This window comes from Achromobacter sp. 1011811831, from assembly GCF_059760905.1.
In genome coordinates this window covers 1-57,671 of the sequence record NZ_JCBANG010000023.1, presented here as the reverse complement: position 1 = coordinate 57,671, position 57,671 = coordinate 1, and the positions used below count along the sequence as shown (strand labels likewise).

The following is a 57,671-nucleotide window of genomic DNA, read 5'->3' as shown; positions in this document are numbered from 1 at the left end:
GTAGGAACCCAGCACCTTCAGATAGGCGACCTGCGCCTGCAGGGTGGCGAGGGCACTGGCGACGTTTTCGTCGTTGCGGTGTCCCAGGACATCGACGTAGAAATAGTATTCCCACTGGCCGGTGCGGGCCGGGCGCGACTCGAAGCGCGTCATGGACACGCCATTGGCCGCCAGCGGCGCCAGCATTTCATAGACGGCGCCGGCGCGGTTCGGCACGGCCAGGATCAGGCTGGTCTTGTCCTGCCCGCTGACCAGCGGCTCGATATAGCCGATGGCCAGGAAGCGCGTGCGGTTGTGCGGATCGTCCTGGATGCCGGAGGCCACGACCTGCAATCCCCAGGCGGGCGCGGCCACTTCGCCGGCGATCGCCGCGACGGACGGATCGGCGGCGGCCATGCGCGCCGCTTCCGAATTGCTGGCGGCGGCCACGCGCTCGACATCGGGATAGTTGCGGGTCAGCCAGCCCTGGCACTGGGCCAGCGCCTGCGGATGGGCGGCGATGGCCTTGATGCCATCCATGCCGCCGGATTTCGACATCAGGCAATGACGGATCACCAGCGAACGCTCGCCCAGGATCTTCAGCGGCGTGTTCAGTAACAGGTCCAGGCTGCGGTTGACGGCGCCCTCGGTGGAGTTTTCCACCGGCACCATGCCCACGTCGGCCTGGCCGGCCTCGACGGCGCGGAACACTTCATCGAAGGACGGGCACGGCAGCTTCTGCACCGCGTGTCCGAAATGCTCCAGCGCCGCCTGCTCGGAAAACGAGCCTTGCGGACCCAGGTAGGCAACCGTCATGCCGCGCTCCAGGCCGCGACAGGCCGAGATGATTTCCGTCCAGACCGACGCCACGGCGGCGTTCGGGAAGGGACCGGGATTCAGTTGCTGCAAGCGGCGGATGACCTCGGCCTCGCGCTCGGGCCGCAGCACCGGGCCGTCGGCCTGGGCAGCATGCTTGGCCTCGCCCACTTCCTGCGCGGCGCGGGCGCGCTGCGACAGCAGGTCGAGGATCTGCGCATCGAGCGCATCGATGCGGTCGCGCAACGGGCGCAGCGTGCGCTGCAGCTCTTCATCCATGGCGGCGCTCGAATTCTTTCAGGTAGGCGACCAGGTCCTGCACCGCGGCCAGCGGCACGGCGTTGTAGATGGAAGCGCGCATGCCGCCCACGCTCTTGTGCCCCTTCAGCTGCGTCAGGCCGGCGGCCTCGGCGCCCTGCAGGAAGGCATCGTTGAGCGAATCGTCGCGCAGCACGAACGGCACATTCATGCGCGAGCGCACGGGCGCGTGGATCGGATTGCGGTAGAAGCTGGTGCTGTCCAGGTAGCCGTACAGCAGGTCGGCCTTGGCCTTGTTGGCGGCCTCCATGCCGGCCACGCCGCCGTTGGCCTTGACCCACTTGAACACGAGCCCGGCGACGTAGATCGCGAAGGTGGGCGGCGTGTTGTAGCGCGAGTGCTCGGCGGCGACATTGGCGTAGTCGAAAGCCGACGGGCAGATCGGCAAGGCGTGGCCGATCAGGTCGCGGCGGGCGATGACCATGGTCACGCCGGCCGGGCCGGCGTTCTTCTGCGCGCCGGCGTACACCATGCCGCAGCGCGCGACGTCCAGCGGACGCGACAGGAAATGCGAGGACGCGTCCACGACCAGCGGCACATCGGGCGCGCCCAGCGCGGCCGTGTCGGGCCAGTCGAGGAACTCCACGCCGCCGATGGTCTCGTTGCTGCACAGGTGCAGGTAGGCGGATTCCTTGCGCACCTGCCAGGTGTCCGTGGCGGGCACCCAGGTGAACGGGGCCTGCTCGCGGCCGTCCAGCTGCGCCGCCTGGGCGCTGCTGGCGGCGATGTGGGCGCTGCCGTAGCGCCCGGCTTCGGCGTGCGAACGCTTGGACCAATGGCCCGTGACGACGAAGTCCGCGGCCGGCGTGCCGCGGCGTCCCATGAGATTCATGGGAACGATGGCGTTTTCCCCGGAACCGCCGCCCTGCATGAACATGACGGCGTAGTCGGCCGGCAGGTTCAGCAGCTCGCGCAGATCGCTTTCGGCTTCATCGCAGATCTGCACGAAATGCTTGCCGCGATGGCTCATTTCCATCACCGACATGCCGCTGCCGTTCCAGTCCAGCATTTCCGCGGCGGCTTGCCGCAATACCACCTCGGGCAGGGCCGAGGGGCCAGCCGAGAAGTTCCAGGGGCGGGCCATTATTGCTCCGTAGGTTCCGTCGAATCCGTTGCGTCGCCGCCTTCGTCGCCGGCGTCCTGGTCGTTCCCGTCCAGGTCGCTGTCGTCGTCGGCATCGCTTTCCACCACGCGCCGCACGCCGGACAGCGAGCTGCCGTCATCGACGTTGATCAGCGTCACGCCTTGCGTGGCGCGGCCCATTTCGCGGATTTCCGCGACGCGGGTGCGCACCAGCACGCCGCCGGTGGTGATCAGCATGATTTCATCCGACGGCATGACCAGCACGGCGCCGACCACCTTGCCGTTGCGCGAGCTGGTCTGGATGGCGATCATGCCCTTGGTGCCGCGGCCATGGCGCGTGTACTCGGTGATCGGCGTGCGCTTGCCGTAGCCGTTCTCGGTGGCGGTCAGCACGCTTTGCGTCTCGTCGCCGGCGACCAGCAGCGCGATCACCGTCTGGGTGTCCTCGAGCTGCATGCCGCGCACGCCGCGCGCGTTGCGGCCCATCGGACGCACGTCGTTCTCGTCGAAGCGCACGGCCTTGCCGGCGTCAGAGAACAGCATGACGTCATGCTTGCCGTCGGTCAGGTCGGCGCCGATCAGGTAATCGCCGTCGTCCAGGTCCACGGCGATGATGCCGGCCTTGCGCGGGTTGGAGAAATCGGACAGCGGGGTCTTCTTGACCGTGCCGCGCGTGGTCGCCATGAACACGTAGTGGTCATCGCTGAATTCCTTGACCGGCAGCACCACGGTGATCTTCTCGCCGTCAGCCAGCGGGAACATGTTCACGATGGGCTTGCCGCGCGAGTTGCGCGTGCCTTGCGGCACTTCCCAGACCTTCAGCCAGTACACGCGGCCGCGATTCGAGAAGCACAGCAGGAAGTCGTGCGTGTTGGCGATGAACAGCTGGTCGATCCAGTCGTTTTCCTTCATCGCCGTGGCCTGCTTGCCGCGGCCGCCGCGCTTCTGCGAACGGTACTCGGACAGCGGCTGGCTCTTGATGTAGCCGCCGTGCGACAGCGTCACGACCATGTCGGTGGGCGTGATCAGGTCCTCGGTGTCGAGTTCGGTCGCGTTGAGCTCGATGTCGGAACGGCGCGTGTCCTTGGCGCCGGTCGAGAACTCGGCCTTGATGGCCTGCAGTTCCTCGCCAATGATGGTGGTGATGCGCTCCGGACGGGCCAGGATGTCGAGCAGGTCGGCGATGGTGGACATGATGTCCTTGTATTCGCCAACGATCTTGTCCTGCTCCAGGCCGGTCAGGCGCTGCAGGCGCATGTTCAGGATTTCCTGCGCCTGCGTATCGCTCAGGCGATACATTCCATCGCCCTGCAGGCCGAACTCCGCGCCCAGGTCGTCGGGACGGAACGCCTCGCGGCCGCCCGGCGTGTCGCCATCGGCACGCGACAGCATCTCGCGCACCAGCGACGAATCCCACGAACGCGCCATCAGTTCCTGGCGCGCGACGGGAGGCGTCGGCGCCGCCTTGATGATGGCGATGAAGTCGTCGATGTTGGCCAGCGCCACGGCCAGGCCTTCCAGCACGTGGCCGCGCTCGCGCGCCTTGCGCAGCTGGAACACGGTGCGGCGCGTGACCACTTCCCGGCGATGCTGCAGGAAGTAGTCCAGCATCTGCTTCAGGTTGAGCAGGCGCGGCTGGCCGTCGACCAGCGCCACCAGGTTCATCCCGAAGGTGTCCTGCAGCTGCGTGTTCTTGTAGAGGTTGTTCAGCACCACCTCGGGCACTTCGCCGCGCTTGAGCTCGATGACCAGGCGCATGCCGTCCTTGTCCGACTCGTCGCGGATGTCGGAAATGCCCTCGATCTTCTTGTCGTTGACCAGCTCAGCGATGCGTTCCTGCAGCGTCTTCTTGTTGACCTGGTAGGGGATCGCGTCGACCACGATGGCCTGGCGGTTGCCCTTTTCAAGGTCTTCGAAGTGCGTCTTGGCGCGCATGATCACGCGGCCGCGGCCGGTGCGGTAGCCTTCGCGCACGCCCGACATGCCGTAGATGATGCCGCCCGTGGGGAAGTCCGGCGCCGGGATGAGCTCGATCAGCTCGTCGACCGTGCAATTCGGATTGCGCAGGCAGTACAGGCAGCCGTCGACGACTTCCTGCAGGTTGTGGGGCGGAATGTTGGTGGCCATGCCCACTGCGATGCCCGAGCTGCCGTTGACCAGCAGGTTGGGCAGCCGCGACGGCAATAGCAGCGGCTCTTGCTCGCTGCCGTCGTAGTTGGGGCCGAAGTCCACGGTTTCCTGGTCGATGTCGGCCAGCAGTTCGTGGGCGATCTTGGCCAGGCGGATTTCGGTGTAACGCATCGCCGCCGCGTTGTCGCCGTCGATCGAGCCGAAGTTGCCCTGGCCGTCGACCAGCATGTAACGCATGGAGAAATCCTGCGCCATGCGGACGATGGTGTCATAGACGGACTGGTCGCCGTGGGGGTGGTATTTACCGATGACGTCCCCGACGATACGCGCCGACTTCTTGTAGGCGCGGTTCCAGTCGTTGTTCAGTTCGTGCATCGCGTAGAGCACGCGCCGGTGGACGGGCTTGAGGCCGTCCCGCACATCCGGAAGCGCCCGGCCTACGATCACGCTCATCGCGTAATCAAGGTAGCTGCGGCGCATCTCTTCTTCCAGCGATACCGGAAGCGTCTCCTTGGCAAAGGAATCCATATATATAACGACAGAATCGTGTAAGGAGGAACCCGGGCCGGGTAAACGGGAAATTCTATCATTCGATTCAAGTAGCGGTTCCCTGGCCGCCTGGACACCATCCAGCCCGGCCCGCATCCGGCAAGGCTCGCGGCATGCCGGGAAGACCGCCGCCAGGCCTGTTGCCAAAAACCAACATGGAAAACGGGTGGAGCGCCGAAATCGCCATATCCAGCGCCAATGCGCCTCTCCAGGGAAGCCAAAGCCCCCCAAATGCCTTAAGATTGTTTCCAGCACGCAGGAAACCCAGTAGCTATTCCTTTGAACCAGCTCTTGGCGTTGCTATACTGGCCCCGTTTTCCTGATATGCGGCGGGGGTTCGCTGCGAGTCACTTATCCAGCTTCAAGCTCAACGAGGAGAAACATGAACAAACCCTCCAAATTCGCTCTGGCGCTCGCCTTCGCCGCCGTCACGGCCTCGGGTGTAGCCTCGGCCCAGTCCTACCCCAACACGGTGGACAACTGGCGCAACCCGTTCGGTAACGTTTGGAAGAACGGTACGAACGAACTGTGCTGGCGCGATGCCTTCTGGACCCCGGCCACCGGCATCCCCGGCTGCGACGGCGTTCCGGTTGCGCAACAAAAGGCCAAGCCGACCCCGCAAGCCGCCAAGGTCGTCTTCAACGCTGACACCTTCTTCGACTTCGACAAGTCGACGCTGAAGCCGGAAGGCCGCCAGCTGCTGGATCAAGTTGCCCAGCAAGCCCAGGGCATCGATCTGGAAACGATCATCGCCGTCGGCCACACCGACTCGATCGGCTCTGACGCCTACAACCAGAAGCTGTCCGAGCGCCGTGCCGCTTCGGTCAAGGCCTACCTGGTCAGCAAGGGCATCGATCCGAACCGTATCTACACCGAAGGCAAGGGCAAGAAGGCCCCGATCGCTTCGAACAAGACCGCTCAGGGCCGCGCCCAGAACCGTCGCGTTGAGATCGAAATCGTGGGTAGCCGCAAGTAATTGCCGGACTAGCTACAATAAGGGGCCTCGCATAGCGAGGCCCTTTTTTCGTCCGGACCCAGCCAGCAACGCACCAACCCGGTGCATCCCGGACGCACCTCGCCCCTGGCGATGGAATTCGCGCTGGCCCTCTATATATAGCGCCGCCTCTACGCCGGACCGCCCATGACCACGCATATCGAAGATTCCGCTCCCGCCACCGTCAACGCCGACCAGGCCGAACTGGACAAGTTCAGCGCGCTGGCCAGCCGCTGGTGGGACCCCGAAAGCGAGTTCAAGCCCCTGCACGCCATCAATCCGCTGCGCCTGGAATGGATCCAGGAATGCGCCGGCAGCCTGGCCGGCAAGACGGTGCTGGACGTGGGCTGCGGCGGCGGCATCCTGTCCGAGTCCATGGCCCGCGCCGGCGCGACGGTCACCGGCATAGACCTGGCCGAAAAATCGCTGAAGATCGCCAAGCTGCACGGCCTGGAATCCGGCGTGAAGGTTGAATACCGCAAGGTGCCCGTAGAGGAACTGGCGGCCGAGCAGCCCGCGCGCTACGACGTGGTCACCTGCATGGAAATGCTGGAACACGTGCCCGATCCGGCCTCGGTGGTGCGGGCCTGCTCCACCCTGGTCAAGCCTGGCGGCTGGGTCTTCTTCTCGACCCTGAACCGCAACCCCAAGTCCTTCCTGTTCGCCATCGTCGGCGCCGAATACGTGCTGCGCCTGTTGCCGCGCGGCACCCATAGCTACGAGCAGTTCATCAAGCCGAGCGAACTCTCGGCCGCCGCGCGTGGCGCGAACCTGGAGCCCGTGTCGATGCGCGGCATGGAATACAACCCGATCACGCAGATCTACTCCTTGTCGGCCGACACCTCGGTCAACTACCTGATGGCAACCCGCAAATGAGCGCACTGATCCTGTTCGACTTCGACGGCACGCTGGCCGATACCGCCCCCGACCTGGCCGCGGCGGCCAACCGGCAGCGTACTCGCAAGGGCCTGGAACCCATGCCCTACGAAGCCCTGCGTCCGGTGGCCTCGCAAGGCGCGCGCGGCCTGCTGCGCGTGGCGCTGGGCCTGAAACCGGGCGACGCCGACTATGAGCCGACGCGCCTGCAGTTCCTGGAAGACTACGCGGCGGAATCCACCGTGCACAGCAAGCTGTTCCCCGGCATCGTCGAACTGCTGGCCGGCATCCGCGAGCGCGGCCTGTCGTGGGGCATCGTGACCAACAAGGTCACCTACCTGACCCTGCCCATCGTCGAATACCTGGATCTGACCCGCGAGAGCGCGGTGCTGGTCTGCGGCGACACCACCGCCCACGCCAAGCCGCATCCCCTGCCCCTGCAGCATGCCGCGCGCGAGGCCGGTTTCGCCGTCGAACGCTGCGTCTATGTCGGCGACGACCTGCGCGACATCCAGGCGGCCCATGCCGCCGGCATGCCGGCCGTGGCTGCGGCCTATGGCTATGTGGGCGAAGAAGACAACGTAGGCAGCTGGGAAGCCGAACGCTACGCGCACTCCCCCGCCGAACTCTGGGCCGCCATCGAGCCCCTGCTGCCCGCCGATCTGCGCTGAATCCGCGCCAAGTCACGCCGCGGACGTAGCGCCGTCCGCGGCCATTCGCAGCCTGCGCAGCCACGCCAGCGCTACGACGCAAGCACTGGCTCATTCCACCGGATTAGCTCGTTCTGTCGAACAATTTGTACGACGCCGCGCGCTTTATCCTGCAATGCAAGTGGTTTAAAGTATCGACATGGAAGACATCCGGACTGATCCGGATTGTCTTTTTCGGCGACTGCCGGTGTCGGCACCACTTTTCATCCTCCCGACGCCCCGTCCGCCCGCCGACAGCCTTTCGGCTCTCGCGCCCGATGCGCCCGGCTTGTGCCCCGGCCGCTCACCCTGACCTGTATTCAACCCTTCAACAACGCCCGTCCACCCGCGCGCGGCTTCACGCGCGCGCCTGAGGAATGCCTATGCTATTGCCCATCCTGCTGCTTTCGGCCGCCGGTTTCACCATCCTGACCACCGAGTTCCTGATCGTCGGCCTGCTTCCCGGCCTGGCCCGTGATCTGGACGTCACCGTGTCCCAGGCCGGCCTGCTGGTCACGCTGTTCGCCTTCACGGTCGCAGCCACCGGGCCGCTGTTGACGGCGCTGATGGCCAACATCGAGCGCAAGCGCCTGTTCATCGGCGTGCTGATCCTGTTCGGCCTGTCGAATGCGCTGGCCATGGCCGCGCCCAACATCTGGGTCATGGCCGTGGCGCGCTTCGTGCCGGCGCTGGCGCTGCCCGTGTTCTGGTCGCTGGCCAGCGCCACCGCGGTCGAGCTGGTCGGCCCGGCGCGCGCCGGCCGCGCCATCTCGCTGGTGGCCTTCGGCATCGTGGCGGCCACGGTGTTCGGCATTCCCATCGGCGTGCTGATCTCGGACGCGTTCGGCTGGCGCGCCGCCTTCGGCGTGCTGTCTGCCGTCGCCTTCGCCAAGGCCCTGCTGCTGTGGATCGCGTTCCCCAGCACCCGCATCCAGAGCGAGGACGTCAAGCTCGTCACGCAGTTGCGCATCCTGCGCAAGCCCATCGTGGTGGGCCATGTGCTGCTGTCGCTGCTGGTCTTCACCGGCATGTTCACCGCCTACACCTACCTGGCGGACATGCTGGAACGGCTGGCCGGCTTCAACGGCCAGGTCGTGGGCTGGACCATGATGGCGTTCGGCGCGGTCGGCCTGATCGGCAATACCGTGGGCGGCCGCCTGGTGGACCGCAGCCCGCTCGGCGCCACCGCGCTGTTCTCGGCGCTGATGGCCGCCGGCCTGGCCGTGCTGGTGCCGGTCATCCACTCGCATGGCCTGCTGGCCGCCGCGCTGGCGGTCTGGGGCATCGCCCAGGCCGCGCTGTTCATCGTCTGCCACGTGCGCCTGATGAAGTCCGCGCCCGAGGCGCCGGCCTTCGCCGCATCGCTCAACATCTCCGGCGCCAACATCGGCATCGGACTGGGCGCGGTGGTCGGCGGACGCGTGATCGACACCTACGGCCTGGCTACGCTGGGCGGAGCCGCGGCGATCATCGTCGCGGTCTCGGTCGGGCTGGCCATCGCGCTGATGGCAGCCTCGCGCGGCAGCCGGCGCGGCGACGCCACCGAGGATGTCGTGGTGACCGCGGCCAAGCCCGCCTGCCCGGACGCGGTCTGCTGAACCACAGGCGTCTCCCGCGCGCCACGCCCCCTGGACGCGACGCGCGGGAATGCAGCGGGCTATCGCGTTTACCGCTACAATAGAGTTCTTGGGGCCGATCCGGATTCGACGTGGGTCGCGAAACAACTCAGGGCATGCCGAGCACCAGTAAGCTCGTTAAACCACTGGAACACTACAAACGCCAACGACGAGCGTTTCGCTCTCGCCGCTTAAGCGGTGAGCCGCTGCACTGATCTGTCCTTGGGTCAGGCGGAGGAAGGCAACTTCCTAGGGGGGCAACCCTCGAACCGCAGCAGCGACATTCACAAGGAATCGGTCTGCACTGGGGTCACACGGTTCAGGCTTAAATTACGTGAATCGCTCTGGTCCGGCTTGTCGGTTGGCTAAGTCCAGGGTTAAAACCAAATAGATCGACTACGCATGTAGAACTGGTTGCGGAGGGCTTGCGGACGGGGGTTCAATTCCCCCCGGCTCCACCAAATTAGCAAGCATTACGCTGTAATGGCAAAGGGCGGACGGGCAACCGATCCGCCCTTTTCTTTTTCCGTCCATTGAGCGCAGCCATCCCCTGGACCTGCCGGCAACAGCCAGGGCGACGACAATAGACCGCGGCAGCATCCAAGCGGCGACATCGCGCCACCCGCCAAGCGCCCCGGTCAGTGCCCCGCTTCGTGGATGCTGCGGTCTTCACGCTCCATCTGCAGCGTGGTGTGGTGCAGGTCGTAGCGTTCATGCAGGCGCGCCTCGATGGCGCGCCTGACGCTTTCTCCGTCCGCGCCATCGGCCAGGACCACGTGCGCCGTCAGCATGGGCTGGCTTTGCGTGATGGCCCACAGATGCAGGTCGTGAACCGTGGCCACGCCTTCGACGCCCGCGATTTCGTCGCGCACCGCGTCCAGGCTCATACCCGCCGGCACGCCCTCCAGCAGCAGGTTGACGCATTCGCGCAACAGCACCCATGTGCGCGGGAAGACCATGAAACCGATCGCCACGGCAAGCGCGGAATCCACCCAGCGCCAGCCCGTGAGCCAGATGATGATGGCGCCGGCGATCACGGCCACCGAGCCCAGCATGTCGGCCCACACTTCCAGGTAGGCGCCCTTCACGTTCAGGCTGTCGTCCTTCGCGCTGGCCAGCAGACGCATCGAGATCAGATTGATGAGCAGGCCCGCGACGGCCACTACCATCATGCCCACCGACTGGATGTCCTGCGGCGCGGACAGGCGGCGATAGGCTTCGTAGAGGATATAGAACGCCACGCCCAGCAGCACCAGCGCGTTCACGGCTGCCGCCAGGATCTCGAAGCGCGCGTAGCCGTAGGTGCGCATCAAATCGGCGGCCTTGCGTCCGGCGCGGATCGCGATCAGTGCCAGCAGCAGCGCGATCGCGTCGGTCATCATGTGCATGGCATCGGAGATCAGCGCCAGGCTGCCCGTGACCAGGCCGCCGATGATCTCCACGACCATGAAGGTGCCGGTGAGTCCGAACGCCAGCCACAGCCGGGATTCCGGCAAGGCGCGTACTTCCGCGTGTTGATGGCTGTCGCTCATGTTCGTCCTTGGCATCGTGGGCAGATGCGACACATGAAAAAGCCTGAAGTTACTTTATAGTCAAGTGCTGATCGTCAGCCGGCCTCGCCGCGAAACCAGGCCGCCGGCATCCTGAGGCGCTCAGATTGAAAATCCATGATTTGCAAAATTCAGAAATATCGTGAATTTGCCCAACCGCGTCAAAATTCTGTGGAAAGGCATATAAGAATCGCAAATTACAGGCAGATGAAAGCAATTTGAAACCAATACGGCCCCATTTTCATTCAAAATACGAGTCTGTCGCGTTGGAAAACAGTTAAGGTGGGGCCTGCGTTCGGATGCAAAAAATTAATAATACGTCACGTATTACGAATATTTTCAATACATAATATAAGCAAGGAAATACGCCAGGCGAGGGAAATACCCCATGCTTATGAAAGTACTTTCCATATTCGGCACTCGTCCCGAGGCCATCAAGATGGCGCCCCTGGTCGCCGCCCTGCGCGATGAGTCCGCGATCCAAAGCGTGGTCTGCGTCACGGGCCAGCATCGCCAGATGCTGGATCAGGTGCTGGCGCTGTTCGACCTGCATGCCCAGCACGACCTGGACATCATGGTGCCCAACCAGACGCTCAACGGCTTGTACGCCCGGCTCATCAGCCGCGTGGACGAGGTGCTCGAACGCGAGCAGCCGGATTGCGTATTGGTGCATGGCGACACCAGCACCGCGTCGGCCTGCGCGCTCGCGGCCTTCCACCGGCGCGTGCGCATCGGCCACGTCGAGGCGGGGCTGCGCACCGGCAACCTGGCCATGCCGTTTCCCGAGGAAATGAACCGCCGTGTGGTCGACGCCGTGGGCGACTGGTTGTTCGCGCCCACCGCCGAATCGCGCGCGAACCTGCTGCGCGAGCACCTGCCCGGCCGTATCACGGTCACCGGCAACACGGTGATCGACGCGCTGGCCATGACCTGCGCCAAGCTCGCGCCGGGCGGCGCGCTGGCCGCAACGCTGGCGCAGCGCTACCAGTGGCTGGATCCGACGCGCCGGCTGCTGCTGGTCACCGGCCATCGTCGCGAGAGCTTCGGCGACGGCTTCAAGAACATCTGTGCCGCGCTGGCCGAATTGGCCAGGCGCGACGACCTGCAGATCGTCTACCCCGTGCACCTGAACCCGCAGGTCCGTTCCGTGGTCATGACCGACCTGGGAAACCTGGATCGCATCCACCTGATCGATCCGCTGGACTATCTGGACTTCGTCTGGTTCATGCAGCAGTCGCACCTGATCCTCACCGACTCCGGCGGCGTGCAGGAAGAAGCGCCTTATCTCGGCAAGCCGGTGCTGGTGATGCGCGACGTCACCGAGCGGCCCGAGGCCGTGCAGGCCGGCACCGTGGCCCTGGTCGGCACCGATACGCAACGCATCGTCACGGAAGTGAACCGCCTGCTGGACGATCCGGCGCTGCACGCGTCTTTCTCACGCCGCATCAATCCCTACGGAGACGGCCACGCCAGCAGGCGCATCGTCGATGCGCTTTGCGGCCGTCCGGTATCCGAATTCGACCCTTACGGCCCGGCCGCCAGCCAGCCGGCCTGAGTCCTCATGCCTCGCCCCCATCGGCCAGGAGCACCCATGCACAGAAACACGTTCCGTCCCATCGCCTCCCACCTGCGCCGCGCCTTGATCGCGGCGGGCCTTGCACTGCCCCTGGCCGCCGTGGCAAGCTCCGCGGGCGACGCCTTGCGGCGCCTGCAAAGCGATGACTGGATCACGCGCGATACCTCGCTGGCGGACTTGGGCATCAACGAGCCCGTGGTGCTGAGCAATAGCGACGCGCACCAGGACTTCTACCTGCCCGTGCCGCGCGGCGTGCCCATCGCCGACGCCACGCTCAACTTCGATGCGCGCTACACCAAGGATGAACCGGGCCGCACCAACCTGGTCCTGTGGGCCGACGGCGTGCCGCTGGCGGCGCAGAACATCGCCGACGGCAACGGCCCCGTCCTGCGCAACCTGCCGCTGGAACAGCGCCTGCGCAGCACCGGCTTCCTGCGGCTGGGCGTGGACTGGCAGTCCGAGATCGCGTTGCGCCGCTGTGAAAGCAACCGCGCCACCGCCAACGCGCTGACGATTTCGCCGCAGACGCGCCTGAGCTACCGCTACGACGCCTCGGCGATCGGCAACCTGGACGATGCCTGGAGCACGCTGCCCGGCAAACCGGTGCTGCTGGTGTCCGACACCAAGCTCGACCAGCAAGCCTATGACAGCGCCTGGCGCATGGGCGTGGCGATGCAACGCGCCGGAAAGCGCGTCGACGTCAAGGCCTTCCCCGCCGTCGGCGACGAGATCGACACGCGCGCCCTGCAGGTGCCCGCGGGCCTCGCGCAGGCGCCGGTATTCACCGCCGTGGCGGGCAAAGAGCGGCACAAGCTGGCCTCCACCGCGGAGATCGGCGCGCTGCTGGTGCTGGGCGCGCCGGCGGTCACCGGCGACGTCGTGATCGCCAGCCCGGCGCTGCGCGCCAAGCTCAATGCGGCGCTCGATGCGCTGCAGACCGAACTGGCCTCGGACCCGGACGCCGCCGACGCGTTCAAGGCCTGGCGCCAGGCACGCGCGCCGCTGGCCGGCGCCGACATGGCCGCCAAGGAAGTCCGTCTCGCGCCGATGGGCCGCCTGTCCGTGATCGCGGTGGCGCCGGACGCCGGCGCGCAAGCCGCGGGCGTATTCAATGCAGCGTGGCGCCGCATCCTGGTGTCGCGCCAGGTGCAGGTGCAGACCGCCACGCCGCCCCAGTCCTTCCAGGGCGATGGCGTGCGCCTGAGCTCGCTGGGCGGCGCGCCGGACAGCTTCGACGTGGTCGCGCGCGGCGACTGGAACGTCAACTTCCCGCTGGCCTCCGTGTCCTCCGACGGCCGCATGCCGGACGAACTGATCATCGATCTGGCCGCTGCGCCCGGCGCCTCGTCCACCCGGCCGGTGGCCTCCGTATTCTGGAACGGGATATTGCTGGGCGCCAGGCAGCTCGACGCCGACGGCCGTCCGGAGCGCCTGACGGCGCGCGTGCCCGGCTACGCGCTGGGCGTGAACAACGCCGTGCGCATCAGCGTGCAGCGCCAGCCCGTCTCGGTGGACTGCAACGAAATCCCGCAAGGCTATCCCGTCAGCGTGCTGCCAACCAGCTATGTCAAGCCGGGCAAGCCCCAGCCCGACGGCACGTTCACCGGCCTGCTGCCTTTGCTGGCGGGCAATCCGCAGGTCCTGGTTCCCGACAGCTACCTGGCCAATGCGCCTGCCAGCCTCAAGCAACTGATCGGCATCGCGACGGCCAGCGGCGTCTCGGCCACGCGCGCCGAACTCGCCGTGTCGCCGGCGGGCCAGGCCGCCAAGCCCGCGCGCACCTTCCTGGCGATGGAAGTGCCCCTGGATGGCGCCAAGCCGAAGGTCCAGGTCAGCGACCAGAAACAGCTGCAGGTGGCTGGCAGGTCCACCACCTGGCTGGACATTTCCGGCCTGAGCGGCTTGAGCACGGCCGAAGTGGTCAGCTCGGGCGGACAGGACGGCGTGCTGTGGCATGCGCTGGGCCCGCAGAGCGGCAGGCTCGATACGCCCTTCGTGCTGAACCGGGGCGACATCGTCGTCATCGCCGCGAACGGTCCGGTGGCCTGGATCGACAGCACCAACCCGGATGCCAGCAAGCCGCCCGGCGCCGGCGAAAGCGCCTTCTTCGAATGGCGCCGCTATATCTCATGGAGCGTGCCGGCGTTGAGCTTCGGCCTGCTGGCGCTGGTGCTGGTGCTGATCCTGGCGCTGCGCGTCACCCGCCGCAAGAACAAGGGCAACGGTTAAGACCGGCAGGCGCGCCATGTCTACGCTCTACTGGCCCTATCTGGCCGCGGACTACTATCGCGGCCTGGAAATCGTGACCGCCGTCGTCGGCATCATCATCCTGCTGTCCAGCCTGGATGATCTGTTCATCGACGGCTGGTTCTGGCTGCGGGCGCTGCGCCGCCGGCTCGTCGAGGACCGGCGCTATACCCCGCTGACGGCGGCGCAGCTGCGCGCCAAGGAGGAACAGCCCCTGGCCATCATGGTGCCGGCATGGCTGGAGTACGACGTGATCGCATCCATGCTCGAGACCATGGTGTCCACGCTCGAGTACAAGAACTACATGATCTTCGCCGGCACCTACCAGAACGACGAGCGCACGATCAAGGAAGTCGAGCGCATGCGGCGGCGCTACCGCCAGCTGATACGCGTCGAGGTGCCGCACGACGGCCCCACCTGCAAGGCCGATTGCCTGAACTGGATCGTGCAGGCCATCTTCGCGCAGGACGAAAAGCAGCCCGTGCCCTTCGCCGGCGTCATCCTGCACGACAGCGAAGACGTGCTGCACCCGCTGGAACTGAAGTACTACAACTACCTGCTGCCGCGCATCGACTTCATCCAGCTGCCCGTGACCTCGCTGGAACGCGAATGGCACGAGCTCGTCGCCGGCACCTACATGGACGAATTCGCTGAGTGGCACACCAAGGACCTGGTGGTCCGCGAAAGCCTGTCCAAGATGGTGCCGTCGGCGGGTGTGGGCACCTGCTTCTCGCGGCGCGCGCTGATGGAACTGGCGGCCGAGACCAACAACCAGCCCTTCAACACGGACACGCTGACCGAGGACTACGACATCGGCGCGCGGCTGGCGCAGCGGGGCATGCGCCAGATCTTCGGCAAATTCCCGGTCGAGTATGTGACGCGCCGACGCTCCTGGTTCGGACTGGGCCCGGAAAAAGTCACCACGCTGTCCATGCCGCTGGGCGTGCGCGAGTACTTCCCCAACACCTTCCGCACCGCCTACCGGCAGAAGGCGCGCTGGACGCTGGGCATCGGCCTGCAAGGCTGGCAGCAGTGGGCTGGACCGGATCGTTCGCCACCCGCTACCTGCTGTTCCGCGACCGCAAGGGCCTGGTCACGTCCTTCATCGCCATCCTGGCCTATCTGCTGCTGGCGAACTTCTTCCTGTTCTATCTGGCCGACCGTTTCGGCTGGTGGACCGTGTACTACCCCTCGTACTTCCGCCCCGGCGGCTGGCTGGTGACGCTGATGTGGCTCAACGCCGTCGCCCTGCTGCTGCGCGTGCTCCAGCGCATGTATTTCGTGGGCAGTATGTACGGCTGGGAACACGCCGTGCTGTCCATTCCGCGCATGATCGTCGGCAACTTCATCAACGCCATGGCGGCGGCGCGCGCGTGGAAACTGTTCATCGGCCATCTGATCACGGGCAAGCGGCTGGCCTGGGACAAGACCATGCACGACTTCCCGTCCACCGACCAGCTGGCGCAGCAGCGCCAGCGCCTGGGCGAACTGCTGCTGTCCTGGCAGGCCATCGACGAGGACAAGCTGGCGCAGGCGCTGGAGATCCAGGCGCGCGACAAGAAACCGCTGGGCGCCATCCTGCTCGAACAGGGCTGGCTGGACGCCGGCACGCTCAAGGAAGCCATCGATTTCCAACAGGGCGCGCAGGCGCAAGCCGCGCACCCGCCCACCGACGACAAGCCCGCCACCTCATGACGCCCCTGACCCGCACGCTAGTCCTGTCCGCCGCGCTCGCCTGCCTGTGGAACGGCGCGCCCGCCGCCGCCCAACAGGCCGCGCGCGCCGCCGAGGCGCCGCTGGAGGGCGCCGCCTGGCAATTCGCCAACGAGGGCTACAGGCTCTACGACGCCGGCCGCTACGCACAGGCGCAGCAGCAGGCCGAATCGGCGATCGCGCTGCGCCCGGACGTCGAACGCCTGCGCCTGCTGCTGATCTACGCGTTGCAGAAACAGGGCAAGCTGGACGAGGCCGAACGCGCCGCCGACGATGCCGCCAAGAGCGGCCTGGACACGCCCGCGCTGCGGCAGGCGCGCGCCAACCTGCGCCCCGCGACGCCCGCCGCCCCGGCGGCCAATGCGCGTCCGGCCGGCGCCCGTCCCGCCGGCGGCGCGCCGGCCACGACCAGCGCCTACCGCCGCGGCTTCCCCATCGCCACGCGCGCCTACGCGGACTACAACAGCGGCAACTACCCCGCCGCCCAGCGCGGCGCCGAGCAGGCTTTCCGCATCGATCCCAAGCAGGGCGCCTGGGCCATGCTGTGGCTGGACGCGCTGGAAGCCCAAGGCAAGTACGCCGAAGCCGAAACGGCCGCCAACCAGGCGATGACGTTGGGCGCGCCAAACCAGAGCGACCTGGCCGCGCGTCGCGCCACCATGAAGCGGCGCATGGCGGTCAAGCCGGCGGAACAGGGTTATCAGGCGTTGATCGCCAACCGGCCCGGCGACGCCGTCCCGCTGGCGCGGCAAGCCGTGGCGCTGGCGCCCGACACCGCCAGCCACCGCCTGCTGCTGATGACCGCGCTGATGCTGGACGGCCAGCTCGCGGCCGCCGAGGACGCGGCCACCGACGCGCTCAAGCAGGACGATGAAAACACCGTGGCCCTGGTCATGCGCGGCTATCTGCGCCAGCGCCAGGGCAAGGCCGAGGAAGCCGACGCCGACTTCGACGCCGCGCTCAAGCAGGACTGGCTGGACGACAGCCAGCGGCGCAATGTGCGCCTGATCGCCGCCGATGCCGCGCTGGCCGGGGGCCAGAACGCCCGCGCGCTGGCCCTGGTGGAACCGCTGGGCGCCAAGGACGAGGCCGGCGCCGATCGCGTCAAGCGCGCCCGCTCCCGCCCCGCCGTGCCCGCGACGCTGACGCTGGCCAACTATCCCGCGCCGGTCCAGGACTGCCGCGACACGCCCTACGGCACGTCCTGCGAGCTGCTGCCCTCGGACGCGGCGGGCAGCGGCGGGCCGGCCTCGCTGGCCTATGCCGCCTACGCGCGCCAGGACTACCAGGAAGCCATCACGCAGGCCCGCAAGGCCGTGCAACAGGATCCGGACAGCAAGGACCTGCAGCGGCTGCTGACCACCACGCTGGCCGCCGGCAACGCAACGCAGATGGCCGAGGCCAACCAGCGCATGGGCGAGGCCCTGGCGGCCCAGCCCGACGATCCGACGCTGTTGATGCAGCGCGGCTACCTGCACCAGCGCATGCGCCAGCCCCGCGAAGCGCTGCGCGACTTCCAGGCCGCGCGCGCCACGGGCAAGGCCCCGCCCACCGCCATCCTCGACGAAGGCTATGCGCTGTCCGGCGTCGGCGACAAGCGCGGCGCGGTGGACAAGCTCAAGGAAGCCATCGACCAGGACGACGCCGGCAAGCTCGACCTCACCCCGCAGCAGCGCTTCGACACCCGCAGCAGCATCGCCGGCCTGTCGCGCGAGTGGGGCGGCTACGTCTCGACCGGCTACCGGGGCGCGCGGCCCGCGGCGGCCGGCCTGGGCGGCGCGGCCATCACGGTGCCCGGCGACGCGGTGTTCAGCACGGCCGAGATCTTCTGGCGTCCCTCCGATTTCCTGAACTCGTCCACGCGCACCTTCGAACTGTACGGCCGCCTGTCCAACACGCTGTACAACAACGGCGGCAAGACCGCCAGCCAGACCGTGTCGAACCCTTGCGGCGGCGGCAATATCCAGGTGGACGAAACGTCCAACAACGGCATCTCGGGCATCCCGACCACGGTAGGCTCGCTGGGCATGCGCTTCACGCCATCCACCGAGGTCGGCCTGACCTTTGGCCTGGAACGCCAGTTCAACCTGGGCAGCGCCACGCGCCAGGGCACGTTCACGCCGCGGCCCGATGAACTGCGCTGCGCGCTGAACACCGGCAACCAGACCGCCTACTACAAGACGGACGCCGGCAGCGGTGGCTGGCTGGCCTATGTCACCTATGGCATGTACGAAGGCACCAACCTGCGCATCGACCGCCCCGACTGGTTCACCATGGAAGGCTACGTGCAGGCCGGCTACTCCTGGCAGGACATGCCCGCCCGCTTCTGGCTGCGCAACAATGCCTCGGGCAAGGACAGCGCGGAAAGCTCGGGCAAGCTGAAACGCGACCAGGCCTTCGGCGCCGGCGAGCTGCGCGTGGGCCGCAGCTACCGCGTGGACGCCGTCAGCGACCGCCTGGTGTTCTTCCCTTACGCGGTGGTGGCGGCGGACTGGCTGTGGAACCGCAACCGCGTGTCCGGCCTGAACATCGACGGCCAGGATTCCTACGACCTGCTGGGCAACGGTAAATCCTGGTCCCTGGGCGCGGGCCCCGGCTTCAACCTGCGCTACTGGTTCCGCGAAGACCACTACAACGCGCCGCGGTCCTACCTGGACCTGACGACGCAATATCGATTCAATATCGGCGGGGGCGCCGCCGACCGGGCGAAAGGCCTGTTCATCAACCTGACCCTGTCGTACTGAACCCGCCCGCATCGCAAGGAGCACGCATGACCCTTTTCTCCTCCTCTCCCTCCACGATCCTGCATCGACTGGCTGCAAGCGCGGCGGTCGCCACGCTCGCCCTGTCCGCCGGCGCCGCGCACGCGCAACAAGGCTCGTCCATCGTGATCCAGGGCAAGGACAACTGGCTGTTCCCCGGCTGGGGCAGCCTGACCCAGGTCGACACGCGCGGCATCGACGCGTCCACGCAACTGGTGCGCGAGACGCGCGACGCGCTGGCGGCCAAGGGCATCCAGCTCGAAGTGCTGGTGCTGCCGGACAAGACGCTGTTCTACCAGGACAAGCTGCCCGATGGAAAGGCGCTCAGCCCCGAGGTGAAGCGGCGCTACCAGACCATCCAGGACAAGCTCAAGGCCGCGGGCATGGCGACCTTCGACGACGAGGCCCTGCTGCGGCGCCTGAAGGACAGCGGACAGGACGTGTTCTACCGCACGGACCAGCACTGGACGCAGGCCGCCGCCGATGCCACCGCCGACGCGCTGGCGCAACGCATCAAGCAGGACGTGCAGACCCTGGCCGGCAAGCCCGGCACCGGCCTGCCGCTGGGCAGCGTGGTCAACGAGCGCCGTTACGGCGACCTGGCCGAACTGTTCCTCTCGCCCGAGCAGCGCAAGCAGGCCGGGCGCGAGACCTTCACCGTGCGCCGCCAGGCCGAGAACCAGAGCCTGCTGGACGATGCCCCGGCCCCGGTCCACGTCACCGGGCACAGCATGGTGCAGCCCTACTTCGGGTTTCCGCAAAAACTGTCCAACGCGCTCGACCGCCCGGTATCCGTGAACTGGAAGCCCGGCAACGTCGGCCACTGGATCATGCTGCTGGAATACCTGGAGTCGCCGGCGTTCAAGCAAAACAAGCCGCAGGTGCTGGTGTGGCAGATGTTCGAGCCGACCTACGCGCAGGGCCCCGACGCCAAGGGCCTGTGGGACAACGCCTCCATCATGAGCGCCGACGGCTGGCGCAGCCGCATGCAAGCGGCCATCGGGAAGTAGGGCCGTGGCATCAGCGGACAAGCCGCAAACCGCCGGACATGGCCGCAATGCCGCCGTTGCCGGCCTGCTGCTCGCGCTCGGCCTGGGCTGGGGCATATGGCGACTCGCCGACGCCGGCCTCAAGCCGGCCGACGTGGCGCCGGCGGCCTGGCTCGACGGCTCGGCCGGCGGCGCGCTGAACCGCGCGCTGCGCCTGCCCGCGCAGGACACGCTGAATACCTGGAACGCATCGCTGCGCTACCGCCTGCTGGGAGACCTGGGCGACCAGGTCGCGATGGGCTGCCCCGGCTGGCTGTTCTACCGCGACGGCCTGCGCCCCCAGCCCGGCGTGCATGTGTTCGACGAGCGCGTGCGCCTGATGCGGCACTGGGCCGACCGGTTGCGCCAGCGGCAGGTGCGACTGCTGGTGGTCGCGGTGCCCGACAAGTCGCGCATCGAGGCCGACCGGCTTTGCGGCCTGCCCGCCTCGCAGCCCATGCGTCGCGCGCTGGACGAGTGGCAGCAGGCGCTGCAGGCGCAGGGCGTGCCCTTCGTCGACCTGCGCCCCGTCCTGTCCGGCGCCGCCGAACCCATGTTCTTCCGCACCGACGTGCACATGAACGCCCAAGGCGCGCAAGCCGCCGCGCGGCGCGTGGCCGACGCCGCGCGGCCACTGCTGGGCGGCGTCGGCCAGCAGGCTTTCCGCGTGGACGCGCCGGGCGCACCGGCGCCGCGCATGGGCGACCTGATCGTGCTGGCCGGCCTGGAACACGCGCGCATGGGTTGGCGTCCGGAGCTGGAACGCGTCGCGCCGCAGCAGATCGAACCGCTGCGCAGCGGCGGCCTGCTGGACGAAGCGCCGCCCGTCGAGGTGCTGCTGGCCGGCAGTTCCAACGGCCGCCGCAGCCACTTCGCCGAGCGGCTGGGCATGGGACTGGGCCGCGAAGTCTGGAACCTGAGCCTGGACGGCGGGCAGTTCTCCGGCGCGCTGCTGGTGGCGCTGAAACAGCGTGAACAATGGCCCAAGAGCCTGAAACTGGTGGTCTGGGAGTTTTCGGAAATGGCGCTGTCGCTGCCGCTCACCGATGACGAAAGGTCCGTGCTGGACAGCCTGCCCCCGCCCTGACGAACCGCGATGCTATTCAATTCCTATCTGTTCCTGCTGGTCTTCCTGCCTATCACGCTGGCGGTGTATTACGCCGTGGGGCCGCTCAACCTGCGCCTGGCCGCGCTGTGGCTGTGCCTGACCTCCATCGTGTTCTACGGTTGGTGGAACCCGCAGTTCGTGGTGCTGCTGGCCGGCTCCATCGCCTTCAACTATGTGGTCAGCCAGCTGATCCTGCGCAGCGAGGGCCGGCCGCGCCTGCAGGGCCTGATCACCGGACTGGGCGTGGGCGCCGACCTGGCGCTGCTGTTCCACTACAAATACTTCGCTGCGCTGCTGGGCTTTCTCAATGACCTGGGCATGAGCAGCGCGACCGCGGATTCGGTGATCCTGCCTCTGGGCATCTCGTTCTTCACGTTCACGCAGATCGGCTATCTGCTCGACTGCAAGGCCGGCGTGGTCAAGGAGCGCAGCCTGCTCAGCTATGTGCTGTTCGTGACCTTCTTCCCGCACCTGATCGCCGGCCCCATCCTGCATCACAAAGAGATGATGCCGCAGTTCGCGCAGCCGGAGAACTACCGCTTCAAGGCCGAGAACCTGTCCGTCGGCATGATGCTGTTCGTGATCGGACTGGCCAAGAAGGTGCTGCTGGCCGACGGCATCGCGCCCTATGCCGACGCCGGCTTCGCCGCGCCCGGCGAGCTGATGTTCTGGGGCTCCTGGGGCGCCAGCCTGTGCTACGCGCTGCAGCTGTACTTCGACTTCTCCGGCTACTCGGACATGGCGCTGGGCCTGGCCAAGATGTTCGGCATCCGCTTCCCGCTGAACTTCAATTCGCCGTACAAGGCCGGCAGCATCATCGAGTTCTGGGCCCGCTGGCACATGACGCTGACCCGCTACCTGACCGCCTATCTCTACTACCCGGTGGCCATGGCGGTGTCGAAGTGGCGCACCGAGCGCAATCTGCCGGTGGGCACGCAGGGCGTGGCCACGCCCGGCGGCTTTGCCGGCAGCATCATCCTGCCCACCGTGTACACGATGGGCCTGGCCGGCATCTGGCACGGCGCTGGCTTCCAGTTCCTGGTGTTCGGCCTGCTGCACGCGATGTACCTGTCGGTGAACCACGCCTGGCGCATCTTCGTCGTCGGCCGCAAGCCGGCCGCCGCGCGCCAGATGGGCCCCGCCAAGCGCGCCGCCTGCGTGCTGCTCACCTTCGTGGCGGTGCTGGTGGCGCAGGCCTTCTTCCGCGCGAATGGCGTGGGCGACGCGATGCTGCTGGTGCAGGGCATGATCGGCATGCGCGGCGTCGAGGCGCTGGACCTGGCCGCGCGCGTGGACGGGCTGGCCTGGGGCGACGCCTGGCGCATGCTGCTGGGCCATCATATGCAACTGATCTACGCGGTCGTCCTGCTGGGCATCGCCTGGTTCACGCCCAACGCGCATCAGATCCTGGGCCGCTACTCGCCCGCCCTGTTCAAGCCGCAGGAGGCCGCCGCGCCGTGGATGCGCTGGCGCCCCACCCTGGGCTGGCTGGCCGTGATGCTGGCCCTGCTGTTCTTCTGCCTGGTCAACCTGCACAAGGAAACCCGGTTTCTCTATTTCCAATTCTGACCGCGACACGGTCCCGGAGCATTGCATGGATATCAAGACTATCGAAGCCAAAGTGGCCGAACTCATCGAGAACGTCATCCTGACGCAGGTCGATCCCGACACCTTGTTGATCGAGTCCGGCCTGGTCGATTCACTGGCGGCGGTCGACGTGGCGTTGGCGGTGGAGCGCGAGTTCGGCTGCAAGATTCCGCCCACCGAAATCGACGTGCACCTGGAGTCGGTGCATACCCTGGCCGCCTTCATCGCGGAGCGCCAGGGCGCCTGAACGCCGCTGTTGCGAAGGAGCCGCGCATGCATTTCGATTTCAAGGCCTGCGATTTCGCCAACACCGCGTCGGCGCGCGACGCGATCGCCGTGGTGGATGCCCGTGGCATCCTGCGCTGGGACGCGCTGCAGGCCGCGGTCCAGGCCTGGGAACAGGCCGCGCTGGACGCCGGCGCCGCCGCCGGCGTGCCCATGGTGATTTCCGGCCACAAGGAAACCGCCTTCCTGGTCGCCATGCTGGGATGCCTGCGGCTGCGCGTGCCCTTCGTGCCCGTCGACGTCATCAATCCGCCCGAACGCATCAAGCGCATCGGCGAGCTGGTGCGCGCCGGCCTGCGCTACGACGCGCAGGCCCAGGCCTTCGAGCCGGGCAGCGCCAGCCCCGCGCCGCTGCGCGAGGCCGGACTGGCCTACATCATGTTCACGTCCGGCAGCACCGGCGACCCCAAGGGCGTGCAGATCGGGCGCGAAAGCGTCACGCTGTTCGCGGGCTGGATCCGCGATTGCCTGAACCTGGGTGCCGCGCCCGCGTTCATGGACCAGATGCTGTTCAGCTTCGATTTCTCGCTGTTCAACTGGGTCGGCGCGCTGGAACTGGGCGGCGCCTGCGTGCTGTGTCCGCGCGAGACCATCGCCGAGCGCGGCGCCTTCATGCAGTACCTGGCGGACACCGGCGTCTCGGTCTGGGCGTCCACGCCGTCATTCGTGCGGCAGCAACTGTTCAACCCGGACTTCAACGGCGCCAGCCTGCCCAGCCTGCGCGTCTTCGTCTTCGGCGCCGAATCGCTCTCGCCGACGCTGGCCGAGGAGCTGTGGCAGCGCTTCCCCGATGCGCGCATCATCAATTCCTACGGTCCGACCGAAGCCACCTGCTCGACCACCTGGGTCGAGATCGACGCGGCGCTGCGCCAGGCCGCGCCGAATCCCTTCCCCATCGGCCGCGCCAAGCCTTATGCCGATGTCTTCATCGACCAGGGCGAGATCTGCATCGCCGGCGACCACGTCATGCGCGGCTACCTGAACCGGCCGGACCTGAACGCCTCGCGCATGTTCACGCGCGACGGCAAGCGCGGCTACCGCAGCGGCGACCTGGGCGAGATCGACGGCCAGGGCCTGATCACGTTCCGCGGCCGCATCGACGACCAGATCAAGCTGCACGGCTATCGCATCGAACTGGCCGAGATCGACGCCGCGATCGCGGCGCTGCCCGGCGTGCGCGCCGGCGCCACGGTGGCGCTGCGCCGGCCGGACGGCGCCATCGTCCGGCTGATCGGCTTCGTCGAGCCGGCGGCGCCCGGAACCGCCGGCCTGCAACCGCTGCCCGAGGCGCTGGCGGCCTGGAAGGACACCCTGGGCCGTCGCCTGCCGCCCTACATGATCCCGTCGGAACTGCTGTCCTGCAGCCCCTTCCCCACCACCAGCACGGACAAGGCCGACCGCAAGCAGCTGGAACGCCTGTACCTGGATGCGCGCCTGAGCAAGAAACCGGAGCCCAAAGCATGACCCTGCGTATTTCCCCGATCCTGCTGGCCCTGGGCCTGGCGCTGGCCGCCGCTGGCGCGGCCCGCGCCGAAGGCGCCTTCGCCCAGCTGTACGCCGCCCGGCCGCCCGCCGGCTCGTCCTTCGTGCGCGTCGTCAATCCCGAGAGCGCGCCCATGCGCGCCCAGGTCGCCGGCGGCCCGGCCCAGGACATCGGCCCGGCCAAGCCCGCCACCACCTACGCCATCGTCAAGGGCAACCAGGAGTTCAAGGTGCAGGTGGACGGCAAGCCCGCCGGCGCCCTGCAGGTGGCGCCGGACAGCTTCACCACGCTGGTCGCGCGCCGCGACGGCGGCAAGGTCACGCTGGCGCGCATCGACGACAGTGGCGGCGCGCAGGACGCGCTCAAGGCCGAGCTGCGCTTCTACAACCTGATCCCCGGCTGCGCCGGCGCGGCGCTCAAGGTCAGCCCGCAAGGGCCGACGCTGTTCGACGATATCAAGCCGCAGGCCGCCGCCGCGCGCGCCATCAATCCCGTGCGGGCTTCCCTGGCCGGCGCCTGCGGCGCGGCCGCCAGCGCCGAGCTGGCGCTGCCCGCGCTGCAGCCCGGCGACCACTACAGCCTGTTCCTGGGCGGCACGGCCGCCGCGCCCACGCTGACCGGCCAGGCCAGCGCCACCGACCCCTACAGCAACAAGTAAGGAGGCGGCATGCGCCGCGTATTCCGAGACGACCACGAACTGTTCCGCGACCAGGTCCGCCGCTTCATCGCGCAGGAAATCGCGCCGCACTATGCCGCCTGGGAAAAGGCCGGCATCACGCCGGCTTCGCTCTGGCGTCGCGCGGGCGAGGAAGGCCTGCTCAACTGCGCCCTGCCCGAGCCCTACGGCCTGGGCGGTGACTTCGGACACGCGGCGGTGGTGATCGAGGAACTGGCCCGCGCCAACTATCTGGGCATCGGCTTTTCCGTCCATTCGGACATGGTGGCGCCCTACCTGGACGCCTTCGGTACCGAGGCGCAGAAGGCGCGCTGGCTGCCTGCCATGACGCGGGGCGAGCTGATCGGCGCGCTCGCGCTGACCGAGCCCGGCGCCGGCAGCGACCTGAAGGCGATCCGCAGCCGCGCCGTGCGCAACGGCGACCACTACGTGCTCAACGGCCAGAAGACCTTCATCACCAACGGCGTGAACGCCGGCCTGGCCATCGTGCTGGCCAGCACCGCGCCCGACCTGGGCGCGCGCGGCCTGTCGCTATTCTGCGTCGAGGCCGGACTGCCCGGCTACGCGAAGGGCGCGCCGCTGGACAAGATCGGCCAGCACAGCCAGGACACCTGCGAGCTGTTCTTCGACGACCTGCGCCTGCCCGCCGATTGCCTGCTGGGACAAGAGAACGCGGCCTTCGAATACCTGACCCGCGAACTGGCGCGCGAGCGCCTGGCCATCGCGCTGCGCGCGGCCGCCTCGCTGGAAGGCATGCTGGAGGAAACCGCTGAGTACATTCGTGGCCGCAAGGTCTTCGGCCGCCGCGTCATCGACTACCAGAACTCGCGCTTCATCCTGGCCAACACCCGCGCGCAAAGCGTCATGCTGCGCGTGTTCCTGGACGACTGCCTGGCGCGGTTGATGGCGGACGAACTCGACGCCACCACCGCCGCCATCGCCAAGCTGAACGCCACCGAGATCCAGGGCAAGGCGCTGGACGAGCTGCTGCAGCTGTATGGCGGCTATGGCTACATGGCGGAATACGGCATCGGCCGCGCCTGGTCCGATGCGCGCGCGCTGCGCCTGTTCGGCGGCACCAGCGAAATCATGCGCGAGATCATCGGCCGCGGCTTCGCCTGAAGCCGCGACGGCCGACATGCATCAGGCGCGCGCTCGCATCCAGGCCTGCCGCAGCGCCCGCGCCTCCGGGCTGTCGCCGATGACCCAGGGATCAAGCGCGAAGGCCACGACGCGCTGCGCGCCGTAGCTGTCGGCGATCAGCCATTGCTTGCGCACCCGCTCGAAATCGGCCGAGCGCGCCTTGAAGGTAGATCCATCCGTGCTGCCCGAGGGCAGTTCCTCGAACAGTTCGATCACCAGATCGAACGGCGCATTGCGCGCCAACAGCAGGCGGCGCAGCGGCTCCAGCGCCTTCAGGTTGTCCAGTCCCGCCACGCCCACGCCGTCCTGGATCATGGGATGCACGCGCGCATGGTCCAGGATGCCGCGCCACAGCTGTTCCAGCGTGCCGCTGCCACCCAGGCGGCTGAAATACGTCGAGATGCAGGGCGCGCGGCCGCTGCTGTCCAGGGCCGCGCGCGAGAAGGCGTCCAGCCACGGCCACAGCAGCGCCTGGCGGGACGCGGACGCCCAGTTGTACTGCTCCAGCTCATACGGCAGATACCAGCCGCGAAAATTGCGGCGCGCGGACCAGGGCGCGGTCCGCATATAGGCCAGGCCATGCTCGCGCGTGAGGTCCAGATAGCGCGCCAGCGCCTCGTCATCGGGCGCGGCCAGCACGTTCCACCAGCGCTGGTCGTAGGGCAGTCCCACGTGCACGCCCATGCCATGGCGCGCGGCCTCGTCGAAGATCAGGCCCAGCACGGTGTCGGGCGCCATCCAGTCGTCGGGCCTGCCGCCTTCCAGGCCAACCCATTGCAGGAAGATCTCGCGGCTGCCCAGCCGGCGGCAGGCGGCAATGCGCTCGGCCCACTGCGCGGGCGTCAGGTCCAGGTGGCTGCGCCACAGCTGCAGGAAGGTGCCTTGCACCGGCCGGCGCGGCGCACAGGCCGACAGCGGCAAAAGCGCGCCCAGCGCCAGCGCCTGCAACAGGCGCCGGCGGCCGGGCGCGGCGGGAACGCAGCGCGTCAGCAGCGCGGCCTCGGCGGCATTCAGCCGCGGTTGCCGAACAGGCCGGACAGGGAAGCCAGCAGGTCGGTCGGGTTGAACGACTGGCCGGGCTGCGCCGTGCCGTCGGGCGTGGCCTTGTCGACGAGCTGCGGCAGCATCGCCGACAGCGAACCCAGCACGGAGCTGGCATCCTGGCCGGTCTTGTCGGCCAGCCCCTGCACCACGCCGGGATCCAGCACCGAGCCGAGCTGGTCGGCGCTGACGGGCAGGTTCTCGCCCTTGCCCACCCACGACGCCACGATCTCGCCCAGGCCGCCCTTCTGGAAGCTGGCGATCAGGCCGGACAGGCCGCCGGGGTACTGGTTCAGCTGTTCGATCAGGGCGGGCAATAGCGAGGCGCCGCCGCCTTGCTGCCCGTTGCCGCCGCCGGCCATCGAGGCCAAGGTATCCAATAGGCTCATCGCCGTGCTCCTGGAAAAGAAGAGGGAAAACCAGTATATGCGCTGGTTTGCACGATTCCTGGCGCGCGGCGGGCGTGGAAACCCATATTTGCAAATCTTGTCCTTTGCCGCCCGACGGACGGCTCAGCCGGCCCCGCCCCGCAGCGCCTGCAGCACTTTCTGCCCTGCCCGCCCATCGGCCGGCAGGCCCAGCTCGCGCTGCGCCTTCTGCAAGGCATTCCGGGTTTGCACGCCGATCAGGCCATCAGGCTCGCCGATGTCATAGCCGCGCGCAATCAGCAGGGTCTGCAATTCGCGCCGCTCGGCGCGCGACAGCCCCGGATCATCGGTCGGCCAGGCCTGGACCAGCGATCCGCCGCCGCGCAGCCGGTCGGACAGGTGCGCGATCGCCAGCGCGTAGCTTTCGGCCGCGTTATAGGAATAGAGCGCGTCGAAGTTGCGCGTCACCAGGAACGCCGGGCCGCCGCGACCGGCGGGCAGCAACAGCGCCGCCGGGACATCGCCGGCGGGCAAGGGCCGGCCGTCGGCCCGCGTGATGCCCTGGCCGGTCCAGTGCGACAGGGCGCGCTTGTTCTTGCGTCCCGCGCCGGCGGCATTGAACCCCGCCGGCAGCCGCACCTCGTAACCCCAGGCCATGCCACCATTCCAGCCCGCGTGCTTGAGGAAATTCGCGGTGGACGCGAGCGCGTCCGGCACGCTGTCGATCAGGTCGCGACGGCCGTCGCCGTCGCCGTCCACCGCCAGCCGCAGGTACGTGGACGGCATGAACTGGGTCTGGCCGAAAGCGCCGGCCCACGAGCCCTGCAGCTTCTCGGGCGCGATGCCCTCTTCCTGGATGATCTTGAGCGTGGCAAAGAACTCGCCCCGGAAATACGCCTGCCGGCGACCATAGCAGGACAGCGTGGACAGCGACACCAGCAGGGAACGCCCGCCCAGGGTCTGTCCGTAGTTGCTCTCCACCCCCCAGACGGCGGCGATGACAGCCGGATCCACGCCGTAGCGGACCGAGGCGCGCTGCAGATCCGCCTGCCAGCGCGCCATGCCCGCCTGGCCATCCGTCACGCGCTCGTCATCGACCAGCGCCGCCATGTAGTCCCAGATGGGCGTGCGGAACTCGGGCTGGAAATCCAGCAGATCCAACACGCTCATGTCGGGCGCCAGCTTCGCCGTGTGGGCATCGAAGGTGGCGGCCGACACGCCGGTTTTCAGCGCCGGCGCGCGCAGCCGGGCCAGGCAGCCGTCGAAGCTGTCGGCCGCCGCGGCGGGCATGGCGGGCAGCGACGCGGCCAGCGCGGCGGCCAGCAGCAGCGCGCGCGGTCGGGCGGATCGGGACGGGGAGCGTGTGACGGGATGGGCGGGTTTCATCCGGTTGGATCTCATGATGACGTTGTTGGGGAGGCGGCCTGCAAGGCCGCCAGTTCGGCTTCGTCGAAACCGGCGGCGCGGCGGGCTTCCAGGTTGAACGGACCGCGCAGGCGCGGCGCGCCGTGCAATTGCGCCAGTTCCGCGTAGCAGGCCACGGGGTCCCTGTCCTGCTGCGCGCACAGATACTTGAACCAGCGGTTGCCGATCGCCACATGGCCGATCTCGTCGGCCAGGATGATATCCAACACCGCCGCGCTCTCGGCATCGCCGACGCCGTTCAATTTGTCGCGGATCATGGGCGAGGCATCCAGCCCGCGCGCCTCCAGCGTGCGCGGCACCAGCGCCAGCCGCGCCAGCAGGTCGCCACGGGTGCGCTCGGCCATGTCCCACAGGCCGTTGTGCGCGGGGAAATCGCCATAGGCATGGCCCAGGCTGGCCAGGCGCTGGTTGAGCAGCTCGAAGTGATAGGCCTCTTCGCGCGCCACGCGCAGCCAGTCCAGGTAAAACGCCGCCGGCATGCCGGCGAAGCGCCAGATGATGTCCAGCGCCAGGTTGACCGCGTTGAATTCGATATGCGCCAGCGCGTGCAGCAGCGCGGCGCGCCCTTCGGGCGAGGCCGGCGAGCGATGCCGCAGCTGCTGCGGCGACACCAGCTCGGGGCGCGCCGGCCGGCCCGGCAATGCGCTGGACGGCTCCAGGCGGCATTCCGCATCGACGACGGACGCGTCGCCAATGGCGCGCACGGCGGCAATCTTGCCGGCCCAGTCATCGACCGCCAGCGCGTGCAAGGCCTGGGCCCGCAGGCAGGCGGCGCCCGGCGGGTTCATATTGCTGTTCATATGCAGGATTCCAGTGGCGGACGGTCTCGGCGAGCCGTCCGCGGCTGTCTTGGCCGCCGGCCCTCTCTTGGCGGCGGCGCGGCCTTGGGCCGCAACCTGGGAGACTTTATCATTGCCCCATGGATTCCTCGCCGCGCCTGACCATCGAAACCGACCTGTCCCGCATCGACGCCCGTCAATGGGACGCGCTGGCCGGCGACCAGCCCTTCCTGCGCCACGCCTTTCTGCGGGCGCTGCACGAGACCGGCTGCGCCTCGCCACGGACCGGCTGGTCGCCGCACTACCTGGCGCTGTGGCGCGGCGAGACGCTGGCCGGCGCCGTGCCGCTGTACCTGAAATCGCACTCGCGCGGCGAATACGTGTTCGACCATGCCTGGGCCGACGCCTTCGAGCGCCACGGCTTGCGCTACTACCCCAAGCTGCTGTCGGCCATTCCCTTCACGCCCGTGACCGGCCCCCGCTTGCTGGCCGCCGGCCCGGACGAACGCGCCGCGCTGGCGCGCGCGCTGATCGCCTTCGCCGAGGAAATCGGCGTGTCCTCGCTGCACCTGCTGTTCCCGTCCGATACCGACATGCGCGCGCTGCGCGAGGCCGGCTTCCTGGTCCGCGAAAGCGTGCAGTTCCATTGGCGCAATGCCGGCCATGCCGATTTCGACGCCTTCCTGGCCTCGATGAGCCACGACAAGCGCAAGAAGATCCGGCAGGACCGCAAGAAGGTCGCCGCCGCCGGCCTGCGCCACCGCTGGCTGCGCGGCGACGCCATCGGCGCGGACGAACTGGATTTCTTCTATCAGTGCTACCGCGGCACCTACTTCCAACACGGCAACCCGCCCTACCTGAGCGCGGACTTCTTCCGCCGCGCCCACCGCGACCAGCCCGACGCCTTCGTGCTGATCCTGGCCGAACGCGACGGCGCGCCCGTGGCGGCGGCGCTGAACCTGGCCGGCGGCGACGCGCTGTACGGACGTTACTGGGGAGCCACGGAATACGTGCCTGGCCTGCATTTCGAGACCTGCTACATGCAGGCCATCGCCTACTGCATCGCGCACGGCTTCGCCCGCTTCGAAGGCGGCGCGCAAGGCGAACACAAGATGGCGCGCGGCCTGCTGCCCACCCCCACCTGGTCCGCCCACTGGGTCGCCGACCCGCGCTTCGCCGACGCGATCCAACGCTTCCTGGACGAGGAAACCACGGCGGTCGAGGGCTACCTGGACGAACTGGAAGCGCACACGCCGTTCAAGCAGAACACGACGGACAACGCCAACTAGACGCTGACCAACGCCGCCAGGAACAAACACTCACCGCACGAAACCGCCCTCCCTCAAGCGGGGCCACGCGGAGCCGGCTTTGCCGGTCCGCTGTGGCGCCCCCTTGAGGGGGAAGCGCGCAAGCGCTTCGGGGGTGATCCTACAAGAACCTATCCAGCAGCTTGCGGCTGTGCTTGTCCAGCGACATCAGGTCGCGGATCAGATAGAAGATGCCGTGGTTGTCGGCGATCAACAGCGTCTGCGCGTTCAGGCGGCGGATGTCTTCCTCGCCGCGCAGCGTGAAGGCCGTCTCGCCTCGGTCGGTCTCGACCTTCCAGACGGTGGGCGTGGCGAAGGCCGACACGCTCTTGAGCTTGCGGATCTCCGGCATGAACTCGCGGCTGGCGAGCTCCTCTTCCACCAGCGCCCGCGCGTCGGCGGGCAGGTCCGACAGTTGATCGATCCAGAGCAGTTCGTGGCCGTCGGCGGTCACCAGCGACAGGCCGCGGCCCGACTGGCTGATGGGAAAGGCGCGCACGGGCAGCACGCCTTCGTGCGTCTGGCCGTCGGCGCCCTGGAACACCAGGCGGCCGAACGCATTGCGGCGCAATTGGAATGTGGGAAGCGTCATGGCTGGATTTCCGTTTCCGCGTCAGGCCACGGCGGCCATGTCGTCGCTGCCCGGCGACTGAGCGTCGGCCTCGGCCTGGCGGGCCTGCGCCTGGTAAAGGCGGTAGTACGCGCCTTCCTTGGCCATCAGTTCCTCGTGCGGCCCCTGCTCGACGATCTGGCCACGGTCCAGCACCACCAGCCGATCGGCCTTGCGCAACGTGCTCAGGCGGTGGGCGATGGCGATGGTGGTGCGTCCGCGCACCAGGTTGTCCAGCGCCTTCTGGATTTCCTTTTCGGTGGTGGTATCCACCGAGGACGTGGCTTCGTCCAGGATCAGGATGCGCGGATCGATCAGCAGCGCGCGCGCGATCGAGATGCGCTGGCGTTCGCCGCCGGACAGCGCCTGGCCGCGCTCGCCGACCAGCGAGTCGTAGCCATGCGGCAGCCGCAGGATGAATTCGTGCGCGTGCGCGGCGCGCGCGGCCGCGACGATTTCCTCGCGCGTGGCCTCCGGCTTGCCGTAGGCGATGTTCTCGGCGATGGTGCCGAAGAAAAGGAACGGTTCCTGCAGCACCAGGCCGATGTTGCGGCGGTACTCGGACACGCGCAGCGAGCGGATGTCGGCGCCGTCCACCATCACCGCGCCCTCGGACACGTCGTAGAAGCGGCAGATCAGGTTGATCAGCGTGCTCTTGCCCGAGCCGCTGTGGCCGACCAGGCCGATCATCTCGCCCGGCGCGATGTTCAGGTTCAGGCCGCGGATGACCTGGCGGTTGCCGTAGCGGAAACCCACCTCGCGCAATTCGATGCGGCCGTTGATCTGCGGCAGCTTGGCCGGATTCTGCGGTTCGGGCACGCTGGAAACGTGGTCCAGGATGTCGAAGATGCGCTTGGCGCCGGCGGCGGCCTTCTGCGTCACCGACACGATCCGGCTCATGGAGTCCAGGCGCGTGTAGAAGCGGCCGATATAGGCCAGGAAGGCCGCCAGCACGCCCACCGTGATCTGCTTCTGCGAGACCTGCCAGATGCCGAAGATCCACACCACCAGCAGGCCGACCTCGGTCAGCAGCGTGACCGTGGGCGAGAACAGCGACCAGACCGTGTTGACGCGGTCGTTGACTTCCAGGTTGCGGTTGTTGGCTTCGCGGAAACGGGCGACCTCGCGCTTTTCCTGGGCGAAGGCCTTGACCACGCGGATGCCGGGGATGGTGTCGGCCAGCACGTTGGTGATTTCCGACCAGATGCGGTCGACCTTCTCGAAGCCATGCCGCAGCCGGTCGCGCACGGCGTGGATCATCCAGATGATGAAGGGCAGCGGCACCAGCGTCACCAGCGCCAGCCAGGGATTGATCGACACCAGGATGACCGCCGTCATGACGATCATCAGGATGTCATTGGCGAAGTCGAGCAGGTGCAGCGACAGGAACACGCAGATGCGGTCGGTCTCGCTGCCGATGCGCGAGATCAGGTCGCCGGTGCGCTTGCCGCCGAAATACTCCAGCGACAGCTTCTGCAGATGTTCGTAGGTGGTGGTGCGCAGGTCCGCGCCGATGCGCTCGCTGACCCAGGCCAGGATGAAGGTGCGGGCCCAGCCCAGGCCCCAGGCCAGGAAGGCCGAGGCCAGCAGGCCGCCCAGATAGAGGCGGACCTTGTCATAGTCGATGGGCGCGCCGTTCTGGAACGGGATCAGCACATCGTCCATCAGCGGCATGGTCAGGTACGGCGGCACCAGCGCGGCGGCCGTGCCCAGCAGCGTCAGCAGGAAGCCGGACAGCAGCGCCAGCCGGTACGGCTTGGCGAAGCGCCACAGGCGCAGCAGCGCCCAGGTCGAGGATGGCGCCGCCTGCTCGCGATGGCAGATCGGGCATTCCTCGGCGTCTTCGGGAATCGGATTGTGACAGATGGTGCAGGCGCGATCGCCGTCATGCTGCGGCGGCTGGCCCGACAGGCGGATGGCCTGCTGCGCCTCGAATTGCGCCAGCAGGCGCAACGCCGGCGGGTTGCAGGCCAGCGTGAAGCGCCAGATGCCCAGGCGCGCCCTGTCGTCGTGCAGTTCCATGACCGCCGCGCCGGCATGGTCGGCCAGCGTCAGGGACAATTGGGGACCGTACGCCCAGGACTCCCAGCCGCTATCGTCGGCCTTGCGCGCCAAAAGGCGCTTGTCCGTGGCCGCGACCAGGCCAGGATGGAACTTCAGCCGCTGGTCCAGGTCTATTTCAACCCAGGCCAGCAGGGTTTCGCCATCGGTCAGTTCGGCGCGGATTTCATCCCGCCAGCGGGCAGGAAAGGCATCGGCAAGGCCTGAATGCAGGTTTGGTTTTTTCATTGGTACGCATACCGGGGCCCAGACACTGCCCTAGACACTGCCATGCAAGGTGGCAAAGCGGTTTTCGCCAGGGGGCTGAAAACGTGTCCTTTCCTTACAACAAATCGAGTTCCCGCCCTTGAAGGCGTCGTATAGTATCAGCCGATTTTTCTAATTAGGAATATCTCTGGGATCCCCCACTCGTTGGCATTATTCTTTAAGCGCAACCCCAATCAAATTCGCGGTCATATGCATAGGGGCTTCCGCGCGTGCCAACCTGCATCTCGAGCAAATTAAAACATGAAAAAGAAAGACATTGAATTTCTCGATGTCGTGGCTTTGCGCGGCCCGAACATTTGGACCTACCGTCCGGTCCTGGAAGCCTGGGTGGACATCGGCGAGCTGGAAGACTACCCGTCGAACACGATTCCCGGATTCTACGAACGCCTGACCGAATGGCTGCCGACCCTGATCGAGCACCGCTGCAGCCCGGGCGTGCGGGGCGGCTTCCTGATGCGACTGAAGGAAGGCACCTGGCCCGGCCATATTCTTGAACATGTCACCCTGGAACTGCAGAATCTCGCCGGCCTGCGCGGCGGTTTCGGCAAGGCCCGGGAAACCTCCACCCGCGGCGTCTACAAGGTCGTGGTGCGCGCCTGGCAGGAACAGGTCACCCGCGCCGCGCTGGAAGAAGCCCGCAACCTGGTCATGGCCGGCATCGAGGACCGCCCGTTCGACGTGCCCGCCGCCGTGGCGCGCCTGCGCACGCTGATCGACCGCCACTGCCTGGGCCCCAGCACGGCCTGCATCGTGGACGCGGCCGACGACCGCGACATCCCCTACATCCGCCTGTTCGAGGGCAACCTGGTGCAGTTCGGCTATGGCTCGCGCCAGCGCCGCATCTGGACCGCCGAGACCGACCGCACCAGCGCCATCGCCGAGGGCATCTCGCGCGACAAGGACCTGACCAAGGAACTGCTGTCCACCTGCGGCGTGCCGGTGCCGGAAGGCCGCCTGGTCGACAGCCCCGAGGACGCCTGGGACGCGTCCGAGGACATCGGCCTGCCGGTGGTGGTCAAACCCTATGACGGCAACCACGGCCGCGGCGTCTTCACCAACCTGACCACGCGCGAGGAAGTGCTGTCGGCCTATGCCGTCGCGGTCGAGGAAGGCAGCGGCGTCATCGTCGAGCGCTTCGTGCTGGGCAACGAGCACCGCCTGCTGGTCGTGGGCAACCGCATGGTGGCCGCCGCCGCCGGCGAGCCGGCCTGGGTCACGGGCGACGGCAAGTCCTCCATCACCGAGCTGATCGACAACCAGATCAACACCGACCCGCGCCGCGGCCGCACCGAGAACCATCCGCTCAACCCGGTGCGCCTGGATTCGGCCGCGCGCCTGGAGATCGCCCGCCAGGGCATGGACGCCGACAGCGTGCCCGCCGACGGCCAGCGCGTGCTGGTGCAGCGCAGCGGCAACGTGGCCTTCGACGTGACCGACAAGGTCCACCCCAGCGTTGCCGCGACCGTGACGCTGGCCGCCCGCATCGTCGGCCTGGACATCGCCGGCGTGGACCTGGTGGCCGAGGACATCTCGCGGCCGCTGGACGAGCAGCGCGGCGCCATTGTCGAAGTCAACGCCGGCCCCGGCCTGCTGATGCACCTGAAACCGGCCGACGGCACGCCCCGCCCCGTGGGCCGGGCCATCGTCGACCACCTGTTCCCCGAAGGCGATGCCGGCCGCATCCCCATCGTCGGCGTCACCGGCACCAACGGCAAGACCGTGGTCGCGCGCCTGATCGCGCGCCTGCTGTACCTGTCGGGCAAGCGCACCGGCCTGGCCTGCAGCGAAGGCCTGTACCTGGACCGCCGCCTGGTGCAAAAGGGCGACCGCGCCGACTTCGCCTCGGGCACGCGCATCCTGATGAACCGCAACGTCGACGCCGCCGTCATCGAGAACGACAGCAGCGTGATCCTGGGCCAGGGCCTGGCCTACGACCGCTGCCAGGTCGGCGTGGTCACCAACATCGATGACGCCGACCATCTCGGCGACTTCGACATCAATGACGCCGAACGCATGTTCAACGTCTTCCGCACGCAGGTGGACGTGGTGCTGCCCGGCGGCTACACGGTGCTGAACGCGCGCGATCCGCGCGTGGTCGAGATGGCCGAGCTGTCCGACGGCGCCGTGATCTTCTTCGGCATCGATCCCGCCCTGCCCGCCATCGCCGCCCATCTGCAACAGGATGGCCGCGCCGTGTTCGTGCGCGACGGCGCCATCGTGCTGGCGCAGGGCAAGCGCGAGGAACGCCTGGCCGACGTGGCCGCGATCCCGCTGACCCACGGCGGACGCGTGGCCTTCCAGGTCGAGAACGTGCTGGCCGCCGTTGGCGCGGCCTGGGCGCTGGACATTCCGGTGGAGCTGATCCGCGCCGGCATCGAGACCTTCGACATCGACCAGGCCGACGCGCCCTGGCAGTTCACGGTGTTCGAGCGCGGCGGCAGCACGGTCGTGGTCGACGACGCGCACAACGCCTCGGCGCTGCGCCCGCTGATCGCCGCCATCGACCAGTTCCCCGCCACCGCGCGCAGCGCCGTCTATTCGGCCGGCGCGGACCGCCGCGACGCCGACCTGATCGAACAGGGCAAGCTGCTGGGCGATGCCTTCGACCGCGTGGTGCTGTATGACGACGCCACCGTGCGCAGCAAGCGTCCCGACGGCCAGGCGCGCGCGCTGCTGCGCCAGGGCCTGGCGCAAGGCAGCCGCGTCAAGCACATCCAGGACGAGCCCGACCACGGCAAGGCCATCGCCGGCGCGCTGGACGCCATCGCCGCCGGCGACTTCGTCCTGCTGCAATCCGACGAAGCCTTCTCCGGCCCCACCATCGATCTGGTCCGCCGCTGGATCCAGCAACACTGACACAATCCCGGCGCGTCCCGATCGGGGCGCGCCTGAGCCAGACAGACAGGAATACCTGCCATGGAAGTTTCCCGCATCCGAGCGCTGCGCGGCCCCAATCTGTGGAGCAAGAACACGGCGATCGAGGCCATCGTGTCCTGCGCCGACGCCGAGTGCTCCATCGACAACCTCCCCGACTTCGAGGCGCGGCTGCGCGCCCGCCTGCCGCAGACCGGCCTGCTGCGCCCCGAGGGCCACCAGGGCGCCGTGTCCATCGCCCACGTGCTACAGATCGTCTCGCTGACCATGCAAGCCCACGCCGGCTGCCCGGTCACGTTCGGCCGCACCGCGACCACGATCGAACCGGGCGTGTTCCAGGTGGTGGTGGAGTACAGCGAGGAAGAAGTCGGCCGCCTGGCGATGGATCTTGCCCAGCAGCTGGTGCGCGCCGCGCTGGACGACACGCCCTTCGACCTGCCCGACGCCCTCAAGCGCCTGCGCGAGCTGGACGAGGACGTGCGCCTGGGCCCGAGCACCGGCTCCATCGTCAACGCCGCCACCGCGCGCGGCATTCCCTACCGCCGCCTGACGCAGGGCAGCATGGTGCAGTTCGGCTGGGGCAGCAAGCAGCGCCGCATCCAGGCCGCCGAGACCGACCTGACCAGCGCCATCTCCGAATCGATCGCGCAGGACAAGGACCTGACCAAGATGCTGCTGGACGCCGCCGGCGTGCCGGTGCCGCTGGGCCGCTCGGTCACCACCGCCGAAGAAGCCTGGGAAGCCGCCCAGGAACTCGGCGGCCCGGTCGTGGTCAAGCCGCGCGACGGCAGCCAGGGCCGTGGCGTGGCCGTGAACATCGAAACGCGCGAGCGGGTGATCCAGGCCTTCGAAGTGGCCGAGGAAATCAGCTCGGAAGTCATCGTCGAGCGCTACATTCCCGGCCATGACTTCCGCCTGCTGGTGGTGGGCGGCAATCTGGTCGCGGCCTCGCGCCGCGATCCGCCGCAGGTCACCGGCGACGGCCGCCACACCATCCGCCAGCTGGTCGAGCAGGTCAACGCCGACCCGCTGCGCGGCGACGGCCACGCCACCTCGCTGACCAAGATCCGCTTCGACGACATCGCCCTGGCCACGCTGAAGAAGCAGGGCTACGACGCCGATTCCGTGCCGCCCCCGGGCACGCTGATCTTCCTGCGCAACAACGCCAACCTGAGCACCGGCGGCTCGGCCACCGACGTGACCGACGAGGTCCATCCCGAGATGGCCGCGCGCGCCGTGTCGGCCGCCCGAATGATCGGCCTGGACATCTGCGGCGTGGACATCGTCGCCGAGAGCGTGCTGTATCCGCTGGAGGAACAACACGGCGGCGTGGTGGAAGTCAACGCCGCGCCCGGCCTGCGCATGCACCTGAACCCATCCTTCGGCAAGGGCCGCAACGTGGGCGAGGCCATCATCGCCAACATGTACGCCGACGGCGAGGACGGCCGCATCCCGGTCGTGGCGGTGGCCGGCACCAACGGCAAGACCACCACCGTGCGCCTGACCGCGCATCTGCTGGGCGCCGCCGGCAACCGCGTCGGCATGACCAATTCCGACGGCGTGTACGTCGACAACCTGCGCATCGACACCGGCGACTGCAGCGGCCCGCGCAGCGCCCGCAGCGTGCTGATGCATCCCGACGTGGACGCGGCCGTGTTCGAGACCGCGCGCGGCGGCATCCTGCGCGAAGGCCTGGCGTTCGACCGTTGCAACGTGGCCATCGTCACCAACATCGGCATGGGCGACCACCTGGGCCTGGGCTACATCAGCACGGTCGAGGACCTGGCCGTGGTCAAGCGCGTCATCGTCCAGCACGTGCATCCGTCGGGCATGGCGGTACTGAACGCCGCCGATCCCATCGTCGCCGAGATGGCCGCCAGCTGCCCCGGCTCGATCACCTACTTCGCCGAAGACCGCAACCATCCCATCATGGCCACGCATCGCGCGCAGGGCCTGCGCGTGGTCTACCGCGACGGCGACAGCATCGTCGCGGCCCAAGGCGCGGAGGAAACCCGCTTCCCGCTGGCCGAGATACCGCTCACCCGCAATGGAACCATCGTCTTCCAGGTCGAGAACGCGATGGCCTCCATCGCCGCGGCCTGGGGGCTGAACCTGGACTGGAACGTCGTGCGCCGCGGCCTGGCCAGCTTCGTCAACGATGCCCAGACCGCGCCGGGCCGCTTCAATGTGTTCGACTATCGCGGCGCGACGGTCATCGCCGACTACGGCCACAACCCCGACGCCATTCTGGCGCTGGTGCGCGCCGTGGACGCCATGCCCGCCAAGCGGCGCTCGGTGGTGATCAGCGGCGCCGGCGACCGCCGCGACGAAGACATCCGCATGCAGACCGAGATCCTGGGCGACGCGTTCGACGACGTGCTGCTGTACCAGGACCAGTGCCAGCGCGGCCGCGCCGACGGCGAAGTGGTGGCGCTGCTGCGCCAGGGCCTGGTCCACGCCACCCGCGCCAAGCAGGTCGACGAGATCTACGGCGAGTTCCTGGCCATCGACACGGCGCTGGCGCGCCTGCAGGCCGGCGACCTGTGCCTGATCCTGGTCGACCAGGTCGAGGAAGCGCTGGAGCACATCGCCAAGCGCATCCAGGAAGCCTGATTCCGGTCCAGGTCGGGCGATACGCGAACGGGGCGCTACAACGCGCCCCGTTCGCTTTTTATTGCTGCCCGGACCTAGCCGTAGGCGCGGACCACGTCCGCCCGCGCCTGGAAGCGGTCCGTGCCCGCGCAGCCCGCCGTCGCCAGGACGGCCAGCGCCAGCATCAGCGCGGCGCAGATTCGTTTCGGCATGCTTGACTCCTTGCTCCTTGCCGTCGACATCCGGCGGCTTCCCGGACGAAGATACCAGCGCGCTCGTCGGCCGCCAATCGCACCTAGCGCGCAGCCGGACCTGCGCTGGCGGCACGCGCGAAAACGCGCGCAGATCCCGTTACCTGCCCCAATCAAAACGGGACAAGACATTGCACGAATGTAACTCCCGTCCTGGCTACAGGCCTGCCTGCATCCGGTCGGAAACGCGGGGATTTGTCCCCATCAACACCGTTACATTTGTCCACAGCCAGGTTTGACAGCCCTTCCGGCCGGCACGTACGGTGGAGCCATGCTGATCAGCGTCCTACTCAACCGCGAACACAGCGCTTACGGCCATAAGCCGACATTCGCACACACGCAGGGAGGTACTTATGAACAACGACATCATCGCTGGCAAGTGGAAGCAACTGACGGGCAAGGCCAAGGCCGCCTGGGGTGAACTCACCGACGACGAGCTGACCCGCAGCGAGGGCAACGCCGAACGCCTGGCGGGCCTGATCCAGGAACGCTATGGCAAGACCAAGGAACAGGCGCAGAAGGAAGTCCGCGACTTCTTCGACCAGAATCGCTGAACCACGCCTGATTCCGTTAACGACCACCGGGAGAAGCTGACATGCTGCACTACGCCGTGGTTTTCTTCGTGATCGCGATCATCGCCGCGATCCTGGGCTTCGGCGGCATCGCCGGCGCCGCCGTGGGCATCGCCAAGATCCTGTTCTTCGTCTTTCTCGTCCTGGCGCTGCTGTCCCTGCTGGGCGGCAGTTTCCGCAAAAAATAACGGCGACAAGCCGTCACAGCCATCGCGTCCACGACGCGCCGAATTCTAACCAACCAGGAGCACTATCTATGGAAATCCGCAAGCTGATCGCCGCCGCCGCACTGGGCACGGGCGCCGTCTTCACTTCCATGGCTTACGCCGCCGACGCCGACAACAAGCCCAAGCAGTCCGTGGGCGAGTACGCGTCCGACGCGACCGTGACCACCAAGGTCAAGGCCGCCTTCGTGGCCGACAAGCAGCTCAGCGCGTTGGACATCGCGGTTGAAACCAACAACGGCGTCGCCACGCTGACCGGCACGGTGGGCACCGCCGCCGAAGCCGATCACGCCGCCAAGGTCACCCGCGGCATCGAAGGCGTCAAGCAGGTGATGAACAACATCAAGGTGGATCCCGCCAAGAACAAGAAGTAGGCCGGACCTCATGCGCCTGAAGGCGCCCGTGCTGCGGCACGGGCGCTTTTTTTTTGCGCGACCGGCGTCAGAGCGTGATAACGCCGCGCCCGATATCGAGCGCGCGGCCGCCCACCTGGATGCGGCCGTTGGCCGACACATCCAGCAGCAGGCGGCTGGGCCGGCCGATCTGCGCGCCCTGGCGCACCACGAGGCTGGCCGGCAAGACGCGACCCTGCGCCTGCAACCAGCCGCCCAGGTTGGCGCATGCCGAACCGGTGGCCGCGTCCTCGTCCACGCCGCCACCGGCCTTGGCGAAGAAATAGCGCGCCTCCACCACCTGCCGGCCGGCCTCGACCGCGCCTTCGTCGAACGCGAACAGATACGTGGTCTTGCGTCCCAGGCTGCTTTCCTGCCAGCGGTCCAGTTGCGAGCTGTCCGGCAGCGCGCGACGCACCGCGTCCACGCTGCGCAGCGGCACCAGCAGCTGGTCCGCGCCGGTATCGATCCAGATGGGATCGCCCAGCAGGTCATCCTCGTTCAGGCCAACCAGGCTGGCGATCTCGGCGCGGCCCAGCGTCGGCGCGGCCGTGCCGACGCCGTTCGGGCAAGGCGCGGTGAAGGTCCAGGCATCGCCCTGCGCCGTCACCGGCACCACGCCCGCCTTGAACTCCAGCGTCAGCGCGTCGCCCGTGCCCAGCAGGTCGCGCACCACCTGCGCGGTGCCCAGCGTGGGATGGCCGGCGAACTTCATTTCGTAGCCGGGCGTGAAGATGCGCACGCGCGCATCCGCCTGCTCGGACGGCAGGATGAAGGTGGTTTCGGACAGGTTGAACTGCGCGGCCAGCTGCAGCATGACGGCGTCGTCCAGGCCGCGCGCGTCCTCGAACACGCACAGCTGGTTGCCGCTGAAGGCGGAGTCGTTGGTGGCGAAGACGTTGAGCAGGCGGAAGGCGTAGTCGGTCATGGCGGGCAGGCGCAAGAGTCTCTGGGTTGGGCCGCGGACGCGGCCGGGCCCAACACTTTATCCCAAAGCGCCGCCGCCTTCGCGGCCTGATTCACCAGATGGCGAAGAACAGCACCCAGGCCCAGCAGAACGGCGCCAGGCCAGCCGCCAGCACCAGCCACGCCAGCACTTTGCGCGGCACGCCGCCGGGCCTTGCGGCCAACAAGCGCGCGAACAGGCGCAGCGTCCACAGCACCGCCAGCGTCAGCAGCGTGAAGCGCACGGGCGCGGCCCAGGCCGCCTGCACGCCTTCGTGCTTGAGCAGGTTGACGGTAGTGGCCGACAGTCCCAGGAACACGCCAATGCCAGCGGACGGAATCAAGGCCTGCGCCAGCTTGTGCAGGCCGGGCCGGCCCCAGCGCGTGGCGGCCGCGCCGGGCACGGCCAGCGCCGGCGCGATGCGATCGGCGATCCACAGCGACAGGTAGGCCGCGCCGCCGACGCAGACCGTGGCACCGATCACGAACATCAGGATGCCGGCGCCGTCCAGCCAGGAAAAGCTGTCGTTGACCTCGGGATAGTGCGTGAGAATGAACCAGGGCGCGTTGTCCAGCAGCGGCCACATGATGTCGTGCTCGACCAGCCAGGTCGCGGCCCATTGCTTGGCGCTCACATACCAGGGGCTGGCGCTCCACAGGAAGGCGCCGATGGCGATGCCCATCAGGCCGAAGCACAGCAGCGCGGTCTGCCAGGGTTCGCCGTCAGTGACGTGGACGATCTCGGCTTCCGGCGAGCGTGGCGTCAGTTCGATGGCGCCACGGTAGCCGCTGCAGCGGCCACAGACATGGCAGTCGCCCGCGCCCTTCATGTGGCGCAGGGGCACGAGCGGCGCACAGTTGATGGGCTCGATGCGGATCACCGGATGACGCCACTTTTCTTCGTCGACCTTGAAGTGCCAGGGCGCGAGCTTGGCCAGCAGGTTGAACACGCCGTTGACCGGGCACAGGTACTTGCACCAGACGCGCTTGTTGCGGCCGTACAGGTAGCCCACGATCATGGCGGCCACCGTGGAGCCGCCCAGCACCGCCAGCACCGCCAGCGGGTATTGGTAGACGCTGACCAGCTGGCCATAGACCGTCGTCAGCGCGAAGGCGACGAAGGGCCAGCCGCCCCAGCGCATCCATTTCGGGATGGCCTTGCCGCGCCCGCGCTCGCTGGCCCATTCGGTCAGCATGCCTTCCGGACAGAGCCAGCCGCACCAGGCGCGCCCGAGGATGGGCATGGACACCAGCACGAACGGCCACCACACGCCCCAGAACGCGAACTGCGCGACGATGGTCAGGTTGTTGACGACCGAGGCCGAATTGTCCGGCAGCGGCAGCACCGCGGGCACGATCAGGAGGAAAGCGTATATCGCGACAATGCCCCACTGCAGCTTGCGCAACAGGGGGGCATGGTCACGGAGAAAATCGGCGATACGGGAGGTCGCCCTCCCGAGTGCTGCGGCCATATCTAAACCTTCATGTGTCTGTCATCCGCCGACGTTCCGGATCAGGGCGCGCTGCGGGCCACCGACGGCGCCGGGGCGGGCTTGGCGCCAGCCCAGCGCAGCAGCGCCCAGACCAGGATCCAGTACGCCACCCAGACGAGCACCGAGATCAGGGCCGGCATGGCGCGGTAGCCGGCGAAATCCGCCAGGATCTTGCCCAGGCCGGTGCTGTCGCTCAACAGCGCCGAGGTGTCCCAGACCGGATCGACGATGGCCGGCACCACGTCCAGCGAGATCAGCCGGTCGAGTCCGCCGACCAGCAGGGCGCCGGCCAGCAGCAGCAACAGGATCTCGGTGACGCGGAAAAAACGGCGCCAGGTGATCAGCTTGCCGCCCAGCTGCAGCAGCCAGAAGGTCAGCAGCGCGGCGATGAAACCGCCCACGCCTGCCAGGGCCAGCTTGAACATGTCGCCGCCGCCCTCGCCCGCCGACACGGTGCCGTACAGGAAGACCACGGTCTCGCTGCCTTCGCGCGCCACGGCGATCGCCACCAGCAGGAACAGGCCCCACCAGTTGTCATTGGCCACGGAGGTGCGCGCGCCGCCCTCAAGCTCGCTCTTGAGCGTGCGGCCGTGCTTCTTCATCCAGATGACCATCTGCACCACCAGCGCGCAGGCGGCCAGCGACATGATGCCCTGGAACCATTCCTGGCCCTCGTCGCTGAGCCAGGACGAGATGCCCAGCAGCACCAGCGCCAGCGCCACGGCCAGCGCCGCGCCAGCGGCGACGCCGCCCCACAGGTAGGCCAGGCCGCGCTTGCCTTGCGGCGCGGCGCGCAGCCAGGTGTACAGGATGCCCACCACCAGCAGAGCTTCGACGCTTTCGCGCCAGACGATAAAGAGGACCTGTTCCATGTCTTGCTACCGGCTTATTCCTTGGGCTTGACCACCAAGGTGCCTTTCACGTTCTGGTGAAAGTCATCGAAAAACGGATACTCGCCGGGACGCGAGATCGTGATCACCACAAAGGATTTCACGCCCGGGCCCAGCACTTTTTCCTTGCGCAGCGGAATGCTCTCGAATTCCACCGGCTCGTTGCTCTCGTTGATGAGCTCGATCTTGAAGCGCCCCGCCGGGACTTCCAGCGTGGCCGGCTCAAACGTGCCGTCCGGCTTGAAGGTCAAGGTGAACGTGGGCAGCTCGTCGGCCGCCGCCGGAGCGGCGGCGCCGATCAGGGCCGCCGCGATGACGCTGAGCAGGCGACGCACGATCAGTAGCCGCCCTTCTTGCCAGTGCCGGCGTAGACGAATTCATATTCCAGGTCGATCGGCTCGAACCACGGACCCACGCCCGTCTCCTTGTCGATGTGACGACCGAAGTGGCTCATCTTGTTCGCGGTCGGCGGCAGGATCGAGTACTTCAGCTTGTACTTGCCCGGACCTTCGAGCTTGATGTTCTCGCCATAGTGCGGACCGTCGTTGGCGACCATGGGCATGAAGGTGCCCTTCTGCACGTTCTGGCTGCCGACCTTCTGGATCTCGTAGTTCACGACCAGGTAAGGCACCCACTCGCCTTCCGGAAAGCCGGTCTTGTTGTCGGCGGTGGCGTGGATGTCGGCTTCGAGGTGCACGTCGGAATCCTTGGCCGGACGCATCATGCCGGGAGGGTCCATTTCGATCGGCTGCAGGTACACCGCGCCGATTTCCATGCCGCCCTTCTGCACCGGCTTGCCGATGGGGTATTCGGCCGCCTGCGCGGCAGACACGCTCAAACCGACAATGGCCAGCGCCAAGGCTTTCTTGATCATGTGCATATTCCTCGATACATGGATGAAACGATGGTTCTCAAAAATATAAACAAGAACCGTTTTCATTAATGTAACCAAAGAAACTGACATATCCCTGAACCTTCGCCGCCAAAAAAGACGCGGCCATTGCGCGGGATCAAACGCTGCCGGCCGGCGCAACAAAAAGCCGGCGCACCGCGCCGGCTTCGTTCCCGGACCGCCGCGACGGCGGCCGGCCTTGCCTGCCTACTTGCGTCCGCCCGGATTCCCGCCCGGCGTGAACGGGAAGGTCGAGAACATGGCGCGGGTCTGGTCCTGCATCTGGTCCTGCATCTGCACGAACAGGTTCTTGCTCTGGTCGATGTAGTTGTTCATCATGTTCTGCAGCATGGGCGTCTGCACGTTCATGAACTGCGTCCAGGCTTCCGGACCGAACTGGCTGCCGTACAGGCCCTTGGACTGCTCGGCCATGCGCTGCTGGATTTCCATGAAGGCCTGGATGTTCTTCTCCAGGTAGGAACCCATGATGCCCTGCATCGCGTGGCCATAGAAGCGGATGATCTGCGACAGCATGTTCGACGAGAACATGGGCATGCCGCCGCTCTCTTCTTCCAGGATGATCTGCAGCAGGATGCTGCGGGTCAGGTCTTCGGAGCTCTTGGCGTCGACGACCTGGAATTCCTCGTTGGCCAGGACCAGTTGCTTGACATCGGCCAAGGTGATGTAGGTGCTGGTCCGGGTGTCGTACAGACGACGGTTGGGATATTTTTTAATCAGGCGCAGGCTGGCGCCGGTTTGTGCTTGCGTCATGGTTGTCCCCGGATCGGGCGATCTCTCAGGCTTTGGATAGGGTCAAGTGTAATGCCGGGCGGCCCTCTCCCCGAAGCCGCCCGGCGCCAGGGCCGCCAGCCGGCGGCCCCACATGCGTCAGCCCATGTGCAGGCCGCCGTTGAGCGAGAAGTCCGCGCCCGTCGAAAAGCCGGATTCATCCGACGCCAGCCACGCCGTGATCGACGCGATTTCCTCCGGCGTGCCCAGGCGGCGCACCGGGATGGTGGCGACGATCTTCTCCAGCACGTCGGGACGGATCGCGCGGACCATGTCCGTGCCGATATAGCCCGGCGAGATCGTATTGACCGTCACGCCCTTGCTGGCGACTTCCTGCGCCAGCGCCATCGTGAAGCCGTGGATGCCGGCCTTGGCGGTGGAGTAGTTGGTCTGGCCGAACTGGCCCTTCTGGCCGTTCACCGAGCTGATGTTGATGACGCGGCCCCACTGCTTCTCGACCATGCCGTCGATGACCTGCTTGGTCACGTTGAACAGGCTGTTGAGGTTGGTGTCGATCACCGTGCGCCAGTCATCGGCGCTCATCTTGCGGAACAGGCCGTCGCGGGTGATGCCCGCGTTGTTGACCAGCACGTCCACCTGGCCGAGTTCGGCCGTGATCTTCTCGAAGGCCTTCACGGTGGAGTCCCAATCGGAGACGTTGCCCACCGAGGCATGGAACGTATAGCCTTGCGCGGCCTGTTCGTCCAGCCATTGCTGATAATTCCGGCTGGGGCCGCAACCCGCCACGACGCGAAAGCCTTCCTTGGCCAAGCGCTGGCAAATAGAGGTGCCGATTCCGCCCATCCCGCCTGTTACGTAAGCCAGTTTCCCGCTCATACTTCCTCCTGTGTGCGACGGACGATTCGTTTGATTGACTGCTTGCTCTTATGCTCCGGACCAGCCGCGGACGCGGCCTCAGGCGGCCCGGACCTTCACGTACCTGCCAGGCGCCGGCTCGATCGGCCGATGGCTGGCATTGCCTAATTTGACGCGCGCCTTGACCTGCTTGCCCGAATGGCCGGCCAGCCAGGCGCTCCAGTCCGGCCACCAGCTGCCCGGCTGTTCGGTGGTCTGCGCCAGCCAGGCGTTGGGATCGCCGGGCAAGGGATTGCCCGGCCCGCCATCGCGCTCCATGACCCAGTAGCTGCGACGCTTCTTCGCGGGCGGATTGACCACGCCGGCGATGTGCCCCGACGCGCCCAGCACGAAGCGCTGCGGCCCGCGCAGCACTTGCGTGGACGCGTAGGCCGCCACCCAGGGCACGATATGGTCTTCTCGCGAGCCGAATATGTACGACGGCATCTCCAGCCGCGTCAGGTCCAGCGGCAGGCCCGCGGCCTGCGCCCGGCCCGGCACCTTCAGGTTGTTTTCCAGGTAGGTGTTGCGGAAGTACCAGGAAAAGAACGGCCCGGGCAGGTTGGTGCTGTCGCCGTTCCAGAAGAGCAGGTCGAACGCCGGCGGCTTCTGGCCCTTGAGATAGTTGCCCACCACGTAGTTCCACACCAGCTCGTTGGGCCGCAGGAACGAGAACGTGGTGGCCAGGTCGCGGCCCGGCATCAGCCCGCCGCTGCCGAACTGGTGGTCGCGCAGCAGCGCGTGCGCCTCGTCGACGAAGACCTTGAGCACGCCGGTATCGTGGAAGTCGAGCAGCGTGGTCAGCAGCGTCAGCGAAGCGACCGGATGCTCGCCGCGCGCCTCGGCCAGGGCCAGCGCGGAGGCCAACATGGTGCCGCCCACGCAGAAGCCCAGCGCGTTGACCTTGGGCTGCCTGGTGATGTCGCTGGCCACGCGCAGCGCCTGCAGCACCGCGTCGTCCAGGTAGTCGGACCAGGTGGCGCGATCGATGCCGTCGGTATCGCTGGACACCGGATTGCGCCAGGAAACCAGGAATACCGTATAGCCCTGCTCCACCGCATGCCGGACGAAGGAATTCTCGGGCTGCAGGTCCAGGATGTAGAACTTGTTGATGTTCGGCGGCACGATGACCAGCGGGCGCTCGTGCACGGTCGCGGTCAGGGGGGCGTACTGGATCAGCTGGATCAGCCGGTTCTCGAACACCACCTCGCCCGGCGTCACGGCCACGTTGCGGCCGATCTCGAACTGCGATTCGTCGGTCTGGGTGATGCGCCCTTTCTTGACGTCGCCCAGCAGGTTGGCCACGCCTTCGGTCAGCGCGCGGCCGGCGCTTTCGACGATGGACTGCTGCGCGTCGGGATTGAGCGCCAGGAAGTTGGACGGCGACAGCGCGTCCACCCATTGCATGACGGAAAAGCGCAGGCGCTCGCGCAGCGGCTCACTGACCTGCGCCGCATCGACCAGGCGCGACATGGCGCGGGCCGACAGCAGGTAGGCGTGCGCCATCAGCAGGTGCGAGCCTTGGGCGGCCCAGGCCGCGCCCGCGAAGCGCCGATCCGACGGCGGCGGCAACGCGCCTTGCCGGGCGTCATCGCACAGGCGCTGCCATTCGCGGGAAAACTCGGCCTGAATGTCGGCCAGAATGTCCGGTGCCACGCTCACCGGAATGGGTCCTGCGGAGAGATTGGCGTTCACTTCGACACCTTGTTATCGACACTGCGCGATTGATGTTGCATGCGGGGTCCGGGACTGTCAATGCGGGTATACAAGGAGAGGCCCGCCAGGGTAGCAGCGGCCCGCCAGCCGCGCTTTGCGCTACATTAGACTTGGCCTAGGACAACCAGGCCAGCAGCGCCATCCGCCCGGTGATCCCATCGCGCCGGTACGAAAAGAAGCGCCCGCCATCCGCCACCGTGCACAGGCGGCTCAGCGTCACGTCCTCGACGCCCGCGCGCCGCAGGCGGAACTCGGCCAGTCCGGGCAGGTCGGCCAGCCATTTGCCGGGCAGGCCCGGCCGGGAGCGGAAATAGGATTCCGTGGCCGGATCGTCGGCAGTGAAGGCATCCAGCACGTCCCGGCCCACCTCGAAGGCGTCCGGGCCGATGCCTGGGCCGACCCAGGCGCGCCAGCCGCCGGCATCCGGCGCCTTGGCCCGCATGGCCGCCAGGGTGCTCTCCAGCACGCCTCCGGACAGCCCGCGCCAGCCGGCATGGGCCGCGCCCAGCACGCGGCCGGCGCCATCGGCGATCACCACCGGCAGGCAGTCGGCCACCATCACGGCCAGCACCCGGCCCGGCCGCGCCGTGACGCTGGCGTCGGCGGCCGGCTCTTCCGGCGTGGCGGGATCGTCGGCGTCGACGACATCGGCGCCGTGTACCTGGCGCAGCCACAGCGGCTCGGCCGGCAGCGCGGCGCGCAGGCGCCGGCGGTTCTCGGCCACGGTGTCGGGATTGTCCTCGGCGCGGCGGCCGAGATTGAAGGTGTCGTGCGGCGCCACGCCGACACCGCCGGCGCGCGTGGTGCAGAAATACTCGACGCCGGCCCACTGCTGGCCGGTCACCACGGGCAATCCTTGAATCACGCGTTCCATACGATGTTTTCCTGAACCTGCGCCATGTCGGCCGGCACGGCGGCGCTGAACTGGACCTCGCCCCGGCCGCCGGGGTCCTCGAAATGCAGCGCGCGGGCATGCAGCATCTGCCGCCCCGCGCCCGCGACGGTCTTGCCGCCGTACAGCACGTCAGCCAGCAACGGATGGCCCAGGCTGGCCATGTGCACGCGGATCTGGTGCGTGCGGCCGGTTTCCAGGCGGCAGACCACCTCGCACACCCGGCCGCCGGGATCGACCTCGCCGCGGCGCAATGGAAAGTAATGCGTGACGGCGGGCTTGGGCGCCACCGGCCGTTCCACGCTCATGCGCACCGGCACCCGGGCATCGCGGCCGATGGGGCGATCGACCCTGCCGGCCGCCCCCAGCCAGCCATGCGCCAGGGCGATGTATTCGCGCCCCATGCTGCGGGCCTGCAACTGCCGCACCAGATGGGTCTGGGCGGTTTCATTGCGGGCCACGACCATCAGCCCGGACGTGTCCTTGTCCAGCCGGTGCACGATGCCGGCGCGGGCCACCTGGGCCAGCTCGGGATAGCGGTGCAGCAGGCCATTGAGCAGGGTGCCGCTCCAGTTGCCGGCCCCGGGATGCGTCACCAGCCCGGCGGGCTTGTTGACCACGATCCAGTCCGGGCTGGCGTCCACCACCTCGAAATCCACGGGTTCGGGCGCGAAAGCCTGCGTTTCAGGCGCGGGCTGCGTCCAGACGGTCAGTTCGTCGTCGGGGCCGACCACTTGCCGGACCTTGGCCGGGCCGCCGTTGACCAACACCTTGCCGGCCTCGATCCAGCCTTGCAGGCGGCTGCGGGAATGCTCGGGCATGAGGCCCGCCAGCACCTTGTCCAGGCGGTCGGCCCGGGTGCCCGGCGGGACGGTAAGCAATTGCGGCGCGCCAGCGACCGCCTGGGGGGATGAACCCGGGGCGAAATTCGGACCGGAATTCGGACCGGAATCGGAACCACCCTCGAGGCCATCGCCCTCGGAATCCTCGTCAAAATCGGGATCTGCGCTGACGGCTGTATCAGACATGGAGACAAATCATATAATCAGCCTGCCATGCTAACACCAAGGATACGATTCTCGTGATTCACCGTTCCGCAGCTCCCTCGATTCCCGCCTCCCGTAGCGGGCCGGTCTTGCGCGCGGTCGTCGCGCTATTCGCCGTGCTGGCCATCGCCGGCTGCGGTTCGACCAGCAGCAAATACGACAAGACCGCCAACTGGAGCGCCGAGCAGCTGTATGCCGACGCCAAAGCCGAGATCTCCTCCGGCGGCTGGAAGGAAGCGCGCGAGCGCCTGACCGCCATTGAAAGCCGCTACCCGTTCGGCGTCTATGCCCAGCAGGCGCTGCTCGAACTGGCCTACGTCAACTGGAAGGACGGCGAAAACGAGCAGGCCCTGGCCGCCATCGACCGCTTCCAGCAGCTCTACCCCAACCATCCCGGCACCGACTACGCGCTGTACCTGAAGGGCCTGATCAGCTTCACGCCGCAAAGCGCGTTCATGAGCAACATCACCGGGCAGGATCCGGCCGAGCGCGACCCCAAGGGCCTGCGCGCGTCCTACGACGCCTTCAACGAGCTGATCAAGCGCTATCCCGACAGCAAGTACGCGCGCGATGCCGAGCTGCGCGTGAACTGGCTGGTCAACACCATCGCCATGAACGAAGTCTACGTGGCCCGCTACTACTACGAACGCGGCGCCTACGTGGCGGCGGCCAATCGGGCCCAGACCGTGATCACCGACTTCGAGGGCGCGCCCGCCACCGAAGAGGCGCTCTACCTGATGATCCAGTCCTACGACAAGCTCGGCATGACCGACCTGAAGAACGACGCCCAACGCGTGTATGACAAGAACTTCCCCAACAGCGACTTCAAGTCCAAGGGACTGAAGGCCGACAAGAGCTGGTGGAACCCGTTCTGACCACTTTCGCGCATGGGTAGGAAAATCCCCTCGGACGAGGGGATTTTTTTTTTCCTGCCGTCGCCGTGGATGACGGACACCCGCAGGGCGCCGGTCAGCCGCCCTCGCCCTTGCGCCGGTAGAACGCCAGCGCCTCGTCCAGCTCGCGGGTGCGGGCGAACGGCGGCAGGCCGCGCCAGAGACGCTTGCCATAGGGCTTTTCGACCAGGCGGCCGTCGCCCACCATCAGCACGCCCCAATCGGATTCCGTGCGGATCAGGCGTCCCGCGCCCTGCTTGAGCGAGATCGCGGCCTCGGGCAGTTGATATTCCGAGAAGGGATTGCCGCCTTGCGCGCGACAGGCGCGCAGCCGCGCTTCGATCACCGGATCGTCGGGCGGCGCGAAGGGCAGCTTGTCGATGGCCACCAGCGTCAGCACGTCGCCGGGCAGGTCGATCCCTTCCCAGAAACTGGCGCTGCCCACCAGCACCGGATGCGGCAGCTTGCAGAAGCGTTCGAGCAGGTCGCGGCGCGTGGCGTCGCCCTGCTTGAGCAGCGGCCATTCATGGCCGGCGTCGTCGAAGGCGTCGGCCAGCAGGCTGGCCACCTTGTCCACCGCGCGCAGCGTCGTGCACAGCACCAGCGTGCCGCCGGGACTGGCTTCCAGCAAGGGCAGCAGCGTCTGCACGAAGCGCTCCAGGAACTGCGGCGACTGCGGCTCGGGCATGCCGCGCGGCACGAACAGCAGCGCCTGCTCGGGATAGTCGAACGGCGACTCCCATTTGCCCGTGCGCGCCTTGTCCAGGCCAAGCTGCCCGGTGAAATGCTCGAACTCGCCATTCACCGACAGCGTGGCCGAGGTCATGATCCAGGCCTGGCCGGGCTTGCGGAACTTCGAGAAGGCCTGGGCCACCGACAGAGGCGCGGAGTGCAGGCGCACGTGGTGCAGCCCGTGCTCGACCCAGCGCACGGCCGGGCCGGTCCATTGCATGGCCGCCGCCGCGCCCTCGAGCAGCGCCACGGGCGTGGGCAGGCCGTCGCCCGCCGCCGTCTCGGCAGACTGATCGTCGCGGCCCCAGCCGTCTTCATCGGCCTGCGAGCCGGCGCGCGCCGGCGTGGCCCAGCGCTTCAGGCGCGCGGAGATCTCGGCGCCGTTGCGCGCCGCCGCCATCAGGTCGGGATGTTTTTCCGCGACCGCGCCCAGCGCGTTGGTGGCCGAGTCCACGGCCTCGCGCAGCACCGCCAGCGCCTGGTCGAATTCCTCGGCGTCGGGCATCGCCTCGAAGGTCGCCTTGCGGCCCGGCAGCTTGTCCAGCGGCGCACAGACCAGCCGCAGCTCGCGCGCGGCGGTTTCCAGGTGGCGGCTGACGTCGCTCCAGCGCGTGGCTTCGCGCGCATAGGCCAGGCCCGCCGCTTCCAGCGCGCGGCCGAAATCCAGCAGCTGGTGCGTGGACACGCTGCTGCCCAGGAAGCGCGTGGCCGTGTCGGGCAGCTGGTGCGCTTCGTCGAAGATCACCGTGTCGGCCTCGGGCAGCAGGTCGGTCACGCCCTCTTCGCGCAGCACCAGGTCGGCCATGAAGAGCGCGTGGTTGACCACCACCACGTCGGCTTCCTGCGCCTGGCGCCGCGCCTTGACCACGAAACAGTCGCGGATGCGCGGGCATTCCTGGCCCAGGCAGTTTTCGCGCGTGGAGGTCACGCGCTGCCAGATCTCGGCGTCTTCGGGTATCTGCGCCAGGTCGCCCCGGTCGCCGGTCTTGGAGATGCCGGCGAACACCTGGATCTGGCGCAGCTGTGCGATCTCGGAACGCGATTTCAGGGCGCGCTCGTCGCCCTGCATGCGGTCCAGGTGATAGTGGCAGATGTAGTTGCCGCGCCCCTTGAGCAGCGCGGCCGTCACGGGCGCGGCCAGCGCCGCGCGCACGCGCGGCAGGTCGCGCGAATACAACTGGTCCTGCAGCGTGCGGGTGCCCGTGGAAATCAGCACCTTGCCGCCCTGGATGAAGGCGGGTACAAGGTAGGCCCAGGTCTTGCCGATGCCGGTGCCGGCCTCGGCGACGAGCGTGGCGCGGTCCTGGATGGCCTGGCCGATGGCCTGCGCCAGCTCGATCTGCGCGGGGCGCGGCTTGTAGCCGGGCATGGCCGAGGCCAGCGGCCCGTCCTCGGCGAAGAATTCGGATATGTCCAGGTCCAGCATCGATGCAGCCTAGCGCTGGCCGCGACCGCGTCCGGACCGGCGCCGGTCGGCGGTTCTGGCGCAAAACGCGTGTGTGGGGAAAGGACCAGATGATACCTGGAGCCGCACCGCTTTTCCGGCCCAATCCGCCATTCATAGGGACGGATTGGTCCACCTTGCCACGTTCTGTAACAGTGGCTTGTGGCACAATCCGCCCCTTGTTTTTCCTTTTTGTCGTCGTATCGAGATGTCTGAAACTTCCGTTATCACGAACGTCGCCGCCGGCGTCGACAACGCCCGCATCGTCGCTTTGCTCGCCACCGAGCTCGGCGTGCGCGCCAACCAAATCGCAGCCGCGGTCGAGCTGCTGGACGACGGCGCCACGGTGCCCTTCATCGCCCGCTACCGCAAGGAAGCCACCGGCGGCCTGGACGACACGGTGCTGCGCAACCTGGAAGTCCGCCTGGGCTATCTGCGCGAGCTCGAAGAGCGTCGCGGCGCCATCCTGGAATCCATCTCGCAGCAGGGCAAGCTGACGCCCGAGCTGCAGCAGGAAATCGCCGCCGCCGACACCAAGCAGCGCCTGGAAGACCTGTACGCGCCCTACAAGCCCAAGCGCCGCACGCGCGCCCAGATCGCCCGTGAAGCGGGCCTGGAGCCGCTGGCCGACGCCATCCTGGCCGACGCCGGATGCGATCCGGCCGCGCTGGCCGCGCAGTACCTGAATCCCGAAGCCTCGATCAACGACGCCAAGGCCGCGCTGGACGGCGCGCGCGACATCCTGGCCGAGCGCTACGCCGAGAACGCCGACCTGCTGGCCGACATGCGCGAGCACCTGTGGTCCACCGGCCTGCTGTACTCGAAGATGGTGGATGGCAAGGAAACCGAAGGCGCCAACTTCCGCGACTGGTTCGACTTCAACGAGCCGCTGCGCACCCTGCCCTCGCACCGCATCCTGGCGCTGCTGCGCGGCCGTCAGCAAGGCGTGCTGGAGCTGCGCCTGGGCCTGGAAGCCGAACTCGAGGCGCAGACGCCGCATCCCTGCGTGGCGCGCATCGCCGACTTCCTCAAGCTGGGCCGCGGCCTGTTCGCGCTGGATGCCACGCCGCGCGGCCGCTGGCTGGGCGAGGTGTGCCGCTGGACCTGGCGCGTCAAGTTGCTGACGGCCTTTGAAAGCGAGCTGATCGGCCGCCTGCGCGACAGCGGCGAAACCGAGGCCATCCGCGTGTTCGCGGCCAACCTGAAAGACCTGCTGCTGGCCGCGCCGGCCGGCCCCAAGGCCGTGCTGGGCCTGGATCCTGGCATCCGCACCGGCTGCAAGGTCGCCGTGATCGACCAGACCGGCAAGGTCGTCGACACCACCACCGTCTATCCCTTCGAGCCGCGCCGCGACCGCGAAGGCACCATCAACACGCTGGCCGCGCTGGTCGCGCGCCACAAGGTCGACCTGATCGCCATTGGCAACGGCACCGCCTCGCGCGAAAGCGAGAAGCTGGTGGGCGACATGATGGAGCGCTTCCCCGACCTGAAGGTCACGCGCGTGGTGGTCTCCGAGGCCGGAGCCTCGGTCTACTCCGCGTCGGAACTGGCCGCGCTGGAATTCCCCGACCTGGACGTGACGCTGCGCGGCGCCGTGTCGATCGCGCGCCGCCTGCAGGATCCGCTGGCCGAGCTGGTCAAGATCGATCCCAAGGCCATCGGCGTGGGTCAGTACCAGCACGACGTGAACCAGCGCGAGCTGGCGCGCTCGCTGGACGCCGTGGTCGAGGATTGCGTGAACGCCGTGGGCGTGGACGTGAACACCGCCTCGGCCGCCCTGCTGGCGCGCGTGTCGGGCCTGAACTCGCTTCTGGCCAAGAACATCGTGGCCTGGCGCGACGAGAACGGCGCCTTCGCCACCCGCGGCATGCTGCTCAAGGTGCCACGCTTCGGCGACAAGGCCTTCGAGCAGGCCGCCGGCTTCCTGCGCATCCCCAACGGCGACAATCCGCTGGACGCGTCCTCGGTGCACCCGGAAGCCTATCCGGTGGTCGAACGCATCGTCGCCAAGATCAAGGCCGAGGTGAAGCAGATCATCGGCCAGCGCGAGGCGCTCAAGGGCGTATCGCCGTCGGACTTCACCGACGAGCGCTTCGGCCTGCCGACCGTGCGCGACATCTTCGCCGAACTGGAAAAGCCCGGCCGCGACCCGCGCCCCGAGTTCAAGACCGCCCAGTTCAAGGAAGGCGTGGAAACGCTGAACGACCTGTATCCCGGCATGGTGCTCGAAGGCGTGGTCACCAACGTGGCGAACTTCGGCGCGTTCGTGGACATCGGCGTGCACCAGGACGGCCTGGTCCACATCTCGGCGCTGGCCGAGAAATTCGTCAAGGATCCGCGCGACGTGGTGCGCGTGGGCCAGACCGTGAGCGTGAAGGTGCTGGAAGTGGACGTGGCGCGCAAGCGCGTGGCCCTGACCATGCGCCTGAACGACACGGCCGCGCCGGCCCGGCGCTCGGGCGACGCTGCCCCCAAGGGCGGCGACCGTCCGGCCCGCCGTGGCCAGGGCGACGGTGGCCGTGGCGGCAATGGCGGCGGCGGTGGTGGCGGCATGATGAACAGCGCGATGGCGGATGCGTTCGCCAAGCTCAAGCGCTAGCCGCAACGGCGGCTTGCCAAGAAAAAACCGGCGCCTCGTGCGCCGGTTTTTTTGTCGACAAACGAGACTGGGAACCACGACTAGGACTTACCCCTAGCCTCCCGTTTTTCTTGCGATCCCTCAATCCAAAAGCAATAAAAATAAGGGAAAATATCGAATTGTGTCCAAATAATAAAAAGCGGTAGCGCCGGGGGCGACAGGGCGCGGACACATCCCATGATCAGGCGAGCGACGGCGCACACGCCTATCGGACAGAAGCACAAGAAGAAAAGCGCGCCGCCCCTGAGAAAGCCCGGAGATCCGTCTGTCATGCGCACTACCATTACGCTTGCCGCCAACGAAACGGCAACCATTACCGAAAAAGAAGCCAGTCTCAGCGGTATCTACAACGAAATCACATTGGGCCAGTACACGCGGCTGATCGTGGACGGCGCCGAAGTCACCTTCAAGCACATCACGCTGGAACGCCTGGGCACGCGCGTGATCGAGCTGGTCAACGGCGCCCAGCTGCACGTCGGCGCGCTGGGCTTCGCCAGCATGGGCGCCAGCATCGTCTATCGCATCGGCGCCGGCTGCGCGCTGACCTTCGACGCCAGCCAATGGGACCCGGAGGTCGTGGCCAACACCACCTTCGATTTCGCCAGCCAGGGCAGCGGCTCGTTGAAGTACTTCCCCTTCATCAATCCGGAATGGCTCGACTGTCCCAACGTCACCGGCTATTCCGAAGGCGACCTGCTCGAAATCGCCGGCCAGGGCAGCGCGCAGCGCTTCCAGGTGCGCGACGGCCGCATCGTCGCCAACCGGCCGCGCTGACACCGCTGCAAGGCGGGTGACACGCCCCTCTCGCCCGAGAGGCGGTCCGTGCACGCCCGCCGGCCCGCGCCGCCGCAAACGCGGCCCGGGCTTGGACCGCTACGGCGCAAACGCCGGCGACACGCCATTCTTGGCCACGAGCGGTATCCGCATGCGCGCCTTCTCTGCATGCTCTCTCTCGCCTGTCCGCCCTCCCTCTCCTGCCCGCTCTTCCTTCCCGGTAGCGTCAACGCCAGCACACCCTCGATTCCGTCGGCCGACCTCGACTGCGTGACAAGGGCACGTCCAATCTCTGAAAGCCGGCGCGTCACTCATATTTTCTCCAATTCTTGATAGAAGAAATTTGATTGAGAAATAGAAGAACTGCGTTTTCGCACCATGCACGTTTCCGCCCGTCCGAAAACGCCTACAACCCCTAGCTTGCAAAGTTCGACACTCGCATCGCGGGGCCCATCTGCTGGGGAGCAGCAGAATCAATCGACAAAGGACGTTCGCTATGAACAAGAGTTACGCGCTGGTCTGGAACGCTACCCAGGGGTGCTGGCAGGTCGCCAGCGAACTGACACGCCGCCGTGGCAAGGCGGGACGCGGCCGCGTGCTGATGACGGCAGGCGCCTCGCTGATCGGGCTCGCCTTCGCCGGACTGGCCCATGCCCTGCCGACGGGCGGAGCGGTAGTCGACGGCAAGGGCACGATCCAGG

General features: G+C 67.6%; 45 protein-coding genes, 1 other RNA gene and 1 pseudogene (1 of these 47 running past the window's edge). 26 read left to right on the top strand and 21 right to left on the bottom strand.

Features of this window, described 5'->3' with window-relative positions; genetic code table 11:
* The 3 genes in view from pheA to gyrA are tightly spaced (each overlapping or abutting the next) and all read right to left on the bottom strand, a layout consistent with a single transcriptional unit that may run on beyond the window.
* Positions 1-1,074, bottom strand: partial view of a prephenate dehydratase gene (gene pheA / locus AC6LJ9_RS11635; RefSeq protein WP_498147663.1) — the 5' portion only. It extends 12 nt beyond the left edge of the window; only the first 1,074 of its 1,086 coding nucleotides appear in the window; the start codon lies at positions 1,072-1,074; its stop codon lies off the left edge, out of view.
* Positions 1,067-2,197: a 3-phosphoserine/phosphohydroxythreonine transaminase gene (serC, locus tag AC6LJ9_RS11630; RefSeq protein WP_212317472.1), complete on the bottom strand. Its 1,131-nt coding sequence runs from the start codon at positions 2,195-2,197 to the stop codon at positions 1,067-1,069. Before serC ends, pheA begins: the two co-directional genes overlap by 8 nt.
* Complete coding sequence (gene gyrA, locus AC6LJ9_RS11625; protein WP_498147662.1) at positions 2,197-4,854, bottom strand: DNA gyrase subunit A; 2,658 nt, start codon at positions 4,852-4,854, stop codon at positions 2,197-2,199. Before gyrA ends, serC begins: the two co-directional genes overlap by 1 nt.
* Positions 4,855-5,257: 403 nt before the next feature.
* Between gyrA and ompA the strand changes: the two genes are divergently transcribed.
* The 5 genes from ompA (at position 5,258) to ssrA (ending at position 9,511) form a co-directional block, all read left to right on the top strand.
* Positions 5,258-5,851 (top strand): outer membrane protein OmpA, encoded by a 594-nt coding sequence (gene ompA, locus AC6LJ9_RS11620; protein WP_103273341.1) that lies wholly within the window; start codon positions 5,258-5,260, stop codon positions 5,849-5,851.
* Positions 5,852-6,016: 165 nt separating this feature from the next.
* The gene (ubiG, locus tag AC6LJ9_RS11615; RefSeq protein ID WP_103273340.1) at positions 6,017-6,745 is read left to right on the top strand and encodes a bifunctional 2-polyprenyl-6-hydroxyphenol methylase/3-demethylubiquinol 3-O-methyltransferase UbiG; all 729 of its coding nucleotides are present in this window, start codon (positions 6,017-6,019) and stop codon (positions 6,743-6,745) included.
* Positions 6,742-7,416 (top strand): HAD family hydrolase, encoded by a 675-nt coding sequence (locus AC6LJ9_RS11610; protein ID WP_498147661.1) that lies wholly within the window; start codon positions 6,742-6,744, stop codon positions 7,414-7,416. The genes ubiG and AC6LJ9_RS11610 overlap by 4 nt, the downstream gene beginning before the upstream one ends.
* Before the next feature lie 401 nt (positions 7,417-7,817).
* Positions 7,818-9,032 carry an MFS transporter gene (locus AC6LJ9_RS11605; protein WP_498147660.1) on the top strand — a complete coding sequence of 405 codons (1,215 nt, stop codon included), beginning with the start codon at positions 7,818-7,820 and terminating at the stop codon, positions 9,030-9,032.
* A gap of 90 nt (positions 9,033-9,122) precedes the next feature.
* Positions 9,123-9,511: a transfer-messenger RNA gene (ssrA, locus tag AC6LJ9_RS11600) on the top strand.
* A 177-nt stretch (positions 9,512-9,688) separates the two neighbouring features.
* Here ssrA and AC6LJ9_RS11595 read toward each other — a convergent pair.
* Positions 9,689-10,582, bottom strand: a complete 894-nt coding sequence (locus AC6LJ9_RS11595) for a cation diffusion facilitator family transporter (protein ID WP_498147659.1) — start codon at positions 10,580-10,582, stop codon at positions 9,689-9,691.
* A 412-nt stretch (positions 10,583-10,994) separates the two neighbouring features.
* Between AC6LJ9_RS11595 and wecB the strand changes: the two genes are divergently transcribed.
* From wecB to AC6LJ9_RS11540, 11 genes and pseudogenes are all read left to right on the top strand, one after another.
* A complete protein-coding gene (wecB, locus tag AC6LJ9_RS11590; RefSeq protein ID WP_498147676.1) occupies positions 10,995-12,155 on the top strand; it encodes a non-hydrolyzing UDP-N-acetylglucosamine 2-epimerase in 1,161 nt (386 codons plus the stop codon).
* 36 nt (positions 12,156-12,191) lie between these two features.
* On the top strand, positions 12,192-14,405 hold the full coding sequence (locus AC6LJ9_RS11585) for a cellulose biosynthesis cyclic di-GMP-binding regulatory protein BcsB (RefSeq protein ID WP_498147658.1): 2,214 nt from the start codon (positions 12,192-12,194) through the stop codon (positions 14,403-14,405).
* 16 nt (positions 14,406-14,421) lie between these two features.
* Positions 14,422-16,118, top strand: a pseudogene (locus AC6LJ9_RS11580) (glycosyl transferase family protein).
* A complete protein-coding gene (locus tag AC6LJ9_RS11575) occupies positions 16,115-18,880 on the top strand; it encodes an NfrA family protein (RefSeq protein WP_498147657.1) in 2,766 nt (921 codons plus the stop codon). Before AC6LJ9_RS11580 ends, AC6LJ9_RS11575 begins: the two are co-directional and overlap by 4 nt.
* Positions 18,881-18,906: 26 nt before the next feature.
* Positions 18,907-19,908, top strand: a complete 1,002-nt coding sequence (locus AC6LJ9_RS11570) for an alginate O-acetyltransferase AlgX-related protein (protein WP_498147656.1) — start codon at positions 18,907-18,909, stop codon at positions 19,906-19,908.
* A gap of 4 nt (positions 19,909-19,912) precedes the next feature.
* Positions 19,913-21,013 carry an alginate O-acetyltransferase AlgX-related protein gene (locus AC6LJ9_RS11565; RefSeq protein ID WP_498147655.1) on the top strand — a complete coding sequence of 367 codons (1,101 nt, stop codon included), beginning with the start codon at positions 19,913-19,915 and terminating at the stop codon, positions 21,011-21,013.
* A gap of 9 nt (positions 21,014-21,022) precedes the next feature.
* Entirely contained in the window at positions 21,023-22,603 is a 1,581-nt protein-coding gene (locus tag AC6LJ9_RS11560) for an MBOAT family O-acyltransferase (protein WP_212320580.1), read from the top strand.
* A 25-nt stretch (positions 22,604-22,628) separates the two neighbouring features.
* Entirely contained in the window at positions 22,629-22,868 is a 240-nt protein-coding gene (locus AC6LJ9_RS11555; protein ID WP_212320581.1) for an acyl carrier protein, read from the top strand.
* Positions 22,869-22,894: 26 nt separating this feature from the next.
* Positions 22,895-24,370 (top strand): AMP-binding protein, encoded by a 1,476-nt coding sequence (locus AC6LJ9_RS11550; RefSeq protein ID WP_498147654.1) that lies wholly within the window; start codon positions 22,895-22,897, stop codon positions 24,368-24,370.
* The gene (locus AC6LJ9_RS11545; protein WP_498147653.1) at positions 24,367-25,047 is read left to right on the top strand and encodes an alginate O-acetyltransferase AlgF; all 681 of its coding nucleotides are present in this window, start codon (positions 24,367-24,369) and stop codon (positions 25,045-25,047) included. Before AC6LJ9_RS11550 ends, AC6LJ9_RS11545 begins: the two co-directional genes overlap by 4 nt.
* Before the next feature lie 9 nt (positions 25,048-25,056).
* Positions 25,057-26,187: an acyl-CoA dehydrogenase family protein gene (locus AC6LJ9_RS11540; protein ID WP_498147652.1), complete on the top strand. Its 1,131-nt coding sequence runs from the start codon at positions 25,057-25,059 to the stop codon at positions 26,185-26,187.
* A gap of 21 nt (positions 26,188-26,208) precedes the next feature.
* Here the strand turns inward: AC6LJ9_RS11540 and AC6LJ9_RS11535 are convergent, their stop codons facing one another.
* The 4 genes from AC6LJ9_RS11535 to AC6LJ9_RS11520 form a co-directional block, all read right to left on the bottom strand.
* Positions 26,209-27,156: a DUF4434 domain-containing protein gene (locus AC6LJ9_RS11535; RefSeq protein ID WP_498147651.1), complete on the bottom strand. Its 948-nt coding sequence runs from the start codon at positions 27,154-27,156 to the stop codon at positions 26,209-26,211.
* A gap of 62 nt (positions 27,157-27,218) precedes the next feature.
* Positions 27,219-27,638, bottom strand: coding sequence for a YidB family protein (locus AC6LJ9_RS11530; protein ID WP_498147650.1), 420 nt, complete (start codon positions 27,636-27,638; stop codon positions 27,219-27,221).
* Positions 27,639-27,761: 123 nt separating this feature from the next.
* Complete coding sequence (locus AC6LJ9_RS11525) at positions 27,762-29,003, bottom strand: lytic murein transglycosylase (RefSeq protein ID WP_498147649.1); 1,242 nt, start codon at positions 29,001-29,003, stop codon at positions 27,762-27,764.
* An 11-nt stretch (positions 29,004-29,014) separates the two neighbouring features.
* Positions 29,015-29,842, bottom strand: coding sequence for a ferritin-like domain-containing protein (locus AC6LJ9_RS11520; protein ID WP_498147648.1), 828 nt, complete (start codon positions 29,840-29,842; stop codon positions 29,015-29,017).
* A gap of 119 nt (positions 29,843-29,961) precedes the next feature.
* On the opposite strand from AC6LJ9_RS11520, the gene AC6LJ9_RS11515 reads away from it, so the two are divergent.
* The gene (locus AC6LJ9_RS11515) at positions 29,962-31,110 is read left to right on the top strand and encodes a GNAT family N-acetyltransferase (RefSeq protein ID WP_498147647.1); all 1,149 of its coding nucleotides are present in this window, start codon (positions 29,962-29,964) and stop codon (positions 31,108-31,110) included.
* A gap of 139 nt (positions 31,111-31,249) precedes the next feature.
* Here AC6LJ9_RS11515 and AC6LJ9_RS11510 read toward each other — a convergent pair whose 3' ends face one another.
* Both AC6LJ9_RS11510 and AC6LJ9_RS11505 read right to left on the bottom strand, forming a co-directional pair.
* A complete protein-coding gene (locus AC6LJ9_RS11510) occupies positions 31,250-31,720 on the bottom strand; it encodes a cyanophycin metabolism-associated DUF1854 family protein (protein ID WP_498147646.1) in 471 nt (156 codons plus the stop codon).
* Positions 31,721-31,741: 21 nt separating this feature from the next.
* Positions 31,742-34,027, bottom strand: coding sequence for a cyanophycin metabolism-associated ABC transporter (locus tag AC6LJ9_RS11505; protein ID WP_498147645.1), 2,286 nt, complete (start codon positions 34,025-34,027; stop codon positions 31,742-31,744).
* 279 nt (positions 34,028-34,306) lie between these two features.
* On the opposite strand from AC6LJ9_RS11505, the gene cphA (AC6LJ9_RS11500) reads away from it, so the two are divergent.
* The 5 genes from cphA (AC6LJ9_RS11500) to AC6LJ9_RS11480 all read left to right on the top strand — a co-directional run bounded on the left by cphA (AC6LJ9_RS11500) (position 34,307) and on the right by AC6LJ9_RS11480 (position 40,953).
* Entirely contained in the window at positions 34,307-36,922 is a 2,616-nt protein-coding gene (gene cphA / locus AC6LJ9_RS11500) for a cyanophycin synthetase (RefSeq protein ID WP_498147644.1), read from the top strand.
* A gap of 60 nt (positions 36,923-36,982) precedes the next feature.
* Entirely contained in the window at positions 36,983-39,553 is a 2,571-nt protein-coding gene (gene cphA / locus AC6LJ9_RS11495) for a cyanophycin synthetase (RefSeq protein WP_498147643.1), read from the top strand.
* A 583-nt stretch (positions 39,554-40,136) separates the two neighbouring features.
* Positions 40,137-40,337 (top strand): CsbD family protein, encoded by a 201-nt coding sequence (locus tag AC6LJ9_RS11490; protein ID WP_103273256.1) that lies wholly within the window; start codon positions 40,137-40,139, stop codon positions 40,335-40,337.
* Positions 40,338-40,378: 41 nt separating this feature from the next.
* A complete protein-coding gene (locus AC6LJ9_RS11485) occupies positions 40,379-40,543 on the top strand; it encodes a DUF1328 domain-containing protein (protein ID WP_103273255.1) in 165 nt (54 codons plus the stop codon).
* Positions 40,544-40,611: 68 nt separating this feature from the next.
* Positions 40,612-40,953 (top strand): BON domain-containing protein, encoded by a 342-nt coding sequence (locus tag AC6LJ9_RS11480; RefSeq protein WP_103273254.1) that lies wholly within the window; start codon positions 40,612-40,614, stop codon positions 40,951-40,953.
* Between the two features lie 67 nt (positions 40,954-41,020).
* Here the strand turns inward: AC6LJ9_RS11480 and AC6LJ9_RS11475 are convergent, their stop codons facing one another.
* From AC6LJ9_RS11475 to AC6LJ9_RS11430, 10 genes are all read right to left on the bottom strand, one after another.
* Positions 41,021-41,899, bottom strand: a complete 879-nt coding sequence (locus AC6LJ9_RS11475; protein ID WP_498147675.1) for a PhzF family phenazine biosynthesis protein — start codon at positions 41,897-41,899, stop codon at positions 41,021-41,023.
* A 91-nt stretch (positions 41,900-41,990) separates the two neighbouring features.
* The gene (locus tag AC6LJ9_RS11470) at positions 41,991-43,388 is read right to left on the bottom strand and encodes a 4Fe-4S binding protein (protein ID WP_498147642.1); all 1,398 of its coding nucleotides are present in this window, start codon (positions 43,386-43,388) and stop codon (positions 41,991-41,993) included.
* Between the two features lie 41 nt (positions 43,389-43,429).
* The gene (locus AC6LJ9_RS11465; protein ID WP_498147641.1) at positions 43,430-44,281 is read right to left on the bottom strand and encodes an FTR1 family iron permease; all 852 of its coding nucleotides are present in this window, start codon (positions 44,279-44,281) and stop codon (positions 43,430-43,432) included.
* A gap of 14 nt (positions 44,282-44,295) precedes the next feature.
* Complete coding sequence (locus AC6LJ9_RS11460; RefSeq protein WP_498147640.1) at positions 44,296-44,634, bottom strand: cupredoxin domain-containing protein; 339 nt, start codon at positions 44,632-44,634, stop codon at positions 44,296-44,298.
* Between the two features lie 2 nt (positions 44,635-44,636).
* A complete protein-coding gene (locus AC6LJ9_RS11455) occupies positions 44,637-45,173 on the bottom strand; it encodes an iron transporter (RefSeq protein ID WP_212312955.1) in 537 nt (178 codons plus the stop codon).
* A 225-nt stretch (positions 45,174-45,398) separates the two neighbouring features.
* Positions 45,399-45,962, bottom strand: coding sequence for a polyhydroxyalkanoate synthesis repressor PhaR (gene phaR / locus AC6LJ9_RS11450; RefSeq protein ID WP_103273248.1), 564 nt, complete (start codon positions 45,960-45,962; stop codon positions 45,399-45,401).
* 117 nt (positions 45,963-46,079) lie between these two features.
* Positions 46,080-46,817, bottom strand: a complete 738-nt coding sequence (gene phbB, locus AC6LJ9_RS11445; protein ID WP_212312960.1) for an acetoacetyl-CoA reductase — start codon at positions 46,815-46,817, stop codon at positions 46,080-46,082.
* A gap of 78 nt (positions 46,818-46,895) precedes the next feature.
* Positions 46,896-48,530 (bottom strand): PHA/PHB synthase family protein, encoded by a 1,635-nt coding sequence (locus AC6LJ9_RS11440; protein ID WP_212312962.1) that lies wholly within the window; start codon positions 48,528-48,530, stop codon positions 46,896-46,898.
* 136 nt (positions 48,531-48,666) lie between these two features.
* Complete coding sequence (gene pgeF, locus AC6LJ9_RS11435) at positions 48,667-49,425, bottom strand: peptidoglycan editing factor PgeF (protein ID WP_498147639.1); 759 nt, start codon at positions 49,423-49,425, stop codon at positions 48,667-48,669.
* Positions 49,413-50,471 carry an RluA family pseudouridine synthase gene (locus tag AC6LJ9_RS11430; protein WP_498147638.1) on the bottom strand — a complete coding sequence of 353 codons (1,059 nt, stop codon included), beginning with the start codon at positions 50,469-50,471 and terminating at the stop codon, positions 49,413-49,415. Before AC6LJ9_RS11430 ends, pgeF begins: the two co-directional genes overlap by 13 nt.
* Before the next feature lie 107 nt (positions 50,472-50,578).
* On the opposite strand from AC6LJ9_RS11430, the gene AC6LJ9_RS11425 reads away from it, so the two are divergent.
* Positions 50,579-51,364: an outer membrane protein assembly factor BamD gene (locus AC6LJ9_RS11425; RefSeq protein WP_212313008.1), complete on the top strand. Its 786-nt coding sequence runs from the start codon at positions 50,579-50,581 to the stop codon at positions 51,362-51,364.
* A gap of 94 nt (positions 51,365-51,458) precedes the next feature.
* Here the strand turns inward: AC6LJ9_RS11425 and yoaA are convergent, their stop codons facing one another.
* A complete protein-coding gene (gene yoaA / locus AC6LJ9_RS11420; RefSeq protein ID WP_498147637.1) occupies positions 51,459-53,540 on the bottom strand; it encodes a DNA repair helicase YoaA in 2,082 nt (693 codons plus the stop codon).
* A 226-nt stretch (positions 53,541-53,766) separates the two neighbouring features.
* Here yoaA and tex point away from each other — a divergent pair, with 226 nt between their 5' ends.
* The 3 genes from tex to AC6LJ9_RS11405 all read left to right on the top strand — a co-directional run.
* Positions 53,767-56,157 (top strand): RNA-binding transcriptional accessory protein Tex, encoded by a 2,391-nt coding sequence (gene tex, locus AC6LJ9_RS11415; RefSeq protein ID WP_498147636.1) that lies wholly within the window; start codon positions 53,767-53,769, stop codon positions 56,155-56,157.
* A 309-nt stretch (positions 56,158-56,466) separates the two neighbouring features.
* Positions 56,467-56,970, top strand: coding sequence for a hypothetical protein (locus tag AC6LJ9_RS11410; RefSeq protein WP_103273240.1), 504 nt, complete (start codon positions 56,467-56,469; stop codon positions 56,968-56,970).
* A 496-nt stretch (positions 56,971-57,466) separates the two neighbouring features.
* Positions 57,467-57,671 (top strand): ESPR domain-containing protein (locus AC6LJ9_RS11405; protein WP_498147635.1); only part of this gene is annotated, 205 nt, incomplete at its 3' end.

Coding starts and splice junctions, on each gene's coding strand:
- AC6LJ9_RS11485 (WP_103273255.1), top strand. CDS start 40,379: ATGCTGCACTACGCCGTGGTTTTCTTCGTGATCGCGATCATCGCCGCG.
- AC6LJ9_RS11545 (WP_498147653.1), top strand. CDS start 24,367: ATGACCCTGCGTATTTCCCCGATCCTGCTGGCCCTGGGCCTGGCGCTG.
- phbB (WP_212312960.1), bottom strand. CDS start 46,817: ATGAGCGGGAAACTGGCTTACGTAACAGGCGGGATGGGCGGAATCGGC.
- AC6LJ9_RS11560 (WP_212320580.1), top strand. CDS start 21,023: ATGCTATTCAATTCCTATCTGTTCCTGCTGGTCTTCCTGCCTATCACG.
- AC6LJ9_RS11530 (WP_498147650.1), bottom strand. CDS start 27,638: ATGAGCCTATTGGATACCTTGGCCTCGATGGCCGGCGGCGGCAACGGG.
- AC6LJ9_RS11470 (WP_498147642.1), bottom strand. CDS start 43,388: ATGGCCGCAGCACTCGGGAGGGCGACCTCCCGTATCGCCGATTTTCTC.
- AC6LJ9_RS11575 (WP_498147657.1), top strand. CDS start 16,115: ATGACGCCCCTGACCCGCACGCTAGTCCTGTCCGCCGCGCTCGCCTGC.
- AC6LJ9_RS11505 (WP_498147645.1), bottom strand. CDS start 34,027: ATGAAAAAACCAAACCTGCATTCAGGCCTTGCCGATGCCTTTCCTGCC.
- AC6LJ9_RS11480 (WP_103273254.1), top strand. CDS start 40,612: ATGGAAATCCGCAAGCTGATCGCCGCCGCCGCACTGGGCACGGGCGCC.
- AC6LJ9_RS11465 (WP_498147641.1), bottom strand. CDS start 44,281: ATGGAACAGGTCCTCTTTATCGTCTGGCGCGAAAGCGTCGAAGCTCTG.
- AC6LJ9_RS11410 (WP_103273240.1), top strand. CDS start 56,467: ATGCGCACTACCATTACGCTTGCCGCCAACGAAACGGCAACCATTACC.
- wecB (WP_498147676.1), top strand. CDS start 10,995: ATGAAAGTACTTTCCATATTCGGCACTCGTCCCGAGGCCATCAAGATG.
- ubiG (WP_103273340.1), top strand. CDS start 6,017: ATGACCACGCATATCGAAGATTCCGCTCCCGCCACCGTCAACGCCGAC.
- cphA (WP_498147644.1), top strand. CDS start 34,307: ATGAAAAAGAAAGACATTGAATTTCTCGATGTCGTGGCTTTGCGCGGC.
- AC6LJ9_RS11540 (WP_498147652.1), top strand. CDS start 25,057: ATGCGCCGCGTATTCCGAGACGACCACGAACTGTTCCGCGACCAGGTC.
- yoaA (WP_498147637.1), bottom strand. CDS start 53,540: ATGCTGGACCTGGACATATCCGAATTCTTCGCCGAGGACGGGCCGCTG.
- AC6LJ9_RS11595 (WP_498147659.1), bottom strand. CDS start 10,582: ATGAGCGACAGCCATCAACACGCGGAAGTACGCGCCTTGCCGGAATCC.
- AC6LJ9_RS11510 (WP_498147646.1), bottom strand. CDS start 31,720: ATGACGCTTCCCACATTCCAATTGCGCCGCAATGCGTTCGGCCGCCTG.
- AC6LJ9_RS11610 (WP_498147661.1), top strand. CDS start 6,742: ATGAGCGCACTGATCCTGTTCGACTTCGACGGCACGCTGGCCGATACC.
- AC6LJ9_RS11430 (WP_498147638.1), bottom strand. CDS start 50,471: ATGTCTGATACAGCCGTCAGCGCAGATCCCGATTTTGACGAGGATTCC.
- AC6LJ9_RS11550 (WP_498147654.1), top strand. CDS start 22,895: ATGCATTTCGATTTCAAGGCCTGCGATTTCGCCAACACCGCGTCGGCG.
- AC6LJ9_RS11525 (WP_498147649.1), bottom strand. CDS start 29,003: ATGAAACCCGCCCATCCCGTCACACGCTCCCCGTCCCGATCCGCCCGA.
- AC6LJ9_RS11570 (WP_498147656.1), top strand. CDS start 18,907: ATGACCCTTTTCTCCTCCTCTCCCTCCACGATCCTGCATCGACTGGCT.
- tex (WP_498147636.1), top strand. CDS start 53,767: ATGTCTGAAACTTCCGTTATCACGAACGTCGCCGCCGGCGTCGACAAC.
- cphA (WP_498147643.1), top strand. CDS start 36,983: ATGGAAGTTTCCCGCATCCGAGCGCTGCGCGGCCCCAATCTGTGGAGC.
- AC6LJ9_RS11585 (WP_498147658.1), top strand. CDS start 12,192: ATGCACAGAAACACGTTCCGTCCCATCGCCTCCCACCTGCGCCGCGCC.
- ompA (WP_103273341.1), top strand. CDS start 5,258: ATGAACAAACCCTCCAAATTCGCTCTGGCGCTCGCCTTCGCCGCCGTC.
- AC6LJ9_RS11555 (WP_212320581.1), top strand. CDS start 22,629: ATGGATATCAAGACTATCGAAGCCAAAGTGGCCGAACTCATCGAGAAC.
- AC6LJ9_RS11515 (WP_498147647.1), top strand. CDS start 29,962: ATGGATTCCTCGCCGCGCCTGACCATCGAAACCGACCTGTCCCGCATC.
- AC6LJ9_RS11605 (WP_498147660.1), top strand. CDS start 7,818: ATGCTATTGCCCATCCTGCTGCTTTCGGCCGCCGGTTTCACCATCCTG.
- phaR (WP_103273248.1), bottom strand. CDS start 45,962: ATGACGCAAGCACAAACCGGCGCCAGCCTGCGCCTGATTAAAAAATAT.
- gyrA (WP_498147662.1), bottom strand. CDS start 4,854: ATGGATTCCTTTGCCAAGGAGACGCTTCCGGTATCGCTGGAAGAAGAG.
- AC6LJ9_RS11520 (WP_498147648.1), bottom strand. CDS start 29,842: ATGAACAGCAATATGAACCCGCCGGGCGCCGCCTGCCTGCGGGCCCAG.
- AC6LJ9_RS11455 (WP_212312955.1), bottom strand. CDS start 45,173: ATGATCAAGAAAGCCTTGGCGCTGGCCATTGTCGGTTTGAGCGTGTCT.
- AC6LJ9_RS11475 (WP_498147675.1), bottom strand. CDS start 41,899: ATGACCGACTACGCCTTCCGCCTGCTCAACGTCTTCGCCACCAACGAC.
- pgeF (WP_498147639.1), bottom strand. CDS start 49,425: ATGGAACGCGTGATTCAAGGATTGCCCGTGGTGACCGGCCAGCAGTGG.
- serC (WP_212317472.1), bottom strand. CDS start 2,197: ATGGCCCGCCCCTGGAACTTCTCGGCTGGCCCCTCGGCCCTGCCCGAG.
- AC6LJ9_RS11490 (WP_103273256.1), top strand. CDS start 40,137: ATGAACAACGACATCATCGCTGGCAAGTGGAAGCAACTGACGGGCAAG.